The 53950-nt window shown below is 65.4% G+C and carries 63 protein-coding genes, 1 other RNA gene and 1 pseudogene (1 of these 65 cut by a window edge); 35 read left to right on the forward strand and 30 right to left on the reverse strand.

Annotated features, from left to right (window positions below; translation table 11 throughout):
- Positions 1-196 precede the first annotated feature (196 nt).
- A complete protein-coding gene (locus H5V43_RS08655) occupies positions 197-385 on the forward strand; it encodes a hypothetical protein (protein ID WP_025550129.1) in 189 nt (62 codons plus the stop codon).
- 16 nt (positions 386-401) lie between these two features.
- On the forward strand, positions 402-623 hold the full coding sequence (locus H5V43_RS08660) for a hypothetical protein (protein ID WP_025550130.1): 222 nt from the start codon (positions 402-404) through the stop codon (positions 621-623).
- 160 nt (positions 624-783) lie between these two features.
- Here the strand turns inward: H5V43_RS08660 and H5V43_RS08665 are convergent, their stop codons facing one another.
- Positions 784-2028 (reverse strand): NADH-quinone oxidoreductase subunit D, encoded by a 1245-nt coding sequence (locus H5V43_RS08665; RefSeq protein WP_099185968.1) that lies wholly within the window; start codon positions 2026-2028, stop codon positions 784-786.
- Positions 2029-2220: 192 nt separating this feature from the next.
- Positions 2221-2412: a hypothetical protein gene (locus H5V43_RS08670; protein ID WP_128830887.1), complete on the reverse strand. Its 192-nt coding sequence runs from the start codon at positions 2410-2412 to the stop codon at positions 2221-2223.
- A gap of 18 nt (positions 2413-2430) precedes the next feature.
- Between H5V43_RS08670 and H5V43_RS08675 the strand changes: the two genes are divergently transcribed.
- Positions 2431-2613, forward strand: a complete 183-nt coding sequence (locus H5V43_RS08675; RefSeq protein WP_025552051.1) for a hypothetical protein — start codon at positions 2431-2433, stop codon at positions 2611-2613.
- A gap of 6 nt (positions 2614-2619) precedes the next feature.
- Here H5V43_RS08675 and H5V43_RS08680 read toward each other — a convergent pair whose 3' ends face one another.
- Genes H5V43_RS08680 through H5V43_RS08695 form a run of 4 tightly spaced genes read right to left on the reverse strand, consistent with a single transcriptional unit; the run spans position 2620 to position 5172 of the window.
- Positions 2620-3387 carry a ZIP family metal transporter gene (locus H5V43_RS08680; protein ID WP_025552050.1) on the reverse strand — a complete coding sequence of 256 codons (768 nt, stop codon included), beginning with the start codon at positions 3385-3387 and terminating at the stop codon, positions 2620-2622.
- A complete protein-coding gene (locus tag H5V43_RS08685; protein ID WP_025552049.1) occupies positions 3384-3896 on the reverse strand; it encodes a ferritin-like domain-containing protein in 513 nt (170 codons plus the stop codon). Before H5V43_RS08685 ends, H5V43_RS08680 begins: the two co-directional genes overlap by 4 nt.
- A gap of 1 nt (position 3897) precedes the next feature.
- Positions 3898-4869, reverse strand: coding sequence for a manganese catalase family protein (locus tag H5V43_RS08690; protein ID WP_025552048.1), 972 nt, complete (start codon positions 4867-4869; stop codon positions 3898-3900).
- A 12-nt stretch (positions 4870-4881) separates the two neighbouring features.
- Positions 4882-5172: a hypothetical protein gene (locus H5V43_RS08695; protein ID WP_025552046.1), complete on the reverse strand. Its 291-nt coding sequence runs from the start codon at positions 5170-5172 to the stop codon at positions 4882-4884.
- Positions 5173-5560: 388 nt separating this feature from the next.
- Here H5V43_RS08695 and H5V43_RS08700 point away from each other — a divergent pair, with 388 nt between their 5' ends.
- From H5V43_RS08700 to H5V43_RS23900, 3 genes and pseudogenes are all read left to right on the forward strand, one after another.
- Positions 5561-6067, forward strand: a complete 507-nt coding sequence (locus tag H5V43_RS08700) for a hypothetical protein (protein WP_025552045.1) — start codon at positions 5561-5563, stop codon at positions 6065-6067.
- Between the two features lie 114 nt (positions 6068-6181).
- Positions 6182-8422, forward strand: a complete 2241-nt coding sequence (locus tag H5V43_RS08705) for a CheR family methyltransferase (RefSeq protein WP_099185644.1) — start codon at positions 6182-6184, stop codon at positions 8420-8422.
- An 11-nt stretch (positions 8423-8433) separates the two neighbouring features.
- Positions 8434-8913, forward strand: a pseudogene (locus tag H5V43_RS23900) (chemotaxis protein CheB); the annotation flags it as partial.
- Positions 8914-9004: 91 nt separating this feature from the next.
- Here H5V43_RS23900 and H5V43_RS23470 read toward each other — a convergent pair.
- Positions 9005-10012 (reverse strand): chemotaxis protein CheB, encoded by a 1008-nt coding sequence (locus H5V43_RS23470; protein WP_025547538.1) that lies wholly within the window; start codon positions 10010-10012, stop codon positions 9005-9007.
- A gap of 119 nt (positions 10013-10131) precedes the next feature.
- Between H5V43_RS23470 and H5V43_RS08715 the strand changes: the two genes are divergently transcribed.
- Both H5V43_RS08715 and H5V43_RS08720 read left to right on the forward strand, forming a co-directional pair.
- The gene (locus H5V43_RS08715) at positions 10132-11907 is read left to right on the forward strand and encodes a sensor histidine kinase (protein ID WP_025547540.1); all 1776 of its coding nucleotides are present in this window, start codon (positions 10132-10134) and stop codon (positions 11905-11907) included.
- Complete coding sequence (locus H5V43_RS08720) at positions 11904-12272, forward strand: response regulator (protein ID WP_044662694.1); 369 nt, start codon at positions 11904-11906, stop codon at positions 12270-12272. The genes H5V43_RS08715 and H5V43_RS08720 overlap by 4 nt, the downstream gene beginning before the upstream one ends.
- 24 nt (positions 12273-12296) lie before the next feature.
- On the opposite strand, the gene H5V43_RS08725 is transcribed toward H5V43_RS08720, so the two are convergent.
- A complete protein-coding gene (locus H5V43_RS08725; RefSeq protein ID WP_025547543.1) occupies positions 12297-12479 on the reverse strand; it encodes a hypothetical protein in 183 nt (60 codons plus the stop codon).
- A gap of 51 nt (positions 12480-12530) precedes the next feature.
- Positions 12531-13226 (reverse strand): CDP-alcohol phosphatidyltransferase family protein, encoded by a 696-nt coding sequence (locus H5V43_RS08730; protein WP_025547545.1) that lies wholly within the window; start codon positions 13224-13226, stop codon positions 12531-12533.
- A 401-nt stretch (positions 13227-13627) separates the two neighbouring features.
- Between H5V43_RS08730 and H5V43_RS08735 the strand changes: the two genes are divergently transcribed.
- From H5V43_RS08735 to H5V43_RS08745, 3 genes are read left to right on the forward strand one after another with little or no spacing between them, the layout of a single operon-like run.
- Entirely contained in the window at positions 13628-13843 is a 216-nt protein-coding gene (locus H5V43_RS08735) for a hypothetical protein (RefSeq protein WP_025547547.1), read from the forward strand.
- On the forward strand, positions 13840-14082 hold the full coding sequence (locus H5V43_RS08740) for a hypothetical protein (protein ID WP_025547548.1): 243 nt from the start codon (positions 13840-13842) through the stop codon (positions 14080-14082). Before H5V43_RS08735 ends, H5V43_RS08740 begins: the two co-directional genes overlap by 4 nt.
- Before the next feature lie 2 nt (positions 14083-14084).
- A complete protein-coding gene (locus H5V43_RS08745) occupies positions 14085-14255 on the forward strand; it encodes a hypothetical protein (RefSeq protein WP_162195972.1) in 171 nt (56 codons plus the stop codon).
- Between the two features lie 101 nt (positions 14256-14356).
- On the opposite strand, the gene H5V43_RS08750 is transcribed toward H5V43_RS08745, so the two are convergent.
- Positions 14357-15043 carry a spermidine synthase family protein gene (locus tag H5V43_RS08750; protein ID WP_373278215.1) on the reverse strand — a complete coding sequence of 229 codons (687 nt, stop codon included), beginning with the start codon at positions 15041-15043 and terminating at the stop codon, positions 14357-14359.
- 480 nt (positions 15044-15523) lie between these two features.
- Here H5V43_RS08750 and H5V43_RS08755 point away from each other — a divergent pair, with 480 nt between their 5' ends.
- From H5V43_RS08755 to H5V43_RS08780, 7 genes are all read left to right on the forward strand, one after another.
- Complete coding sequence (locus tag H5V43_RS08755; RefSeq protein WP_128830691.1) at positions 15524-15817, forward strand: hypothetical protein; 294 nt, start codon at positions 15524-15526, stop codon at positions 15815-15817.
- Between the two features lie 158 nt (positions 15818-15975).
- Positions 15976-16476: a Csu type fimbrial protein gene (locus H5V43_RS08760; RefSeq protein WP_082166166.1), complete on the forward strand. Its 501-nt coding sequence runs from the start codon at positions 15976-15978 to the stop codon at positions 16474-16476.
- An 11-nt stretch (positions 16477-16487) separates the two neighbouring features.
- A complete protein-coding gene (locus tag H5V43_RS08765; RefSeq protein ID WP_025547555.1) occupies positions 16488-17225 on the forward strand; it encodes a fimbrial biogenesis chaperone in 738 nt (245 codons plus the stop codon).
- Entirely contained in the window at positions 17206-17991 is a 786-nt protein-coding gene (locus H5V43_RS23590; RefSeq protein ID WP_244968606.1) for a fimbria/pilus outer membrane usher protein, read from the forward strand. Before H5V43_RS08765 ends, H5V43_RS23590 begins: the two co-directional genes overlap by 20 nt.
- On the forward strand, positions 17964-19532 hold the full coding sequence (locus H5V43_RS08770) for a fimbria/pilus outer membrane usher protein (RefSeq protein WP_244968607.1): 1569 nt from the start codon (positions 17964-17966) through the stop codon (positions 19530-19532). Before H5V43_RS23590 ends, H5V43_RS08770 begins: the two co-directional genes overlap by 28 nt.
- Entirely contained in the window at positions 19529-20035 is a 507-nt protein-coding gene (locus H5V43_RS08775; RefSeq protein ID WP_025547557.1) for a Csu type fimbrial protein, read from the forward strand. The genes H5V43_RS08770 and H5V43_RS08775 overlap by 4 nt, the downstream gene beginning before the upstream one ends.
- A 265-nt stretch (positions 20036-20300) precedes the next feature.
- On the forward strand, positions 20301-20954 hold the full coding sequence (locus H5V43_RS08780) for a Crp/Fnr family transcriptional regulator (RefSeq protein WP_025547559.1): 654 nt from the start codon (positions 20301-20303) through the stop codon (positions 20952-20954).
- Between the two features lie 183 nt (positions 20955-21137).
- Here H5V43_RS08780 and H5V43_RS08785 read toward each other — a convergent pair whose 3' ends face one another.
- The 7 genes from H5V43_RS08785 to H5V43_RS08815 form a co-directional block, all read right to left on the reverse strand.
- Positions 21138-22595, reverse strand: a complete 1458-nt coding sequence (locus tag H5V43_RS08785) for a TRAFs-binding domain-containing protein (RefSeq protein ID WP_025547561.1) — start codon at positions 22593-22595, stop codon at positions 21138-21140.
- Between the two features lie 52 nt (positions 22596-22647).
- Positions 22648-23247, reverse strand: coding sequence for a hypothetical protein (locus H5V43_RS08790; RefSeq protein ID WP_025547563.1), 600 nt, complete (start codon positions 23245-23247; stop codon positions 22648-22650).
- The gene (locus H5V43_RS08795; RefSeq protein WP_193666641.1) at positions 23248-24960 is read right to left on the reverse strand and encodes a toll/interleukin-1 receptor domain-containing protein; all 1713 of its coding nucleotides are present in this window, start codon (positions 24958-24960) and stop codon (positions 23248-23250) included. It lies immediately after the preceding gene.
- Between the two features lie 409 nt (positions 24961-25369).
- Positions 25370-26185 (reverse strand): ferredoxin--NADP reductase, encoded by an 816-nt coding sequence (locus H5V43_RS08800; RefSeq protein WP_025547564.1) that lies wholly within the window; start codon positions 26183-26185, stop codon positions 25370-25372.
- Positions 26186-26343: 158 nt separating this feature from the next.
- A complete protein-coding gene (locus H5V43_RS08805) occupies positions 26344-26556 on the reverse strand; it encodes a hypothetical protein (protein ID WP_226870181.1) in 213 nt (70 codons plus the stop codon).
- A gap of 144 nt (positions 26557-26700) precedes the next feature.
- Positions 26701-27018 (reverse strand): hypothetical protein, encoded by a 318-nt coding sequence (locus tag H5V43_RS08810; RefSeq protein WP_025547568.1) that lies wholly within the window; start codon positions 27016-27018, stop codon positions 26701-26703.
- A 110-nt stretch (positions 27019-27128) separates the two neighbouring features.
- The gene (locus H5V43_RS08815) at positions 27129-28724 is read right to left on the reverse strand and encodes a phosphoenolpyruvate carboxykinase (protein ID WP_025547570.1); all 1596 of its coding nucleotides are present in this window, start codon (positions 28722-28724) and stop codon (positions 27129-27131) included.
- A gap of 289 nt (positions 28725-29013) precedes the next feature.
- Between H5V43_RS08815 and H5V43_RS08820 the strand changes: the two genes are divergently transcribed.
- The 9 genes from H5V43_RS08820 to H5V43_RS08860 all read left to right on the forward strand — a co-directional run bounded on the left by H5V43_RS08820 (position 29014) and on the right by H5V43_RS08860 (position 36950).
- Entirely contained in the window at positions 29014-29721 is a 708-nt protein-coding gene (locus H5V43_RS08820) for a response regulator transcription factor (protein WP_025547572.1), read from the forward strand.
- Positions 29687-31282, forward strand: coding sequence for a stimulus-sensing domain-containing protein (locus H5V43_RS08825; protein WP_025547574.1), 1596 nt, complete (start codon positions 29687-29689; stop codon positions 31280-31282). Before H5V43_RS08820 ends, H5V43_RS08825 begins: the two co-directional genes overlap by 35 nt.
- 228 nt (positions 31283-31510) lie before the next feature.
- Entirely contained in the window at positions 31511-31960 is a 450-nt protein-coding gene (locus H5V43_RS08830) for an HPr kinase/phosphorylase (protein ID WP_025547576.1), read from the forward strand.
- The gene (gene rapZ, locus H5V43_RS08835; RefSeq protein WP_025547577.1) at positions 31957-32889 is read left to right on the forward strand and encodes an RNase adapter RapZ; all 933 of its coding nucleotides are present in this window, start codon (positions 31957-31959) and stop codon (positions 32887-32889) included. The genes H5V43_RS08830 and rapZ overlap by 4 nt, the downstream gene beginning before the upstream one ends.
- 32 nt (positions 32890-32921) lie before the next feature.
- Positions 32922-33326 carry a PTS sugar transporter subunit IIA gene (locus tag H5V43_RS08840; protein WP_025547579.1) on the forward strand — a complete coding sequence of 135 codons (405 nt, stop codon included), beginning with the start codon at positions 32922-32924 and terminating at the stop codon, positions 33324-33326.
- Positions 33323-33595, forward strand: coding sequence for an HPr family phosphocarrier protein (locus H5V43_RS08845; protein WP_025547580.1), 273 nt, complete (start codon positions 33323-33325; stop codon positions 33593-33595). Before H5V43_RS08840 ends, H5V43_RS08845 begins: the two co-directional genes overlap by 4 nt.
- A gap of 117 nt (positions 33596-33712) precedes the next feature.
- Positions 33713-34708, forward strand: a complete 996-nt coding sequence (locus tag H5V43_RS08850; protein ID WP_048576856.1) for a sensor domain-containing diguanylate cyclase — start codon at positions 33713-33715, stop codon at positions 34706-34708.
- Between the two features lie 134 nt (positions 34709-34842).
- Complete coding sequence (locus tag H5V43_RS08855) at positions 34843-35643, forward strand: TrmH family RNA methyltransferase (RefSeq protein ID WP_044662706.1); 801 nt, start codon at positions 34843-34845, stop codon at positions 35641-35643.
- A 44-nt stretch (positions 35644-35687) separates the two neighbouring features.
- Positions 35688-36950, forward strand: a complete 1263-nt coding sequence (locus H5V43_RS08860) for an MFS transporter (protein ID WP_099185966.1) — start codon at positions 35688-35690, stop codon at positions 36948-36950.
- Here H5V43_RS08860 and H5V43_RS08865 read toward each other — a convergent pair.
- Positions 36934-37458: a GNAT family N-acetyltransferase gene (locus H5V43_RS08865; RefSeq protein WP_025547584.1), complete on the reverse strand. Its 525-nt coding sequence runs from the start codon at positions 37456-37458 to the stop codon at positions 36934-36936. The genes H5V43_RS08860 and H5V43_RS08865 overlap by 17 nt on opposite strands.
- Before the next feature lie 101 nt (positions 37459-37559).
- Entirely contained in the window at positions 37560-40184 is a 2625-nt protein-coding gene (locus tag H5V43_RS08870) for a TonB-dependent receptor plug domain-containing protein (RefSeq protein WP_226870179.1), read from the reverse strand.
- A 95-nt stretch (positions 40185-40279) separates the two neighbouring features.
- Between H5V43_RS08870 and H5V43_RS08875 the strand changes: the two genes are divergently transcribed.
- On the forward strand, positions 40280-40456 hold the full coding sequence (locus H5V43_RS08875) for a hypothetical protein (RefSeq protein ID WP_157846841.1): 177 nt from the start codon (positions 40280-40282) through the stop codon (positions 40454-40456).
- A gap of 71 nt (positions 40457-40527) precedes the next feature.
- Here the strand turns inward: H5V43_RS08875 and rplS are convergent, their stop codons facing one another.
- The 7 genes from rplS to H5V43_RS08910 form a co-directional block, all read right to left on the reverse strand.
- Positions 40528-40896 (reverse strand): 50S ribosomal protein L19, encoded by a 369-nt coding sequence (rplS, locus tag H5V43_RS08880; protein WP_025547586.1) that lies wholly within the window; start codon positions 40894-40896, stop codon positions 40528-40530.
- A gap of 11 nt (positions 40897-40907) precedes the next feature.
- Positions 40908-41639 carry a tRNA (guanosine(37)-N1)-methyltransferase TrmD gene (gene trmD, locus H5V43_RS08885; RefSeq protein WP_025547587.1) on the reverse strand — a complete coding sequence of 244 codons (732 nt, stop codon included), beginning with the start codon at positions 41637-41639 and terminating at the stop codon, positions 40908-40910.
- Positions 41636-41908 carry a hypothetical protein gene (locus H5V43_RS08890; protein ID WP_025547589.1) on the reverse strand — a complete coding sequence of 91 codons (273 nt, stop codon included), beginning with the start codon at positions 41906-41908 and terminating at the stop codon, positions 41636-41638. The genes trmD and H5V43_RS08890 overlap by 4 nt, the downstream gene beginning before the upstream one ends.
- Positions 41909-42041: 133 nt before the next feature.
- The gene (gene rimM, locus H5V43_RS08895; RefSeq protein WP_025547590.1) at positions 42042-42521 is read right to left on the reverse strand and encodes a ribosome maturation factor RimM; all 480 of its coding nucleotides are present in this window, start codon (positions 42519-42521) and stop codon (positions 42042-42044) included.
- A gap of 5 nt (positions 42522-42526) precedes the next feature.
- Positions 42527-42979 carry a 30S ribosomal protein S16 gene (gene rpsP / locus H5V43_RS08900; RefSeq protein ID WP_025547592.1) on the reverse strand — a complete coding sequence of 151 codons (453 nt, stop codon included), beginning with the start codon at positions 42977-42979 and terminating at the stop codon, positions 42527-42529.
- Between the two features lie 78 nt (positions 42980-43057).
- Positions 43058-44509, reverse strand: a complete 1452-nt coding sequence (gene ffh, locus H5V43_RS08905; protein ID WP_025547593.1) for a signal recognition particle protein — start codon at positions 44507-44509, stop codon at positions 43058-43060.
- Positions 44510-44712: 203 nt separating this feature from the next.
- Positions 44713-45432 carry a hypothetical protein gene (locus H5V43_RS08910; protein ID WP_025547595.1) on the reverse strand — a complete coding sequence of 240 codons (720 nt, stop codon included), beginning with the start codon at positions 45430-45432 and terminating at the stop codon, positions 44713-44715.
- A 177-nt stretch (positions 45433-45609) separates the two neighbouring features.
- Here H5V43_RS08910 and H5V43_RS08915 point away from each other — a divergent pair, with 177 nt between their 5' ends.
- From H5V43_RS08915 to H5V43_RS08945, 7 genes are all read left to right on the forward strand, one after another.
- Positions 45610-47010 (forward strand): amino acid permease, encoded by a 1401-nt coding sequence (locus H5V43_RS08915; RefSeq protein ID WP_193666642.1) that lies wholly within the window; start codon positions 45610-45612, stop codon positions 47008-47010.
- Positions 47011-47051: 41 nt separating this feature from the next.
- Positions 47052-47852 (forward strand): diaminopimelate epimerase, encoded by an 801-nt coding sequence (gene dapF, locus H5V43_RS08920; protein WP_025547596.1) that lies wholly within the window; start codon positions 47052-47054, stop codon positions 47850-47852.
- Between the two features lies 1 nt (position 47853).
- The gene (gene mtaB, locus H5V43_RS08925) at positions 47854-49116 is read left to right on the forward strand and encodes a tRNA (N(6)-L-threonylcarbamoyladenosine(37)-C(2))-methylthiotransferase MtaB (RefSeq protein WP_025547598.1); all 1263 of its coding nucleotides are present in this window, start codon (positions 47854-47856) and stop codon (positions 49114-49116) included.
- Positions 49117-49243: 127 nt separating this feature from the next.
- Entirely contained in the window at positions 49244-50176 is a 933-nt protein-coding gene (ftsY, locus tag H5V43_RS08930) for a signal recognition particle-docking protein FtsY (protein ID WP_025547600.1), read from the forward strand.
- A gap of 106 nt (positions 50177-50282) precedes the next feature.
- Positions 50283-50933: a septation protein IspZ gene (gene ispZ, locus H5V43_RS08935; protein WP_099185639.1), complete on the forward strand. Its 651-nt coding sequence runs from the start codon at positions 50283-50285 to the stop codon at positions 50931-50933.
- A 172-nt stretch (positions 50934-51105) separates the two neighbouring features.
- Positions 51106-51720: a superoxide dismutase gene (locus tag H5V43_RS08940; RefSeq protein WP_025547601.1), complete on the forward strand. Its 615-nt coding sequence runs from the start codon at positions 51106-51108 to the stop codon at positions 51718-51720.
- Positions 51721-51843: 123 nt separating this feature from the next.
- The gene (locus H5V43_RS08945) at positions 51844-52281 is read left to right on the forward strand and encodes a hemerythrin domain-containing protein (RefSeq protein WP_025547603.1); all 438 of its coding nucleotides are present in this window, start codon (positions 51844-51846) and stop codon (positions 52279-52281) included.
- Between the two features lie 2 nt (positions 52282-52283).
- Here H5V43_RS08945 and H5V43_RS08950 read toward each other — a convergent pair whose 3' ends face one another.
- The 4 genes from H5V43_RS08950 to H5V43_RS08965 all read right to left on the reverse strand — a co-directional run.
- On the reverse strand, positions 52284-52622 hold the full coding sequence (locus H5V43_RS08950) for a hypothetical protein (protein ID WP_025547605.1): 339 nt from the start codon (positions 52620-52622) through the stop codon (positions 52284-52286).
- Positions 52595-53143 (reverse strand): J domain-containing protein, encoded by a 549-nt coding sequence (locus H5V43_RS08955; RefSeq protein WP_025547607.1) that lies wholly within the window; start codon positions 53141-53143, stop codon positions 52595-52597. Before H5V43_RS08955 ends, H5V43_RS08950 begins: the two co-directional genes overlap by 28 nt.
- Before the next feature lie 99 nt (positions 53144-53242).
- Positions 53243-53628, reverse strand: an RNA gene (gene rnpB / locus H5V43_RS08960) — RNase P RNA component class A.
- A 60-nt stretch (positions 53629-53688) separates the two neighbouring features.
- Positions 53689-53950: the 3' end of an N-acetylmuramoyl-L-alanine amidase gene (locus H5V43_RS08965; RefSeq protein ID WP_025547608.1), read on the reverse strand. It continues 437 nt past the right edge of the window; 262 of the gene's 699 nt are visible here — the last part of the coding sequence; its start codon lies beyond the right edge, outside the window; the stop codon is at positions 53689-53691.

Raw genomic sequence — 53950 nt, forward strand, 5'->3', positions numbered from 1 at the left:
ACAACGCCCGGCAGGCCGAAGGGCAGCGTCCGTGCGATAACCCTATGTTAGCGCGGGCGCGCTTTTCCCCTTTTGCGGCGCGGCCATCCGCCGACCCGGGAACCCCCTGCCGACGGGCCGCGTATAGAGGCTTTCCCCCATCCCGTGCGCCGCCATCCTGACGATGGAGCGCGACACATCGCGATCGGAGACGGCCATGTCGGTGACAGGTTTGACGGCGATCATCGTCCTCGTGGCGGCCGCGCTTCTGGGCGTCGTGCTCTACGGTCTGCACAGGGGCCGGTTGAGCCGGGGCGGCGCGCTCGCGGCGGCGATCCTCATATTGGCGGCCGCCTCCGTCATCCTGGTCTATCCGTCGGTTCTGACGACGACGCACATGAGCTGAAGAGGAGAGAGACACCATGACGATCGAGGATGAAGCCCTGACCGACGGAGACATCGCCACCGCCGGCGTCCAATGGGTGGCCGCGCTGGTCGGCAGGTTGGTGGAAAAGGGCCTGATCACCACCCAGGACGCGCAGAGCATCGCGTCGGAGGCGCGCGAACAGTGCAGGGCGGAGGGCGTGGCCAAGGCCGCCCGCGTCATCGCCGCCCTGTCGGAAGAGGGCGAACTGCGCGGCTGAACCGGCCGGTTCCCGCCTAGAGCCAATCGACATTCAGATGATGACGAGCCGAAAATGGTGGTTTTCCGTGACCCGGAGCGCAGCCTACTCAAAGTAGGTGAGCACCGGAAGCACGGAAAAGCGTCATTTGCAGGCCGTCAGGGCTGAATGTCGATTGGCTCTAGCGGTCGATCTCTCCGAACACGATGTCCAGCGATCCCAATATCGCCGTCACATCGGCCAGCATATGGCCGCGCGTCAGGAAATCCATCGCCTGAAGATGGCTGAACCCGGTCGGCCTGATCTTGCAGCGATAGGGGGCGTCCGTGCCGTCGGCGACCAGATAGACGCCGAATTCTCCCTTGGGGCTTTCGGTCGCGACATAGACTTCCCCGGCCGGAACGTGGAAACCCTCGCTGTAGAGTTTGAAATGATGGATGAGCGCTTCCATCGACCGCTTCATCTCGGCCCGTCGCGGCGGCACCACCTTGTTGTTGTCGCTCGACACGCGTCCGCCGGGCATGACGTTCAGGCACTGGCGCATGATGCGGGCGGATTGCCGCACCTCCTCCACGCGCACCAGCAGCCGGTCGTAGCAATCGCCCCGGCTGCCCACCGGTATGTCGAAATCCATCCGGTCATAGACGTCATAGGGCTGGCTCCGGCGCAAGTCCCACGGTACGCCGCAGGCGCGCAGCATCGGCCCTGAAAAGCCCCAGCGCAGCGCATCCTCCTTTGAAACCGCGCTGATGTCGACATTGCGCGCCTTGAAGATCGGGTTGTCGATGGCAAGGCCGACGGCATCTTCGAACATGGTGGAATAATGGTCCAGCCATGCCCCTATGTCGTCGAGCAGCTTTTCCGGCACGTCCACGCGCACCCCGCCCGGCCGGAACCAGGCCGCATGCATCCGCGCGCCCGATGCCCGCTCGTAAAAGCCCATGAGCTGTTCCCGAAGCTCAAGCAGCCAGAGATTGGGGGTCATCGCCCCGACATCCATGATATGTGCGCCCACGGAGAGCAAATGATTCTTGATCCGCGTCATTTCCGCGAACAATACCCGCAGATATTGGCCGCGCATGGGAACTTCCAGATTGAGCAGCTTCTCTATCGCCAGAACGAAGCTATGCTCCTGACAAAGGGGAGATACATAGTCGAGGCGATCGAAATAGGGGAGCGCCTGCAAATAGGTCTTATATTCTATCAGCTTTTCCGTGCCGCGATGCAGCAGGCCGAGATGCGGGTCGACCCGCTCCACCACTTCCCCATCCAGTTCCAGCACCAGTCGAAGCACGCCATGGGCCGACGGATGCTGCGGTCCGAAATTGATCGTGTAATTGTGGATGGCGGTGTCGCCGGGCGTCGGCTCCTCTCCTGCTATGGGATGAGCGAAATTCCGGGTTGCGCTGGTCGGTTCGCGGGCCATCATGTCCTTCCATCCGCCCCGTTCAATGGCAGGAGCGGCGCATCGGTAAGAGGGGGCGGCCTGCGGATGATCACGGGCGAGCCGGACGATGAGGAGAAGAGTAGAGCGGAACCGCCCCGACCGCATCGGAATGGACGCTGATCCATCTTAGCGCGGAATCGCCTTTGCCGGAACGCAGAAACACGTCCTTTCCTATGTTAGCGCAACCCATGAAATGGGGAAGAAATCGCCTCCGGATTCATCTGTGTTGGTGACATCTTCCTTCATCGGCGCTTCTTCATCGGAAGATTTTCGACAAAACAGCATGGCAAGGCGCAGCATGATCAACAAGGATGAACGACGGCGCAGGCTGGTCGCGAAACACCCGATTCCCGGCATGATCAAGTCGGGCAGGCAGGCGGCATGATCATCATAGCCATCGTCGCGGCGGTCGCGCTGGCGGGATTGACCGGCATCCTCGTCGCGCTGCGTCGTCGCCGGGTCGGGGCGTCCATGGCCATGCTGATGCTCATCGTCCTGCTGGCCGTTTGCGGCATGGCGCTTCTCTATCCCGCAGCGCTCACGCTGCGGTCGCCGGGCCGCTGAACGCCCTCAACCGAGCGCGACGTCGAGGCAGGTCATCACCGCAAGGCCGATCAGCAGGCTTCCCTGGGCGGCATGCCCGTCCTCGCCAAGTTCAGGGGCGATCTGGCTCATCACGACGCTGATCATCGCCCCCGCCGCAAGGCACAGGGCGATCGGCAACAGCATGGCGAAGCGATGCACCAGCGTCGCGCCCAGCGCGCCGAACACCGGTTCCACCAGTCCCGATGCCAGCGCCCCGGCAAAGGCCAGGAACGGCGGATAGCGCAACGCCAACGCGCTGCCCACGGCGAAACCTTCGGGTATGTTCTGGATTCCGATGCCCAGGGCCGTGGCATAGCCCTCTCCCCCCGCATCCCGCGCGAAGCTGACGCCGACCGCCAGCCCCTCCGGCGCGTTATGCAGCGTGATCGCCGCGACCAGCAGCCAAATGCGATGGCCCGTCCGGTCCAGCCCCTCCTCGCTGGTGAAACGCTCGACGGAAAAGCGACCGAGGACCAGCAGCAGCGCCCCGCCGACCAGTACCGCCACGGCAATCATGGCCGCCGCCGGCCAGGAGCCGATGCCCTGCCGGTCCAATATACCGATGGCGGGCACGATCAGAGAGAAGAAGGAAGCGGCGAGCATCACGCCCGCCGCAAATCCCAGCATCACGCCCTGACAGCGCGCCGCCGACCGGCCGATGCCCAATATGGGCAATCCGCCCAAGCCGGTCGCCGCGCCTGCCAGCAGGCTTGCAATCGTGCCGGCCAGAACCGGCGACAGGTCGATGCTCAATGGCTGGCCTGCTCTCCCCGGCTGCGCAGCGCGAGGAACCTGTCGATCACCCTGGGCAGCATCTCGTCCAGGAAGGTGGCCATCGCCAGTTCTTCGCGCAGGCTTTCCTCCAGCACGGGAATGGCCGCTTCGAACCCGCCCGCCTTGGCCATGGCGATCAGGGCCTTGTAGGCCGCCGCCTCATAATTTTCGAACGCATAGTTGGCGAGGCTGTTCTTGATGACCTCGTCCGGCGCCAGCGCGTGGGACAGCGCAGCAACGCTTCCCCCGAACTTCAGCGCCGCGTCCTTGATGGCCGACGGACTGTCGCCCAGCGCGTCCAATATGCCCTCCAGCCGTTCTATCTGGCGTTCGGTTTCGCCCCTGTGGCTGCGAAGCCGCGCCTCGACCTCGGTATATTGGGCGAGATGCTCGATCTGCCGGTCCATGATGCCCAGCGCCTGATGCTCGACGGCATGGGCGTCGCGCAGACCGACGATGAACATGTGCCGGACGGTGTCCTGGTCCATCTCACTCCCCGTCGGACGGGAGGGGGCTCTTGGCGGCGGCCTGCGACCGGGCGTCGGCCATGTCGCTCGCCCCGCCCAGATCCTCGTCGCTCAACTTGCCCGCGCCTGGCCCGCCGCCCAGGTCCGCGCCTGTCACCGGATTGGCGTTGGGATCGGACTGCAGCCGGCCGGTCATGGCCGCGAAATCCTGCATCTCCTGCTCGCGGAGCGTGACCGAGGCCTGGCCGTCGCCGCCATCGACCGGCAGCTTGCCCTCGACATCGTCCAGCCGTTCCCATTGCTCGCCCGTATTCCAGGGGCCGACCGCATCGCCCTCCCCCTGGGAGGCGTTGACATAGAGGTTGGCATAGGGAGCAAGGCCGGGCAGCTTGCCGGCGGGGAAATTGTCCTTGATCGAATAGAGCGCCTTCTCGAAGCTCTTCTGGTGCGAAACCTCCCGCGTCATCAGGAAACCCAGCGCATCCTTGACGCCCGGATCGTCGGTGATGTTGATCAGCCGTTCGTAGATGATCTTGGCCCTGCTTTCCGCCGCGATGTTGGACCGCAGGTCGCAGGTCGGGTCGCCGCGGCTGTCGACATAGGCGGCCGTCCATGGAACGCCCGAACTGTTGGTGAGCGAAGGCCCGCCGCCATAGAGGATCGACTGGGTATGGCTGTTGCCGCCCGCATTCAGCGACATGTAGAGTTCCGCCTCCTCCATCGACGCTTCGGTCAAGGCCGACTTCGCGCCCTTGTTCAGCATGGCGACGATCGATCCGATCACTTCCAGGTGACTGAGTTCCTCGGTCGCAATGTCCAGCAGCATGTCCTTCCGGCCGGGATCGTCCTCGGCAAGGCCCTGGGTGAAATAGCGCATGGCCGCCGCCAGTTCTCCGTCCGGTCCGCCAAATTGTTCCAGAAGAAGCGAAGCGAGCGCAGGATTGGTTTCCGAAACCCTGACCGTATATTGAAGCCGCTTGTTATGCATGAACATGGAATGGTCTCCTCAGACTCCGCCGCCGGATGAAAATATGTCGGGATGATGGGTGCGGGCGCTGGCCCCGCCGGGTTTGAATTCGCCGTGCAGGATATGGCGGACGCAGGCCAGCACACCCCCGGCGATCAGAACCATCGCTCCGGCGCCCAGCACCGCCGCCATGACCGCCTCCCGCCGAAGCGGCGCGCCGGTCAGCCAGACATGAAGCAGGATGCACAGGGCCGCGATCCCCGCCGCCTCTATGGCCGCACCGACGAGCAATCTTGCCGTTGCCCTGGCGCTTCTATTTACCCTGCTCATGATTGCTCCCACATCGAACAAGGACAGTTAAGCCTCACCGGGAGCAAGCGTTCCGCGATCCGCGATGGAACGCTAATGCAGTTTACAGCGAACCGATCTACGATATTTCCGCCGGAAAACTTCGACTGCGATCCAGAACCATTCCGGATCGACAATCATGGCGGCCCGTATCATGAAAGTATCGGAAGCAGAAGCCTGGAAACTTCCGTCCCCACCCGGCAGGATTTCCGATGAAGGACCGGCATCCGGGCTCCGGCTGCGCTTCCGGTGGCGAACGCCGCGCCATGGAAAAGACCGTCCGAAGCTGATCCAGTTTATCGTCCCGCGCGGATCGCCCCTCCACCCGATGCGTTGCTTTGGAAAGCGGATATTTTCAGGAAGACGCGCGATGAACGACCGCAATGCATTTCTGCAAGGGCAAGGATCGCCCATCAGGGACGACGCGGCGCCGCCCGAACAGGGCTGGCGCGGCGAACGCGCCGCCGACGAACCGGCTGGAAAAGGTCCAAGGCGGCGCCGGATCACAGGCGTGAAGGCGGAGGTGGAGGACATATCCGGCACCGCCTTCGTCGAGGCGGGCGGCGCGGACATGGCGTCCACCCACGACGACGGCGACAGCGACGGCGAAGACAGGCGCATGCAGCCGCGGCAGGAAGGCGGCAGGCGCGCCCATCCGGACGGGGTCAGCGATCTCGACATGTCCGCCGCGAGTCCCGGCGGGGAAAGCGCCGGCGCCCCCTATCCGCACGGGCGCAGGAAATCGAAAAACGACTTCGGCAGCCGCATGGGCCATGGCGGGCAGACGGAGATCGGCTATCACGGCACCGGCCATCTGGGCGGCCGCAAGGTGGGCGAGGACGACAATCGCAACGGCGTCGCTGAAACGGACGATTGACCCTGTTGCGGCCCGGCAACCCGTTGATATTTCGGCTTTGCAAGCAAGCGGCATGGACGGCGGCGCCATTCGGGCATAGCAAGGGCAATCCTGTTGCGGAGCCGAAAGAGTTCAATGGTCGAAAGAGCTGCCCCCGATCCCGAGTTCGAAGCCCTGCTGCGCCACATTCAGGAGAGTCGGGGACTGGACTTCCGCGGCTACAAGCGCACCAGCCTGCGGCGGCGCATCTCCCTGCGGATGGAGGCGGTCGGCGCGGAGGATTTCGCCGCCTACCGTACCTGCCTGGAGGCGCAGCCCAGCGAATATGAGGAACTGCTGAACACCGTCCTGATCAACGTCACCTCCTTCTTCCGCGACGAGGATGCGTGGAACGTGATCCGCGACGAGGTGATCCCGGAAATCCTCAAAAATGCGGAGGACGACCGCGCGATCCGGGTCTGGAGCGTGGGCTGCGCCAGCGGCGAGGAACCCTATTCCATCGCCATGCTGCTGGCCGAGGCGATGGGCATGGCCGACTTCTGCCGGCGCGTGAAGATATATGCGACAGATCTGGACGAGGAAGCGCTGAAGGTGGCGCGGGTCGCCACCTATTCGCCCCGGGAGGTCGAGAGCGTGCCCGGCCATCTGCTCGAAAAATATTTCGAGCGTACCAGCAATCATTATGTGTTCGAGCGGGAATTGCGCAAATGCGTGATCTTCGGCCGCCACAATGTCGTGCATGACGCGCCCATCTCGCGCATCGACCTGCTCACCTGCCGCAACCTGCTGATCTATCTGGAGGCCGAAACCCAGTCGATCGTGCTGCCGCGCCTGCATTATGCGCTGAACCCCGACGGTTTCCTGTTCCTGGGCAAGGCGGAAACGCAGCTTGCGCGATCCTCGCTGTTCCGGCCCGTCGACATGAAGCACCGCATCTTCGCCAAGGTGCCCCAGGAATGGCGCCGCCCCCTGAACGGCAGCTTCACCGCCAACCGCCCGACCCGGCTCGACATGCCCCTGCCCGACGTCCACCTGCTGGAAGCCGTGATCGACGAGGTCGGCACCGCCCTGCTGGTGATCGACGACAGCGGCGCGGTGGCGCTCGCCAATCTACCGGCCCGCAACCTGCTGGGCGTGGGCGAGGCCGATCTTGGCCGGCCGTTCCAGGACCTGCCCATTTCCTACCGTCCCATAGAATTGCGCGGCCCCATAGATGAGGCGTTCCGCGGCCGCAGGGGCCTGCGGCTGGAGGACCAGGAATATCGGCTCAACCAGACGGAGGTGATGCGGCTCACCATCGACGTCCGCCCGCTCCAGCGCGCGGACGGCAGCGTGCATGCCATCCTGCTCGCCTTCCACGACCATACCGGCATTCACGGCTTGCGGCGGGAACTGGAGGCGGCGCAGGAAAATCTCGAACAGTCGATCGAGGAACTCCAGTCCGCCAATGAAGAGCTGGAAACCACAAATGAGGAGCTTCAGTCCACCAATGAGGAGCTGGAGACCACCAATGAGGAACTCCAGTCCACCAATGAGGAACTGGAAACGCTGAACGAGGAAGCCCGCTCCTCCAATGAGGAAATGGAGTCGGTCAACGAGGAACTGCGCATACAGGCCGAACAGGCCGCGGGGTACCGCCTCCATCTGGAATCGGTGCTGCGCTCGATGAATGCGGGCATCGTCGTGCTCGACCCGCGCCATTTCATCCAGAGCTGGAACCGCTGGAGCGAAAACAGCTGGGGCCTGCGCGCGGAGGAGGTGCTCGGCACCAGTTTCGACAGGCTGGACATCGGCCTGCCCGTCCAACAGTTGCGCGACAGCATGATCGCGGTCCAGTCGGGGTCGGAGGAGCAGACCGAGCGCCAGCTCGAGGGGCTGGACCGACGCGGACGCCGCATCATCTGCCGGATACGCATTACCGGCCTGATGGACGAAATCGGCGCAAATCACGGGCTGGTGCTCGTCTTCCAGGACATTACCGACGAACGCAACAGCGAGGATTACACCCGTTATCTTGGCCGCGTGCTGGGCGGCGCGGCCAATCAGATCTACTTTCTGGACCCCGATAATCTGCGCTTCCTGCTGGTGAACGACAGCGCGCAGAAGAAGCTGGGCTTCAACGCCCACCAGCTTTCGCGCATGGCCCTGCCCGACCTGCTGCCGGACATATCCGCCGACGACCTGCACGCCATCCTCGCCCCGCTGCTGGGCGGCGAACTGCCGGAGCTGCCCCTCCAGACGGCGATGCGGTTCGGCGAAGGCGGCAGTCTGCCCGTCGACCTGCGCCTGCAATATTTTTCCGAAGAAACGCCGCCCATCCTCGTCGCCATGGTATATGACAGGAGCGAGCGCGAACTGTCCGCCGCGCTCGAATAGAAAGGCGGCACATGGCCGGCCATGACATCATCGTCGTCGGCGCCTCCACTGGCGGCGTCGATGCGCTCGTCCGGCTGGTGGCGCAGCTTCCCGCCGGGATGGACGCGGCCATGCTCATCGTACTGCATGTCGGCACCGGCGTCAGCCGGCTCGCGGACATATTGAACCGCGCTGGCAAGCTGCCCGCCGGCCAGCCCGCCGATGGCGAGGAGATACTAGCCGGGCATATCTATGTCGCCCCGCCCGACCTGCACATGACGGTGGAGGGCGGCCGCGTCAGGCTGGCCCATGGCGACAAGGAGAATTTCAGCAGGCCCGCCATCGACCCGCTGTTCCGATCCTCCGCCGCCGCCTACGGCCCGCGCGTCGTCGGCATCGTGCTGACCGGGAAGCTGCAGGACGGTTCGGCGGGTCTGCTGGCGATCAAGCAGGGCGGCGGCATCGCGATCGTGCAGGACCCGGCGGAGGCGGTCGCTCCTTCCATGCCGCAACGGGCCATCGCCTGCGCGCCGGTGGACCATGTCTGCCCCCTTGCAGAGATGAGCGCGCTGCTGCTCCATTACGGCCGGCCGCCGGACGGGCTCAACCCTCCGCTTCGTTCGACGCCTTGCGCAGGCTCGTCATCGCCTCTTCCAGCACCTCGATCATATGCCCGCTTTCCCGCGAAGCTTCCGTCCAGCGCCGGACCGCATGCGCCAGGCCCCGTTTCTCCGCACTGTCCTGCATCTGTGCGAACAGCCGGATGCGATCCCGATGCGTCCGCACCGCAATCGCCAGCGCCCGCTCCAGTTCGTCATTCTGCGCCGCCGCCAGTCCCAGCGGCGTGAAGGCATGGCCGACCTGGCAGCGGAAGCGGACTTCATCCTCGGTCTCGATATGGTTCAGCACGCCCCCGCAATCGGGGCAGGACAGGTGGCTGGGCTCACCCGGCGTGACGATCTGCGGTTCGGCCACGGCAAACTCCTGTGCGGCAATGAGGTCCTCGATCAGATATTCCTCGGGCAGGGGTATGGTCGGCCCCGCTTCCTCCCGCACCAGCCGCGCGAGCAGGTCGGGCATATGGTCCAGGGCAAGCGCATGGTCGACATGATCGCGCTTCAGCGCATTGCACGGCATGGACGGCCATTCCGCGTCGGCGGGGTCCTGCACGACCGAAAGCCCGCCGGCCGCCTTGACCGCGATCAGCCCATCGGTCCCGTCGTCCAGCAGGCCGGTCAGCACGATGCCGGTCACGCGCCCGCCATAATGGATCGCCGCCGATCGGAACAGGGCGTTCACCGCCGGCCGCGTGCGGTTCTCATAGGGACCGCGCCGCATCAATATCCTGCCGGGACGCAGCAGCAGATGCATGTCGGGCGCGCACACATAGATGCGCCCCGGCTCGATCGCCTGTCCGTCCACCGGGGACAGAGCAGGCAAGGGCCCGGCCCTGTCGAGCAATTGCGGCAGCACGCTGCGCGCCGAAGGCGAAAGATGCTGGGCGATGAACAGCGAGGCGCGAAGATCGGCGGGCAGCGCGGCACAGAGCCGGCGCAGGGCATCCACTCCCCCGGCCGATGCCCCGATCACGATAATGTCCCTGCTGGGCATGCTGCGCTTCTCCAGGGAGGCAACGAAGCGTGCCGACAAAAAGGTTCAGACGGAACCAACTTATTTTAGACCCAATTCCCCCGCGGGCGCGTTATCAGGGTGACGCAACAGGGAAAATCATGGGCAACAAGGCTGAAGCTCCGGGGCAGATCAGCGCCAGGCTGCTCGACGAGGTCGAACAGTTGCGCACGTCCCTCGAATCCTCGCTGGAGGAGAATGCGCGCCTGATGGAGGATCGCGACCGGCTGAGCCGCCGCGTGACCCAATTGTCGCAGGACCTTCAGGCCGCCCGCTCGGCGCCGCCGCCGGCGCCCCCTTCCCTGCCGTCCGTCGAACAGGGGCAGGCCAAAGAGGAGCTGCGCGTCGCCTTCGAGGAATTGCAGGTCCTGACGGAGGAACTGGAGGTCGCCAACAGCAGCCTGCAACAGGCCAATCACGAACTGGACAGCCGCGTCGAGGAACGCACTCGCCAGATCCAGGAGATCAACGACACGTTGCGCGCGACCGAGGACTCCCTGCGCACGATCGCGGACCTCGTGCCCGACCTCCTCTGGCGCAGCGACGCCACCGGCCATGCCAACTGGTTCAACCAGCGCTGGTGCGACTATACCGGCTGGGATGAGGAGGAACTGAAGGAAGAAGGCTGGGCCAATGCGCTGCATCCGCTGGACCGCGCCTCCTCCCTCGCGGCCTGGGCGCAGGCGATGGCGGCGGGCACCGTCTATCAGGAGCAGCATCGCATTCGCGACGCGCAGGGCGATTATCGCTGGTTCCTGATCCGCGCCGAACCGATGCGCGACGCGAACGGCACGATCCTCGCCTGGTTCGCCGCCGCCACCGACATGCATGAGCAGCGCACCGCCATGGAGGCGCTTCAACGCAGCGAGTTGCGGTTCCGCACGCTGATCGAGGGCATGCCCCAGCTCGTCTGGCGCGCCGTGGACAGCGGCCAGTGGACCTGGTCCAGCCCGCAATGGAGCGCCTTCACCGGCCAGAGCGAGAAGGCCAGCCGGTCGCTCGGCTGGCTGGAGATGCTCCATCCCGACGACCGGGACCATGCCATGGCGGCATGGACCCGGGCGCAACAGACCGGCAGCCTGGAGATCGAAGGACGGATATTCAACGCGCAGGACCGGCGCTACCGCCATTTCCGTACCCGCGGCGTGCCCGTGCGCTCCAGCGAGAGCAGCTTGCTCGAATGGCTGGGAACGTCGACCGATGTCGACGACATCGTCCAGTTGCAGGCGCATCAGGAAGTGCTGGTGGGGGAACTTCAGCACCGCACGCGCAACCTGATGGCGGTGGTCCAGTCGGTCACGGCGCGCACGCTGAAGGGCAGCCATTCGCTCGATCATTTCGCCCAGTGCATCGGGGACCGATTCGATGCGCTGGCCCGCGTCCAGGGACTGCTATCCCGTCGCAAGGGCGGGCTGCGGGTCACGTTCGACGCGCTGCTGCGCGAGGAACTGTCCGCCCATGTCCCGCTGGATGCAGACGGCAGGGGAGAGCATGTGACGCTTACCGGGCCGGCCGGCATATCGCTGAAATCGGCGACGGTTCAGACGCTCGCGCTCGCCCTGCACGAACTGGCGACCAACGCGGTGAAATATGGCGCGCTGTCGCAACCCGCCGGCCGGCTGGAGGTCCGCTGGGACATCCGCAGGCCCGCGCCGGGCGAATGCCGGCTGTTCGTCGACTGGCGCGAGCGCGGCGTGTCCGAACTGCCCGCCCCCGGTGCGGAGCCGAAGGGCGGCGGCTATGGTCGGGAACTGATCGAACGCGCCTTGCCCTATCAGCTCAATGCGCAAACCAGCTACGCCGTGGAAACCGACGGCGTTCATTGCACGATCGACGTGCGCGTCCCCTCTGAGGATAGTGAAGGCGGTGTAAGATGACGGAAGCTGCGCTGCAGGATTGCCGCATATTGATCGCAGAGGATGAATATCTCATCGCCGCCGATATTGCCGAGGCCCTGGAACAGGACAATGCCGTGATCCTGGGGCCGGTGCCGCGCGTCGCGGACGCGCTATCCCTGATCGGGTCCGGAACGCGGATCGACCTGGCCGTGCTCGACGTCAATCTGTGCGGCGACATGGCGTTTCCCGTCGCCGACGCGCTGGTGGAACAGCGCATCCCCTTCGCCTTCGCCACGGGCTATGACGGATGGACCATCCCCGCCCGCTTCGCGGACGTGCCGCGCCTGGTGAAGCCGTTCAGGCCCGACCGCTTGCGCAGCGCGCTGAAATCGCTTCTGCCCTAGGGCAGATGCCGATGATCGGCTGCTTCAGAGATCGGGCGGCAACAGGTCCTGGTCGGCGTCCAGACGCCGGTCTATCTCCTCGCCCAATCGGTCGAGCTGATCGAAGGACGCCCCGACCACCAGGATCGAACCGTCCTCCAGCGTCAGGCGCAACCGATAGCTTTCGCCGTCGGCCTCTATGGCGAAATGGGCGAGGCGCACGGTCATGACTGTCTCCCGATGATGAGCGCCCCCGCACCGATCCGGGGCGCCGCCGCCTCATTTGGAAGCATGGCGATGCGCCGTTTCCGCCAGAGCGAGCCTTCTGCCCGTGACCAGGGTCTGGCCGATGAAAAGAAGGATCAGGATCGAACCGGCCGTCCCGACGAAGAGGTCGAAGCCCGACCAGCGCCCGAACAGACCCGGACCGGACCCCAGCACCATCATCATGACCGTCAGTCCGATCAGCAGCAGCCTGAGTTCGGTCGGCCCGGCGGAAAGATAGGAAAGCTTCAATTCCCCCAATACCCGCGCGGACAGAAAGGCATGGATCGACAGCAGCAGATAACCCGCCAGCGCGATCAGCGCGACATCCATCGTCACGAACGGGCTGAGGCCGATCCCGGCAAGGATGAGCAGCGTCGCCAGCCCATCGCAGCTATGATCGATGAAATAACCGTAGGACGGTCGCTCGATCCGCCGATAGCGCGCCAGGCTGCCGTCCATGGAGTCACCGAACCACTGCACCGCATAGCCCGCAATCGCCAACAGCAGCCAGGCCGGCGCGACGTTGCTGGCGGCATAGCCGGCGAATATCATCAGCGCGCCGACCATTCCAGTCGCCGTCAACCGGTCCGGCGTGACCCAAGCGGGCATCCGGCCGCACAGCCAGCCAAGCAACCGCCGCTCGTTCGCGGCAAGCCAGTTCTGCTGGATACGGGAGAGCGATGGGGGAGATGGGGGCTGGATCGTCATGGGGCCTTGGATAACAGTCTGGAACAACGGGAGCGCCGCAGCGCCGTCATATTCGCGGCATCAGCCGCTCCGTCCGAAGACGCACCGTCCCGGAAGGATCGGCACGACGACCGATACGACCGGCGCGACCTGAAAGGAAAGACAATCTTCCTGCACGACATGCTCCCTCTGCGCGGGAGCACGCAAGTCTCTCTGTCGGATCGTGCGAAGCGGAAATCCGATGACTGCTGGTAGCATCCTCTGCATGACCCGAACAGAAGTTTTTGGAACTTGCACGACTTTCGCGCGAGACGGGAGCGGCCCCTTGTGCTACGGTTCCTTTATTGCGCGAAATTTGCCGCAAGCATTCGCCGTGACAGAGAGACCATCGTGCTCCCGCTTGCCAGCCGAGGAGCCTCGTCATGGAAGACCTGAACTATCTGCTCAAGCGCGAACAGGAAGAACTGCTGCGCGCCCGGACGGCGCACAGTCCGGAGGCCGGCCGCGTCCACGAACGGCTCGCGCAGGGATATGCGACGCGAATCCGCCATCACCCCCATCCCTATCGTTCCAGGCGGGCGGACGGTTCGACGCCCTTCAACCCCTTTCCCTTCAACGTGGAGGGCGGCGCGGCATGAGCAGGGTCGTCAACGTCCGCGCCACGCCGGACAGCATCAAGACGATGTGCACGAAGCATGCCTTCCGCATATCCGCGCTGGAGGAACTGGTGTCGGGCGGGGCGCGGGTCGTCCTGCTCGATCCGCGGGACGCGGACGCCTTCCGCGTCCTGATGAAGGACAGGCTGATCGAGGGCAGCGTCACGCGATCAGCGTCGCACATGGCCAGACAATGGACGCCGCCGGCACGATGGAAATAGTCATGAGCCAGTTCGATTATCTCGACCGTCGCAGAAAGGCCGAATTGAATCATGCCGATCTGGCCATCTGCCCGGTGGAGCGGACGAGGCATGAAGAGCAGGCAAGGGCCTACGCCAAGATCATCTCCGTTCTGCGCCGGGAAGAGGAAGAGGCGACATCACGCCATCGATAGTGGAATACAGCCCAATATTTGTCCCTGCATGCACCAATATTATATGCTGGGCGAACGACGGTAGAATAAATCCGGCGGAAAATAGGACGACTGAGCCGCTTTCAGCGCGAAGCGGCTGCTTTCCGGATGGCCGGGCCCGGCTTGGCGGCAAACCAGATATTGTGCCAGCGTTCCGTGCTGCCGATATAGGCCGGCAGGACGATCTCATCGACGTCGAAACCCGATTCCTCCAGCCGCCCCGCGAAGCAATCGTCGGAATAGGAGGACCAGACGGACAACAGCCCGCCCGGCCGCAAGGCGTCATAGGCGGCGGAGAGTCCGGCATGCGAATAGAGCCGGTCGTTGCGCGACGTGATGAAACCGTCCGGACCGTTGTCGACATCCAGCAAGATGGCGTCGAAACGATCCGGCCCCTCCATGATGATGTCATAGACGTCGACGACCCGAACGCTGACGCGCGGGTCCGCGAGATTGTCCCTGAACAGATGCGCCAGCGGCCCCTTGGCCCACACCAGTATCTGCGGCACCAGTTCCGCGACCGTCACGAGCGCGTCGCAGGTCCAGGAACCCAGCACGGCGTCCAGCGTGAAGCCCATGCCCAGTCCCCCCACCAGGACATGACCGTCCTTCCTGTCGAGACGCTCGCTCGTCAGCGTGGCCAGCGCCATTTCCGAAACATGGTCCTGACTGCCCATCAACTCGTCGCGACCGAACTGGATGGAATATTCCTTGCCGCATTTGAGCAGGTGCAGCTGGCCGCCGCCGGGAATGTCCGCGACATCCACCATTTCTATCGGCGGGCGGCCTCGCCGGGCGGCGGGGGATTGCCCTTGTCCGATGATCCCGGCCGGCCTGCCCTGCGGCTCATGGCCGGGCGGCCGCTGGCGGTGGGGCCGCTTTGGCGAGGCGTCGTTGCGATCCATGCCGTTCCTGTCGCATTTCAAGATCAATCGCGACGTAAACCAGCATGGCGTCCATTGCGCGGTGACGCCGTGCAATGCCCCGCCTGCCTTCCCTTTGCAAGGCCGCTGCGCATGCGGCCCCGAAGATCGCCGGCGGCCCGTATCGACATTCAGAAGAGGACGAGCCGAAAATGCCGGTTTTTCGTGATCCTCCAATGAGTGACGTGCATCCCTGAATGGCGCGTATTTAAGGCATGGGCAGCGCCGGAAGCGCGAACAGGCGCTATTTGCAGGCTGCCAGGGCTGAATGTCGATACAGGCTAAATGGACGACCTGCCCGGTCGTCTATAGGGAGGAAGGAACGACATGCCCACCCACAGCCCGATGAAATCCGCCACGGCTCTGGCCATGCTTGCACTTGGCTCAACCGGAAGCGTCCATGCCGCCGAAGCGAAGCAGCGCATGGCCGTCGGCGCCGTGGTCGTGGCCCCATGCACCGTGGAGGGCCTGCGGGTGGATTGCATATCCGGCCAGCGCCCCCGGATATACATGGCCGGAAAGGCCACGACTTCGCCCGCTCCCGGCCATGGCGCGGAACCGGCGCACGCGGGGCAAGGCGCATCCCCTGCCGCCACCCGCTATATCGAGGTATCATTTTAACCTAAGCCTTGGAATAATCGGAACAACTTCGCGCCTTCCGCCGTTTCCTCCCTCGCGACGACCGGCATTGGGACAGACATGCTGCAGCCGGTCCCGCGATGCTCATGGAGTGCGCCTATAGCCAGAACAGGGCGCAGGATGCGTTACAGGAGATGCGCATGAAGCGGTATGGCAAAGGCCATCTGGCCGGGCTGCTGATATTCGGAATGGCTTTGCCGGACGCCGCGCAGGCGGCGCAGACGACGACGACATTCCCGGTGACGGCGACCGTCCTCACTGCCTGCGCCGTGACGGCGAACCCCCTCAGCTTCGGAAACTACGATCCCACATCGGCCACGCCGCTCGATGCCACGACCACGCTTTCGGTGCTGTGCACGGTCGGCACGTCCTTCACCGTCGGCCTGAACGCGGGCACGTCGAGCGGCGCCACCGTCACCAGCCGGAAGATGGTCAACGGCGCCAACCTCCTCAACTATGGCCTCTTCCGGGAGACGACGCGCACGAACAATTGGGGCAACACGCCGGGCACCGACACGCCGCCGGCCACCACCGCACCGGTGCTGCCCAGCACGCTCACCGTCTATGGCCGCATCCCGCCAAGCCAGAATGTGCCGGCGGGCGGCTATGCCGATACGGTCACCGTAACCGTCAACTACTGAAGCGCGAAAAGATGAACAGGGGATATGCAAGCGTTGCGGCAGCGGCGGCGATGCTCTCTGCGCCGCCCGTGCAGGCGGCGGGGCTCAAGGTCTTCCCGGTGCGCGTCGTGCTGACGCCGGCGGAACCGGTGCAGACCATGGCGATAGAGAACAGCAGCAAGGAAAGCGCCCGCGTCCAGCTCCGCGTCTATGGCTGGCGGCAGGAAAAGGGCGAAGACGTGCTGGAGGAGACCCGCGACGTGCTCGCCAATCCCGCCCTGTTCGAGGTGCGGCCCGGCGCCGTGCAGATCGCCCGCTTCGGCCTCAGGACGGGAACAGGCGCTGCGGAGAAGAGCTATCGCGTGATCCTGGAGGAGGTGCCCGGCACCCGCGCGGTTCCCGCCGGAACCGTCCAGACGCTCCTGCGGATCAGCATTCCGATCTTCGTGCCCCCGGCTCGCGGGTCGGGCAGGCTGGTCTGGCGCGCCTGGCCCAGCGGACCGCGCCAGATGACCTTCGCCATCCGCAACGAAGGCAACGCCCATGTGCAGATCAACCGCCTGATCCTGTCGCGCAAGGGCGGTCCGCAAGTGGCCCGGCAGGACATGTCGGTCTATCTGCTCCCCGGCTCCTCGCAGCAGGTCGTCCTCGACACTGCCGCATCCATCGCTTCCGGCCAGACCCTGAAACTCGACGCGATGACCGATCAGGCGGATGTCGCCGCGGAGATCGTTGCAGAGGAGCGGCCCCGTGAAGTCGCGCGCCCTTGAAGGGGCCATGGTCGCGCTCTGCCTCCTGTCCCGCCCCGCCGCCGCCCAGGCTCCCCCCGGCCATGGATCGCCGCCGGCCGCCGGGGAAGACGGCGACGGGCCCTCGCTGATGCTGGTCCGGCTTCTGGTCAACGGCCAGGCGCAGGAGGGCGAGATACTGGCCGGGCGGCGCGGCGATGCCTGGTTCCTGAAGGCCGCGGACCTCGAACGCTGGAAGATCCGCCCCGATGCCCCGCCCGTGACGATCGACGGAGAGGCGCTGGTCCCCCTCCCCTCCTTCATCACGCCCTCCTTCGATGCGGCCAGCCAGCAGCTTGACCTGACCGTACCCGCCGAACGGTTCGCGGTGCAGCGGCTTTCCGGATCGGCCGGCAGGCTGCTGCCCACAGCCGGCACCTTCGCCGCCTTCCTCAATTACGACCTGTCGGTCTCCCATCAGGACGAACTGGCCTCCTCCGCCTTCCTGGAAGCCGGCCTGTCGGACGATTGGGGCCTGTTCGCCAACAGCATGACGGTCGGGCAGAGCAGCGGCATCGGCAACGGCGTCGTGCGGCTCGACAGCTATTTCATCCGCGACGATCCCCAGGATCTCCGCCGACTGATCCTGGGCGATACCGTCACGACCAGCCCGACTGGGGCCGCCAGATACGCTATGGCGGCGTTCGCTACGGCACCGAATTCGGACTCAGTCCCACCCTCATCACCTTTCCCACCCCCGCCTTTCTCGGCCGCACCGCCGTGCCCTCCAATGTCGAACTGCTCGTGAACAATGCCGTGCGCTTCCAGTCGGACGTCGATCAGGGGCCCTTCTCCATCGATCAGGTGCCTCTGGTGACGGGCGCGGGCGAGGTGACGCTGGTCGTGCGCGACGCCATGGGGGTCGAACGGCGCGTGCGCACGCCCTATTATGTCAGCCCCCGGCTGCTCAGCGCCGGGCTGTCCGCCTGGTCGTTCGAGGCCGGGGCGGAACGGCGCGACTATGGCATTGCCAGCTTCAGCTACGGCACCGCCTTCGCCGCGGGCAGCTACAGGCGCGGCCTGACGGACTGGCTGACCGTGGATGCCCGGGCGGAGGCGAGCGGCGACGTGCAAATGCTGGGCGGCGGCCTGTCGTTCGTCTGGCCGCTGCTCGGGGAATTCAGCCTCGCTTTGGCGGGATCGCTCGGGAGGGAGGGGAGCGGCGGCCTCTATCGCGCCTCCTTCGCGCGCATCACCCCGCGCTGGAACATCGCGTTCAGCTATCAGCGTGCGTCGGATCGCTTCGACCAGATCGGCATAGACCGCCCGGCGGACCGCATCGCGCGGCAGTTCCAGGCGTCGGCCGGGGCGTCGCTCGGCGATCTGGGCAGCATGGTCGTGACCTGGACCGACCTTGAATATGGCGACGGCAACCGGGCGAGGATCGGATCGGCCAATTACAGCGTCGGGATCGGCAGCCGCGCCTATATGAGCCTGTTCGCCATCCGCAGCGACATGGCGGGCCGGGAACCGGAGGCGGTCGTCGGCCTTGGCCTCACCATTCCCCTGGGCACGCGGACCAGCGTCTATGCGCAGGGCGACAATCGCAACCGCCTGGCGGAAATCCGGCGGACGGCGCCGCTTTCGGGCGGCTGGGGCTACCGCCTGGCGGGCAGCGAGGGCGAAAACGACCGGCAGCAGGCGGAAATGAACTGGCGCGGCTCCACGGGCGAGCTGAGCCTGGAGGCGGCCCGCTTCCGGGGCAAGACGGGCCTGAGGCTGCTCGCGAGCGGCGGGGTCATGCTCGCGGCCGGCAGCATCCATGCCTCCCGGCGGATCGAAAATGGCTTTGGCGTGGTCGAGGTGCCGGGGCAGGGCAATGTGCGCATCTATCAGGAAAACCGCCCCGTCGCGCGCACCGACCGGCGGGGCATCGCCATTGTTCCGGACCTGCGACCCTATGAGGCGAACCGGATTTCGCTGGCGCCGTCCGACCTGCCGCTGGACGTGCGGCTGCCCGACGACACGATGATCGTCGTTCCGCGGATCAGGGGCGCGGCCCATGCCCGCTTCCCGGTCGAGCAGGACCGGCCGGGCACGGTGGTCGTCGCCACCGCCGACGGCAAGCCGGTCGCAGCCGGCGCGAACGTACGCACCGACGGCGGCGAGACGCTGTTCGTCGGCTTCGGCGGAGAAATTTTCGTGCGCAATCTCCGCGAAGGGATGGTGCTGGAGATCGACACGGGCGGTAGCGTCTGCAAGGCGATCGTGACAGGCATCGCGCCGCGCGACACGCTGCCCCGCATCGGCCCCGTCGCCTGCGCCTTCCAGCGGGAGCCGGCGCCATGAGGCGGCGCGCTCAAGCCCTGACGGCCCTGCCGCTGCTGACGGCCATCCTGTTCCTGATGCAGCCAAGCCCTGCCCAGGCCGCCTGCAACGGTCTGGCCGGCTGCTCCTGCACGGTCACCGCCACCGGCATCAGCTTCGGCAACTATAATCCGCTCTCCCCCACCGCGACGGACGCGACGGGTACGATCAACGTCCATTGCGATCTTCTGGTGGCGCTGGCCGGCTCCTACACGATCGACATCAGCGCCGGCAGTTCCGGCAGCTTCGCGCCACGCACGCTGCGAAGGGGCGCCGCTGCCCTCAACTACAACCTCTACACCAACGCCGCACGCACGCAGATATGGGGCAACGGCACCGGCGGATCGGTCAACGTCACGCGCGCCGTCCTGGCATTGCTGGTGTTCAACGACAGCGTCACCGTCTACGGCCGCATCCCGGCGGGACAGAATGTGGCGGCCGGCGCCGGCTATCTCGACACGCTGACGGTGACCGTCACCTATTAGGGCAGCGTATACGGGCCGGCGTCAAGCTGAGCATGGTGGGCGCCTTCTCCCGCCCAACGCCTTTGTCGGAGATCGACGAAGCGTGATGCACGTCACGCGCAAGATGGGAAGAGGCGCTTATTGTTCCGCCCGCGACCCGAGGAACTCAGGCTTGCCTGATTTCCAACTCAGGGCCCGGCAGCCTTCGCGCTGCTGGGCCTTTTTTTGAGAGCCATCAGCCGGTAGGTTCGACCGCGCTGGCCCACATGGTTTTTGGGGGAAGAGCTTGCTTGAGACGGAACGGCTGGCCGTTATCAGAAGCGTGTTTTCATGTGGGCAGGCAGGTGCCGAGGCTCTGGCGTCCGCCGTTCGCGACATGGTTTTTCCGCACAAGGCCGTCGTCGCGCATCAGGGCGACCTGGCCGATCATTGCTGGGTGGTCGTGGAGGGCGCCGCCCAGGCCCAGATCAACTCGGCCGATGGCCAGTTGACCTTGCTCGCTTCCCACGGGCCGGGCGAAATCTTCGGCAGCTATCCCGAACCGGCGGCGCTGCGCAGCGACATCGTCGCGCAGGGTTCGCTCCATCTCCTCTGCATCGAAACCTCGGCATTGGTGGACCTGGCGCGGCACAGCGCGGATATAGCCCATGGCCTCAGCCTGCTGTTCGCGCGGCAGTTGGACGTGATGCTGGACCGCATGGCCGCCAGAACCACTTTGACGGCGAATGGCCGGGTCTATGCCGAACTGCTGCGCCTTGCGGGCGCCTCCAACCGCATCGAGCCGCCGCCCGTGCTGTCCGCGCTGGCGCTGTCGGTGCATACCACGCGGGAGACGACATCCCGGGCCATTGCGCATCTGCTGCGGCGGGGCATCGTCAGCCGGACAGACGAGGCGCTGGAGATACTGGCGCCGCGCCTGCTCGCCGAATTGATAGCCTGAAGCCTGCCCGGACCACGCCATGCGGAGATCGGGCCTGCAAGCGCCGATTCTCCTCCCGGTCGCGGAAGCCGGATCCTCGCACATCCTGAGCAACGTCCGATGAACCGGAGCCGCTCAACATCCGTTCGCCCTCAGCTTGTCGAAGGACTCAGCGCGGACCAGAAAGAGGCGATTCCCCCAGGCTCAGGGAAACAGGCCATAAAGCGCCAGGTCGCCCGACGCCGTCCTGATGTCGCCCATCGGCTGCACATTCGCATCCGGCGCGTGCAGGGCAAGGGCAAGGGCGGCCGACTCGCTCAACGCCACCGCCCCCTCCAGGTCCGCGGCGGCGATCATGAGCGCACGATCCCAGCGCCCGTCCTGCGTGTCGGCCAGGGCGCGGTAATCCAGCGCCAGCCGGGCCTCGGGATGGTCGCCGCGCAAAGCAGCGGCCCTGTGGGCCGCGTCGGCAAGGGAAGACTGGCCATAGGCATGCTGCCCCTCCTGCCCGATCAAGAGCGTCGCATCCCCGCCGAAGTGGAAGGGCAGGGATTCCGGAACGGCGATCAGCGCCACGACTTCCGCCTCCGGCGACAGGGCGACCTGAGCGGCGTTGCTCCGTTCCAGCGCCAGCCGATCCAGCCGAAGCCCCAGCGCTTCCCAGCCTGCCATGTCGCCTCCCCCCTCCTCGCCCCGCCCGACGATCTGCAAGGCGCGGGCGGAGGATTGCAGGCGCTTGGCCTCGCACAGGGCTAGCCCCATGGCGGCCTGCCTCGACACCTCGACGGATGCATTGCTGAGCGGTTGCCAGTCGTCCATTTCCCTGACCGACACCGCCCTTCCCATCAACGCATCGAACCGATCGGCCCATGCCGGACCGAAAGGATCGACCGACGCCGCCCGGAACAGTTCGGCCGGACAGGGCAGAACGACATGCAGCTGGCGGCCCGCCTCAATGGCCGCCTCCGCCACCAATATGTCCGCCCCGGCGGCCAGCGCCCCGATCACCATGGAAGGGGCCAATGCATCCACCGCCCCGGCAATCGTGTGAGCCGCCTGGGCGTCATCGGCTGCAAGGCCCAATATTCCTTCGAAATAGAGCGGCGAAGCCGGACGGTGACGGTCCAGCCAGTCCGCCGGCCGTCCCGCCTCCGCCAGGATCATCGCGAACTGTCGCAGCGTGGAGGCATGGTCTTCCCACGCTTCGGGCTGATGCCCGATGGCCTGCCGCAGCATCCGTTCGGCATCCTGGGTCCGGCCCAGCAGCAGCAGCGCTTCGGCCCGCGTCGCATCGATCCAATAGGGCGTCTCGGCGGCGCGCAGCGGATCGTCGAGCAGCGTCATCACGGCATTGGCCAGCGTCACCGCCGCCTCGTGCCGCCCTGCGACATAGGCCAGCGTCGCCGCGTTGATCAACGGATAGGTCGCATGCGAAAGGGCGGAAGCACGCTCATAGGCGGTGATGGCCCGGTTCAGCAATTCTTCCCGCGCCGCGCCGCTCTCCCCCGCCGCGCGGTCCTTCAGCAGGCGTCCGTAAACCGTCAGCACATCCGGGTCGTCCGATTGCGGCGACAGGCCGGCGGCATGGAATGTGGTCCAGGCCTGTTCCAGCGCGCCCGCCCGGGCCAATCGCGTGATGCTGTTAAGCTGCGGCCTGATCATTTCCCGCCTTGTCCCACAAGCGCCCGTCCGCCGCCACCGGATTCGCGCGATCCTATTTCCGCGGTCCCTTGCTGACGCCGTCGGGATCGATCGCCAGGACAACCCCCGAATCGCCGCCATGTTCATAACGGCCGCGAATATAGAGATTGAAGATGAAGCCCTGCTCCTCCCCTTCCTTCAACGGTTCGCCGGTATAGCCGTTGCACATGTAGTTGCGGCAGCGCAGCGCCGGATAGCCGCCGATGTCGGTCATCTCCAGGTCGTAGAAGCTGCGGTTGGGCGCCACCGGCGCGGGCGGCGGGGGCAGCGAACTGTTTTCCTTCTTCTCCACGAACCAGATCGGATCGGTGTCCTTTCCGTCATGGAAGCCGTAGCCGGGCGCATCCAATATGATGGTGAAGAAGCACATATATTCGACGAAGGCGATGTTCTCGAACCCATAGCCCCTGAATTCGGGATATTGCGCGGGGTCGCGGGACTGCGCCATCTTCAGCAGGCGCGCCTCCGTGGCCTGCAGTCCGCGTTCGCAGATCGGCGCGAACCAGCGGCTGACATTCCACGCGCCTTCCCGCACGCGAATGGAGAGCAGGGTGACATGATCGATCTTGTCGCCGGGGCCGATGGTCCTGACACTGTTCCCGTAAGGCAGCATTCACTCCCCCTTTGCCGAAGCCCTGTCATTCGACTGTGCTATAGCATCCAGACGCCGGATCGACGTAGCCCGAAATGCCGGGTCCGCCGCGGCCGTCGGACTTGCATCATGCATGATCCGACGGGCCTGGTCGACCAGTCGGTGGACCTCCGCGCCCTGGTGGCGCGCCCTCGCCACCTCGGCTGCATCCATCAGCAGCCGCAAATGCTGCTCGAACCAGTTCTGGTTCTCCGGATCGCGCTGGCGCAGCGCCGAAGACTGGCTCCGCGCATCGCGCAGCAGCCTGACCGCCTTGGCCGTCTCACCGGTCTCGAACGCGATCCGCGCAAGCGAACGGGTCGCCACCAGAGTGTCATAGGCGATGTCGCCATTTTGCGGATCTTCCCGCCGCAAGGGTTCGAGCAGCCTCAGTTGCTCCAGCCGATGCTGCTCCGACGCGCGGAAGTCGCGGCGGTCGAAATGCACGTCGGCCAGCCGCGCATGGCGTTCGGCCACTTCCATGCGAATGTTGAGCGATCCGGGATCGGCCTGCTGCGCCCGCTGGAACCAGTAGAGCGACTTCGCATAATTCCGGATCGCATCGTCATGGTCGTTCTTCGATTCCCATTGGACCGAAGCGATGTTGCTGAGCGCATAGCCCATTTCCGTGAAGCTGCGCGCCGCCTGGGGCTGATACCGGAAAAGCTGGCGGGCCCAATGCAGATAGGCCCGATAATGCCTGAGCGCGGCGTCGGCCTGCCCGGATAGCTGATCGACCTGCCCGATCCAGAATTCGCTCTGCGCGTGGACGAAGATCCATTCGGGCCGCTGGGGCTCGTCGTCCAGCAGAGCGGTGGTGGTGCGATGCGCTTCCTCGAACTTGCGCCGCGCCGCCGGCAGGCTGCCGCGCGCGATGTCGTCCTCCCCCATCGCCTGAAGGATGCGCGCCCGCCTCTCCAGACTGTCGTCCGGCAAATCGTCGAGGTCGCCCTGGTCGCGATAATAGTTCATCGCCCGGTCGTTGACGACGGTCAGGGCATCCAGGCGACCGACGCTGCGCAGACGTTCCCGCAAATCGGTCAGCATGAATTCGATGATCCCTTCTGCTTCGGCGCGTTGCCGCTCCGCTTCCCGCTGCGCTTGCAAGGCCGCAATCGACAGCGCGAGAAAAGCTAGCATGACCAGCATCAGGGCCAGCGTGACAGCCGTCACGCGCCGGACGCGCCGCTGCGCATCGCGCTGCACCAGCCGGTCCAGGCCGATCCCGGCCAGCCCGGCAATGATCTTCAGGGTGCCCAGCCGAACGCCGTCGCCCTCCCGCCGAAGGTCGGCGGCAAGCGGTTCGCCACCGTCCTGCAGCGCAGGCGGAAAGGCCTCTTCCGGTTCGCCTTCGATGATCGCCGCCAGGATCGGCCGGTCGGGATGGAGGAAGCGGAACAGGCGGATTTCCTTGTCCACCCAGGGCGAAGCCGCCGCATGGGGCGAACACAGGACCACCAAAGCCGCCGATCGGGAAAGCGCCTGCTTCACCGCCTCCGACAGGTCGGCCGCGGCAGGCAATTCGTCGCGGTCGCGGAAGATCGGGCCAAGCCGCCGCTCGCCGTCGGATCGCATGGCGCCCTTGGGCAGCCGATAGGATTCCAGCCGCCGTTGCAGCCCGCGCGCGGCCCGAACGTCCCTGTGATTATAGCTCAGGAAGGCGGTGTAGGCCGCCTTCGCACTGTCTGCCCGCATCTCCACAAATCGCGCCGTCGCCCCTTCCTACGCCGGAGGTGGACTGCTTATCGCGATGTTCCACCGAAAAATCGACCGCTTTGCCGAATCGCCCGCTGCCGCAACGGCCGAATGGAGCCGCATCCCGGGCGCGACTCGCCGCGGGGGCCATGCGCGGACGCCGGAGCATATCCGATAAACCGTTCATAATGGACGATGATCATCTTGCCATCGGCACGGGAAAGGGAAACAAGGATATGGACCGGCCAGAAGCAAAGCCTCGGGTCGCAGCCGGTTCATTGCGATGACATCGTCTGGCGCCGTTGCGATGCCGGCCTTGCGCCGCCTGCCCCCATCATGAAGACCATCCACGGAAAAGCAGAAGGGCCGGCATCGCCGCCAGCCCTTCCCTTGCCGATGCCGCAGGCGATCAACCTACGAAGGCGCGCTCGATAACATAGGCGCCGGGCGCGGCGTTGGAGCCCTCGGCAAAGCCCTGTTCCTCGAAATAGGCGCCGAACTGCTTGATCATCTCCATGCTGCCGCACATCATGATCCGGTCGGTCTCGGGATTGAACTTCGGCTCGCCTGCAATCCCTTCGAACAGCGCGCCCGTTTCCACCAGCTTGTCGATGCGGACGTTGTTGCGGAAGGGTTCGCGCGTCACGGTCGGCACATAATGGAACTGGCTGGCCGCCTGCTCGGCCACCAGCGGGTCGTCCGCCAGCTTGCCCGACAGCTCGTCATGGAAGGCAAGGTCGCTCACCCGGCGGACCGAATGGACCACCACGACCTGCTCGTAAAATTCATAGACGTCCGGATCGCGCGCCAGGCTGAGGAAGGGCGCCAGGCCCGTGCCGGTCGACAGCATGAACAGCCGCTTGCCCGGCAGCAGCGCGTCCGTGACGAGCGTGCCGGTCGGCTTGCGCCCCAGATAGATCTGGTCGCCGGGCTGGATCAGTTGCAGTTTGGACGTCAGCGGCCCGTCCTGCACCTTGATCGACAGGAACTCCAGTTCCTCGTCCCAGGCGGGGCTGGCGACCGAATAGGCGCGCAGCAGCGGCTTGCCATTGTCGCCCTGCAAACCGATCATCACGAACTCGCCCGACCGGAAGCGGAAGCTGGCCGGCCGCGTGATGCGGAAACTGAACAGATGTTCGTTCCAATGCCGCACCGACAGCACGGTTTCCACTGAAAGCGCGCCGGTCGGTTCCAGCACCGGCTTTTCGATCGTCACGTCGTTCAAAACCTTTTCCCCTGCCAAATCCAGGGCGACTGTCGCGGGTAAGAGCGTCAGTTGCGTGGGCTTCGCAATAAGCTATGCAGCGCGAATGCCCCTTGGGACGTTCCAAGGCAAGGCGAAAAAAACTTGTCCGTGCGAAAGCTGGCGATCATCCGCGCGGATCAGGACCGCGGGCAAAGCGGCGGCACCGCGCGACGCGCCGGAACGCAGCAGGGAAGATTGCGCGTCTCCGGCGCATTCAGCGCACGGTAGCTGGGCACGCAGGCCCCGTCCTGCATCCATTCACCGGACAGAAATTGGCTCTGCGCCTGCGCGTTGCTGCTCAATATCGCTGCAATGGCGGCGCTGCCGCGCAGCATATCCCCCATCATCATGATTTTCCCCTGCTCCCGGAGCGCCGACACGCCCGTCCCGCAGCAAGCTCATAATCGCTTATCTATCCAAAAGCATACCCAATCCGGGGTATGCCCGGCCATTTCCGCAAAATCCGTCATCCCAGCGTGCGCCGGGACGGCGGATCAGCCGAAAAGACCTTTGGCCAGCCCGCCCAGTTCGTTGAGCGGATTGCCGTCGCCATCCCGGTCGAACAGGCCGCCGATCTTCGCCAATATGGCTTCCGGGCCGCCGAAATGGGCGAACAGCTCCTGCAACTTGTCCGCCGACACGCCATGTTCGGCGGCCGTGGTCGCCAGCGCGGCGACATCGGTCTCGCCCGAAGCGATCTTGCCGCCGATTTCGCTCATCAAGGCCTGCATCTGGTCGGGCTGAAGGCCGATCTTCGCGGCAACCGCCTCCAGGCCACCCATATTGCCCAGCAAATCGTCGAACAGTGCCATAGCTCATATCCCGCTGAAGTTTGATGCAGGATAGCATTCCGTCCCGCCGACGGGAAGCGAAAGAGGCCGGAAGATCGCTCCGGCCCCTGTCGTTACGAAATGCGGGCCTGTCAGGCCGCCGTCAGCGCCGCGTCGCGCACCGACGCATCGACATGATCCTCGAACTGGGCGAAATTGTCGACGAACTGCTTGACCAGCTTGCCGGCGGTTTCGTCATAGGCCGCCTTGTCGGGCCAGGTCGCGCGCGGATCGAGTATGGTCGAATCCACGCCCGGAACCGCAACCGGCACCTGGAAGCCGAAATTGGGATCGGTGCGGAATTCGGCGTTGTTGAGGCTGCCGTCGAGCGCCGCGTTCAGCAGGGCCCGCGTCACCTTGATCGGCATGCGCTTGCCGACGCCATATTTGCCCCCGGTCCAGCCGGTGTTGACCAGCCAGCAGGTCACGCCGCCCTTGTTGATCCGTTCCTTCAGCAGGTTGCCGTAAACGGAAGGGTGACGCGGCATGAACGGCGCGCCGAAGCAGGTGGAGAAGGTCGCGGACGGCTCCGTCACGCCGATCTCCGTCCCGGCGACGCGCGCGGTATAGCCCGAAAGGAAATGATACATGGCCTGGTCCGGCGTCAGCCGCGCGATCGGCGGTAAAACCCCGTAAGCATCGGCGGTCAGGAAGATGATGTTCTTCGGCACCGGCCCCAGATTCTTCTCCGACGCATTCGGGATGAAGTCGATCGGGTAGGAACCCCGGCTGTTCTCGGCCAGGCTGTTGTCGTCCAGGTCGATCTCGCGGGTTTCCTCGTCGATCACGACATTTTCCAGCACCGTGCCGAACCGCTTGGTGGTGGCGAAGATCTCCGGCTCGGCCTCGGCCGACAGGTTGATCATCTTGGCGTAGCAGCCGCCCTCGAAATTGAAGACGGCGGTGTCCGACCAGCCATGCTCGTCATCCCCGATCAGCGTGCGGCTGGCATCGGCCGACAGGGTGGTCTTGCCCGTGCCCGACAGGCCGAAGAAGACCGCCGTGTCGCCGTTCGGGCCGATATTGGCCGAACAGTGCATCGGCATCACGCCCCGCGTCGGCAGCAGATAGTTGAGGATGCCGAAGACCGACTTCTTCATCTCGCCGGCATAGCGCGTGCCGCCGATCAGGATCAGCTTCTCGGTGAAGTTGACCGCGATCACCGTCTCGCTGCGGGTGCCGTGACGGGCCGGATCGGCCTGGAAGGTGGGCAGGTCGATGATCGTATATTCAGGCGCGAAATCCGCCAGCTCCTCCGCGCCCGGACGGACCAGCAGCGTGCGGATGAAGAGGTTATGCCAGGCGAATTCGTTGATGATCCGCACGTTGACGCGATGCTCAGGCTGCGATCCGCCGAACAGATCGGCAATGTACAGCTTGTCCTTCTGCCCCAGGGCGGCGAAGAAATCGGCCTTCAGCGCAGCGAAATGCTCCGGCGTCATGGGCACGTTGGTCTTGCCCCACCAGACGGTGGATTCGGTTTCCGCGTCCCTGACGATGAACTTGTCGCTTGCCGACCGCCCGGTATGCTTGCCGGTCTTGACCACCAGCGGGCCGTCCTTGGCCAATATGCCCTCGCCATTGGCAAGCGCGGCTTCGACCAGCGGCGCGGTGCCCAGATTCCAATATTGATCGGCGCTGGTGGAAATGCCCTGCCGATCGAGGGTGAAAGAGGATTTGGCCTGCACGCCTTTACTCCTGAATATCATTATGTCCGGCCGCCATCTTATCATGTTCACGGCCGGTCCGCCTCTCAACGCCGCGATCTTCGCCGCTTGGCGCCATCTGCTGCAGACCTAGCGGGCATAAGCCTTTGCAGAAGATGCGTCAAACCCCGGGAAACCCCGCATCCCCGGCATTTATCCCGAATTCCCATGGCTACACCGCATAACCCGCCCGCCCGGCCTTCCTTGCAGGGGAAGCCGCCTTCGTCTAACGCAGGGGCATTCCCATTGCCGACGATTTTCGGGGCGCAGCATGACCGCAACCATCGCTCTGGTGGACGATGACAAGAATATCCTGACCTCCGTCTCCATCGCGTTGCAGACGGAAGGGTTCCTGACGCGCCTCTATTCGGACCCGGAGGCGGCGCTGAAGGCGCTGGTAGAAAATCCCGCAGACCTGGCCGTGTTCGACATCAAGATGCCGCGCATGGACGGGTTGGAACTGCTGCGGCGGCTGCGGGAAAAGAGCCATATGCCGGTCATCTTCCTGACGTCCAAGGCCGACGAACTGGACGAGGCGCTAGGCCTCGCCATGGGCGCGGACGATTATATCAGCAAGCCTTTCTCCCAGCGGCTGCTGATCGCGCGCATCCGCGCGATCCTGCGCCGGGCGGAGGCGAGCAAGGTGGATGCCGCGCCCGACGAGCCGGTGGTCGAACCGATCGTGCGCGGCCGGCTGGAAATGGACCCCGCCCGCCACCGGGTCAAATGGATGGGCCGCGACGTGACGCTGACCGTGACCGAATTCCTGATCCTGGAAACGCTCGCCGCGCGCCCCGGCGTGGTCAAGAACCGCAACCAGCTGATGGATGCCGCCTATCAGGACGACGTCTATGTCGACGACCGCACCATCGACAGCCACATCAAGCGCCTTCGCCGCAAGTTCCGCGAAGTCGACCCCGAATTCAACGCAATCGACACCCTCTATGGCGCCGGCTATCGTTTCTCCGAAGAAGCATGACGCGGGCGCAAGGTGGAGCTGGTCCGGCCGGATCAGCCTGACCCCGCGCATCCTGGCGGTCAATGTGTTCGCGCTGGCGCTGCTGGCGGGCGGCTTCTTCTATCTGGACAGCTACCGCACGCGCATCGTCGACGACCGGCTGGAGCAGTCGGCGCGCGAATTGAAGCTGCTGGCCATTGGCCTTGAAAATGCGCCGGCGGACCGGCAGGACGCGCTGATCGCCGCCTATGCGCGGCAGACCGGCGACCGCGTGCGCCGCTATGACGCGCAAGGACGGCTGATCGCCGACAGCTTCGCCATGAACGCGCCGCGCTATCGCCTGCGCCTGCCCGCCGAGGAGGAATGGCAGCGCCATGTCGCCCGCTTCCTCGACAAGGTGATAGACCGCATCGTGTCCGCCGACCGCCCGCCCAATTTCGAGGAGCCGGCGGTCGACCGGGCACAGGCATGGCCCGAAATGGTCGTGGCGCGCAAAAGCGGCCGCACCCAGGCGGTGAACCGCTATGCCCCCGACCGCACCTTCATGATCTCCGCGGCGGTCAATGTGAAGGACGGCACCGGCCTGCTGGCGACGGAAAACGCCCGCGACATCACGCGCACCGTCCGCGCGGAGCGTTTCCGCCTGGGCATGGTGCTGGCGGCGGCGGTGCTGGCTTCCGTCCTGCTTTCCCTGTTCCTGGCCCGGACCATCGTGCAGCCGCTGCAACGCCTCGCCCGCGCGGCGGTGCGCGTGCGGCTGGGGCGGGCGCGCGAAGTCACGGTGCCGCGCCTGCCCGACCGGCGGGACGAGATCGGCATGCTGGCCCGCGCCCTGTCCGACATGAGCCATGCGCTGCGCCAGCGGATCGACGCGACCGACGCCTTCGCCGCCGATGTCAGCCATGAGCTGAAGAACCCCATCGCCTCCCTGCGTTCCGCCCTCGACGCGCTGGACCGGGTGGACAAGCCGGAACTGCGCGCCCAGCTGATGGCGATCGCGCAGGACGATGTGCGCCGGCTCGACCGGCTGGTGACGGACATTGCCGAAGCTTCGCGCATCGACGCGCAGCTTTCCCGCACCCGGTTCGAGCCGATCGACCTCGGCCTGTTGATCGAGAAGATGGTGGTCGCCCGCGAAGCCCGCGGCGTGCCTCGCGGCGTGCGCCTCGCCTTCGCCCGGCCACGCAGGAATGTCGCGGTTGCGCTGGGCGAGGAGCAGCGGATCATCCGCGTGCTCGACAACCTCATCGACAATGCGATCTCCTTCTCCCCCGATGACGGGCTGGTCCAGATCGTCGCGACCGTGGCGGACAATGAAGTGCTGGTCAGCGTGGAGGATCAGGGTCCCGGCGTCCCGCAATCGGAACGCGAGCATGTCTTCCGCCGGTTCCACAGCGTCCGCCCGGAAAATGAGGCGTTCGGCAAGCATTCGGGCCTTGGCCTCGCCATCGCCCGCTCCATCGTGGAGGGGCATCAGGGCAAGATCAGCATCGCGGACCGCCAGGACGCGCAAAGCGGCGCCTGCTTCATCGTGCGCCTGCCCATGGCGGTCGAACGCGATCCGGGCATCGTTTCGGAATAAGCCGGAAAGGGGGAGGCTCAGATACTCCCCCTCCCATGGGCGGGAGGAGGCCGGGATTTTTAAGCTGCCGCCCTCCAGGCCCGCTTCGCCGCGCCGACCGTCTGCGAGGAATGGCCTGGATTTGCCGCCCCCCCACACCCCACTGCACCATAATGAGAAACGCCCCGGTTAATTCGATTTCCACCAGCACCAACAGGAGCTAATATGACGTCAAAGCGATAAGGCGATATGGCGTCGACACATTCTTCCGAAACCCTGCATGCGACCAGCGTGGCGATCGACGGCCGGGCCGTGCTGCTCTGCGGCCCCAGCGGCATGGGCAAGTCCGACCTGGCGCTGCGCTTGATCGATCGCGGCGCCGTGCTGGTGAGCGACGACTATACCCGCCTGCTGGAGATCGAAGGGCGCCTGTTCGCCCGCGCGCCCGACCGGATCGTCGGCATGATGGAGGTGCGCGGCCTGGGCCTGGTCGACATGCCCCATGCGGACAACGCCCCGGTCGCGCTGGCGGTCGACCTCAGCGACGATGTGGAGCGCATGCCGCCGGAAACCGCGCAACGGTCCATCGCCGGGGTCGCAATCCCCGTGGTCCGGCTCGCCCCGTTCGAAGCATCCGCCCCGATCAAGGTGGAACTCGCCGTCCGGACCCTGGGCCTCGGGAGCATGGACCCGTTGTGAGCCTGGAAACGCCGAAGACCATCCTGCTCGTGTCCGGCCTGTCAGGCGCGGGCAAGACGACCGCGCTCAAGACGCTGGAGGATATGGGCTGGGAAGTGGTCGACAACCTGCCGCTGGTGCTGCTCGACCGCCTGCTCGACACCCCCCTGCCGGAGGGGCATGAGGAAGGGACGGACCGTCCTCTGGCGCTGGGCATCGACGCGCGCACCCGCGGCTTCGACGCCGCCGCGATCGTCCAGCGGATCAAGGCCCTGCGCGCTCGCCACGGCCATGATGTGGAAACGCTGTTCCTCGACTGCTCCGGCGAGGAGCTGGAGCGTCGTTTCGCGGAAACCCGCCGCCGCCATCCGCTGGCCACCGACCGCCCGGCCCGCCATGGCATCGCCCGCGAACGGGAACTGACCGAACCGCTGCGCCGCTGGGCCAATCAGGTGATCGACACCAGCAGCCTCACCAGCAACGGCCTGCAACAGGAAATCCGCAACCGCTTCTCGCGCGAGGGGCTGTCGGACCCGGTGCTGACCATCATGTCCTTCGGCTATTCGCGCGGCGTGCCGCTCAACGCCGATCTGGTGTTCGACATGCGCTTCCTGCGCAATCCCCATTGGGAGGAGGCGCTGCGGCCGAAGACGGGGCTCGACCCCGCTGTCGCCGCCTATATCGTGGAAGATCCCGCCTATGAGGAGGCGGTCGGGCGCATCGAACACTTGCTGGCCCTGCTGCTGCCCCGCTATGCGGAGGGCGGAAAAAGCTACATTACCGTGGCCTTTGGCTGTACGGGCGGCCGCCATCGGTCGGTCCATGTGGCCGAACGCGTCGCCAGATACTTGCAAGATGCGGGCTTTTCGCCCACGGTCTCGCACCGCAATATGGAATCAGCGCCCCAGGACGCCCTGGAGAAGCGCAGACCGGGAGGCCCGAAAGCGTAATCCATGAAGAACAGGTGGGCCACGTAAGCAAGATGATTGGACTGGTACTCGTCACCCATGGGGCGCTGGCGACGGAATTCGTCGTCGCGATGGAGCATGTGGTCGGTCCGCAGCAGCAGATCGAGACCATCTGCATCGGGCCTGAGGACGATATGGAGATGCGCCGCGCCGACATCGCCAATGCGGTGGCGCGCGTCAACGACGGGTCGGGGGTGATCCTGCTGACCGACCTGTTCGGCGGCACCCCCTCCAACCTCGCCATCTCCCTGCTGAAGGCTGGGGAGATAGAGGTGATCGCGGGCATCAACCTGCCCATGCTGATCCGCCTGGAAAGCGCGCGCAAGGTCATGGACGTGCGCCAGGCCGTCGCCGCCGCGCGGGAAGCGGGTCAGAAATATATCAGCGTTGCATCGGAACTGTTGGGCAGCACCACATGAGCGAAATCAGCCAGGAAGTCAGGATCAGCAACCGCCGGGGCCTCCACGCCCGCGCCAGCGCGAAATTCGTGACCCTGGCCAGCGGCCTTCCCGCGCAGATCACCGTGCGCAAGGACGGCAGCGAAGTCACCGGAACCTCCATCATGGGCCTGATGATGCTGGGCGCGGCGATGGGGGACAGCATCGTCATCAGCGCCACCGGTCCCGAGGCAGCCGATTCGCTGGGCAAGCTGGTGACGCTGGTCGAGGATAAATTTGGCGAGGAATAAGGCGGGTCGAGCCTGCTAAGCCTTTGTCAAACATCGGCAAGCGACTATCACAGGATAATATCGAACGGGAATCGCGGGGCGCAGGAAGGGCGCGCCGCCGGTTGAGGATAGTTGGCAATGCTCGATCCAAAGCTGATGGACGAACCGGCGCGTCTCGCCGCGCTGAACCGGTATGAAGTTCTGGATACGCCAAGGGAATCCTCCTTCGACCGCATCACCGATCTGGTCCGCAGCATCCTGGGCGTGCCGATTTCGGCCGTCTCGCTGGTCGATACCGATCGGCAGTGGTTCAAGTCGCTGGCCGGCCTCGACGAAAGCGAAACCGCCCGCGACATCGCCTTTTGCGACCACACCATCCGCCAGCGGGCGCCGATGGTCATCACCGACGCCAAGGAGGATGCCCGCTTCCGCGACAATCCGCTGGTGACGGGCGATCCCAACATCCGCAGCTATGCCGGCATCCCGCTGGAGACGCCGGACGGCTATAATATCGGTTCGCTCTGCGCGATCGACACCGTGCCGCGCGAATTCGACCCGGCGCAGATCGCCATCCTCAAGAATCTCGCCGCGCTGGTGGTTGAGCAGCTGGAACTGCGCCGCATCGCGGAGCGCGATCATCTGACCGGCGCGCTCAGCCGCAGAGCCTTTCTCACCGAAATGAACCGCGCCATCGCCCTGTTCGAACGGCATGAGCGGCCCGCCAGCCTGCTGCTGTTCGACATCGACCATTTCAAGCATATCAACGACACCTACGGCCATCCCGCTGGCGACCAGGTGATCCGCGGCATCGCCCGGCTCTGCGCCGGCCTGCAACGCCCCAGCGATTCGCTCGGGCGGCTGGGCGGCGAGGAATTCGGCATATTGCTGCCCGAAACGGCGGAGGACGATGCCGCAAGGGCGGCGCAGCGCTTCTGCGACGCGATCGCCGCTGCGGAAATGCCCGGCACGCCGCCGCTGCGCGCCACCGTCAGCTTCGGCGTGGCGGAACTTCGCGGCGACTGGCCGACCGGCGAAAGCTGGCTGGCGGTCGCGGACATGGCGCTCTACGAAGCCAAGCGCTCCGGCCGCAACCGCGTCGCCGTCGCCCGGCACGGCGCCTCCCAGGCGACCTGAGATAGAGTGTTTGGTTTAAAGCCCGCCGGCAGCAAGGCCAAACCCCCACCCTGCCAAGCCCCCTACCCTTTTCCCCTCTCCCCCTATAGAGAGGCCGTTTCGGCGGACCTGCAAAAAGGGCAAGGGACAGCATCGTGGCGCGAGAAATCACCGGATTTTCCAACCCGCTGGTGAAGCGCGTCCGTTCCCTGCGGGAGAAGAAGTTCCGCAAGGCGGAGGGCCTCTTCCTGGCCGAAGGGCTGCGCATCCTGACCGAAGCGCGCGAGGAAGGCGTGCTGCCCGAAATGCTGTTCCACGCCGGTTCCACCCACCCACTCGCCGCCGACCTGATCGCGGCGATGGAGGCGGCGGGCGGCGACGTGATAGAGACGACGCCCGACATCCTCTCCAAGATCAGCGGCAAGGATAATCCGCAGGCGGTGGTCGGCGTCTATCGCGACCGCTTGACCCCGCTGGCGAAGCTCGACCGGAGCAGGGCCGACATCTGGATCGTCGCCCAGTCGCTGCGCGATCCCGGCAATCTGGGCACGATCCTGCGCACCGGCGATGCGGTCGGCGCGGGCGGGCTGATCCTGATCGACGATTGCGTCGACCCCTTCTCCGTCGAATCCGTGCGCGCCAGCATGGGCGCCCTCTTCACCCAAAGCATCACCCAGGCGCGCTGGGGCGAGTTCATGCACTGGCTGCGCCAGGGGCCGGGCGAGCTGATCGGCACCAGCCTGAAGGCCACGCACGACTATCAGGAACCGCGCTACCAGAGCCCCAGCTTCCTGCTGGTCGGCAATGAGGCGCAGGGCCTGCCCGAAAGCTATGAAGCCGAATGCGACCTGCTGGTGAAGATGCCGATGCTGGGCAAGGCGGACAGCCTGAACGCGGCGGTCGCCTGCGCGGTGATGGCCTATGAATTGCTGAACCAGAAGCGGGCGGGTAAATGACGACGATGGGGGGCGTGCAAGCGGTGGAAGCAGGGACCAGGGAAATGGGCGGCATGGGCGCGATGCTGCGCCACAAGCGGGTGCTGGCGGCCAGCCTGATCGGCACGGCCGTCGAATTCTACGACTTCTATATCTACGCGACCGCCGCCAGCCTGGTCTTCGGGCCGCTCTTCTTCCCTGCCTCCTCCCCCTCGGCACAATTGCTCGCCGCCTATGGCAGCCTCGCCCTCGCCTTCTTCGCCCGGCCCCTGGGCGCGGCGGTGTTCGGCCATTATGGCGACCGCATCGGGCGGAAGGCGACGCTGGTGACGTCGCTGATGCTGATGGGCGGATCGACGCTGGCGATCGGATTCCTGCCGACCTATCAGAGCATCGGCTGGTGGGCGCCGCTGATCCTCTGCCTCCTGCGCTTCGGACAGGGTTTCGGCCTCGGCGGCGAATGGGGCGGCGCGGCCTTGCTGGCGGTGGAGAATGCGCCTCCGGGATGGCGGGCGCGCTTCGGCATGTTCCCGCAATTGGGCGCGCCGGTCGGATTCCTGGCCGCCAATGGGCTGTTCCTGTTGCTGGGCATGTTCCTCACTGACAAGGATTTCTTCGCCTGGGGCTGGCGCCTGCCCTTCCTGGGCAGCGCGGTGCTGGTGATCCTGGGCCTCTGGATACGCCTGAAGCTCACCGAAACCCCCGAATTCGCTGCCGCCCGGGCCGAAGCACCGCCGCCCGCCGTGCCGCTCGCCACCCTGTTCAAGAGCCATTTGGGCGCGGCCATCGCGGGCACCTTCGCCTGCGCCGCCTGCTTCGCCGTCTATTATATCGCGACCGCCTTCGCCCTCGGCTATGGCACCACCACGCTCAGGATCGACCGCGAAACCTTCCTCGCCATCCAGTTGGGCGCGATCCTGTTCATGGCGTTCAGCATCATCGTCGCCGGCTGGTGGTCGGACAGGAGCAGCCCGACCCGCGTGCTGGTCGCGGGCTGCATCGGCACGGTGGCGATGGGCGTGATCTTCGGTCCCGCCATGGGCACCGGGCAATTGCTGCCGATCTTCCTGATCCTCAGCCTCGCCCTGTTCCTGATGGGCTTCGTCTATGGGCCGCTCGGCGCCTATTTGCCGCATCTCTTCCCGGTGCAGCTTCGCTATACCGGCGCGTCTTTCGCCTTCAACCTGGGCGGCATCATCGGCGGCGCGCTCGCTCCCATCGTCGCGACCTGGCTGATCCAGGTCCAGGGCGTCGAGCTGGTCGGCCTCTATATGTCGGCAGCGGCGGCGCTCAGCCTGATCGGCCTCTGGTTCACGAGTCGCCAATAGGCTTGCGCATCAGGATCAGCGGCACGCCGCTATCCTCGAACGCCCGCACGTCGGCGAAACCGAAGCTGCGGTAAAGCGGCACGCCCGCCATGGTGGCGGACAGCTCCAGCGCCGCGAAGCCCTCGGCCCGCGCCGCCTCCTCGCAAAGGGAGAGGATCAGCGTGCCCACGCCCTTCCGCACATGATCGGGATGGGTGTACATGGCCCGCACCCTGGCGGCCTCCGTCGCCGGATCGAGCAGCCGGTCGTCCCGCCCCGCGCTATGGTCGCCGCCATAGGCCGTGGCGCGCCGACTCCAGCCGCCGCAACCGGCAATCTCCCCCCGATCCTCGATCACGAAATAGGTGCCGTCGCTGATCAACCGGCTGTCCAGCCCCATGAAGCCATGGCTGGCCTTCACCTGTTCGGGTGTCAGGAAACCGGATTGCAGGCGGTCGATGGCCAGGGTCATCAGTTCCAGCAGCGCCGGTTCGTCGGCCGGGGTGGCGATACGGTGGAAAAGCGGCATGGACTGGCACCGATAAAAGGCAGAATGGCGGCGACGGCCCGTGCCGTTCGCCGCCCTTCCCGTTGCAAGACAGGCAGGCCGGAAGGCCTGTCCGCCTGTTTTCAGAAGGTGACGTTCACCCGCGCATAATAATAGCCGCCATTGATGCCGAAGGGCGAGATGGTCGGATATTTGCTGGTCGAATAGCCGCGTTCGCCATTGGCGAGTTCCGCGTTGCGGATGAACTCCTTGGACCGCTGGGTCGGATATTTGTTGAACAGATTGTTCGCACCGATGGAAAGCTTGATCGGCTTGGCGATCTGGTAGCCAAGTTCGAGGTCGGTGATGAACGCCTCCTTGACCGGCACCTTGATGAGGTCGCCGGCATCCGGGCCGCTGCGCGCGGTTTCCAGCGTATAAACCTGCGAATAATAGCTTTCGCGCAGGTTGGCGGAGAATTTGCCCCAGGTCCAGAAGGCGTTGAACGTGCCCCGGAAGCGCGGCGTGCTGTGCTCCAGCTCCACTTCGCTCGACGCGTCGATAAGGCGCGTCAGCTCGGGATTGACGGTGCTGGAATAGAGCGCGGAAGGAAGCGGATTGATGCCCAGGACCTTGTTGGCGTTGTAATTGCCTGTGAAGGTCAGGTCGAGCTTGCCCATTTCGCCAAGGTCGGTGACATAGCTCGCAACCAGGTCGACACCCCGGGTCCGCATCTTCACGCCGTTGACGAAGCTCTGCACCGACACCCCGCCCTCGGTGTTGCGGTCGACGCCATTGTCCGCGAACAGCACATAGGCCGGGATCGCGTCCGCCGTCCTCCAGTCCGTCACCGTGCTGCTGCCGCCCAGCGCCGCGTTCACCGCGCTCAGCACCGCCAACTGGTTGTAGATGGCATATTGGTCCGCATCGAAGGGCAGGCAGGCCGCCGCATTGCCGCCCGCATAACCCGCCGGGCAGCGATTGCCGGTAAAGCCGGAGAAGGCCGTGGAGGTCATGATGCGGTTGCGGATCGTGATCTGATAGGCGTCCAGCGTGATGGTGAAGTTGCGCGCCGGGTTGATGACCGTACCCAGGCTGAAGTTGGTCGATTTTTCAGGCTTGAGGCCGCCAAAGCCCAGCGACGCCGCGGCGGACGATGCGGGCGGAAGCACGCCGCCGATGAAGCCCGGTCCGACGTTCAGGCCGGAATAGCCTCCTTCGGCCAGGGTCGGCGCGCGGAAACCGGTGCTGACCGTGCCGCGCAACGCAAAGGCGTCGGAGAAGTCATAGCGGCTGGTCAGCTTGAAGACGGTCGTGTCACCGAAATCGCTATAATGTTCGTGGCGGACCGCGCCGTCCACCAGCCAGTTTTCCAGCGGCTTGAGGCTGATGTCCAGATATTGCGAGAAATTGTCCCGCTTGTACTTGCCCGCGTCATTGGGGCTGTAGCCGAAGAAGGACTGCGCACCGCCGCCATAATAGGAGGCCGGATCGCCGGCCCGGATACCATAGGTCTCATGCCGGAATTCCAGGCCCGCCGCGATGTTGACCGGTTCCGAAAGCCCAATGTCCACGGCATGCGTCAGGTCGAGCGTGTTGCTCCACTGGGTGTTGAAGAAGTCGCCATTGTGGAAGGTTTCGGGCGTGAAGCCGGTATCGGCGTAGAGCTGGGCATTGGCCGAATGATAGACATAGACCTTGACCAGATCCTTGCCATAGGTGGACGCCAGGTCGAACGTCGTGTCCCCCAATGTGCCGCGGAAACCGCCGGTCACCGAATAATCGGTCTCGTCGATGCGCTCCTGCGGCTGGAAGCCCCCGGCATAATAGGGCACGCCGCCGGCGCTGACGACGGTCGTCGGCGGGCGCGTATTCTCATAGGCGGCGGCCTTCTTGTGGCCATAGCTGCCGAAGCTGTAGATTTCATAGTCGCCGAATTCATAGCCGGCATTGTAGTTCACGACCGTCTGGTCGATGTGCGGGTCGCCTATGATCCGGTTGGTATAGGGATAGCCGGGCAGGTTCCTGATTTCGGGATAGGTGTTGGACAGGTTGATCGATTGCGGGTTGATGTCGCCCCGGAAGCTGAAGCCCTTGTGCTTCTTCTGCGCCGATATGTTCAGATAGGCGCCGTCGAAGGGCGCCAGGCCGATATTGCCGCCGATCGCATAGGTCTTGCCGCCCTGGTCGTAATATTCGCCGCCGGTCGCATTGATGGAGCCGCCATGGTCGGCCTTCTTCTGGAGGAAGTTGATGACGCCCGCGATCGCGTCCGTGCCATATTGCGCCGCCGCGCCGTCCTGCAGCACTTCCACGCGCTCGATCGATTCGGGCAGGATGAAGCTGACGTCCGGAGCGGCGCTGCCACCATAGGGGCCACCGGCGACCGAGACGTTGGCGGTGCCGTGGCGCCGCTTGCCATTGACCAGGACCAGCGTGTGGTTGGGGCTGAGGCCGCGCAGCTTCATCTGCAGGTTATGCGCCTGAAGGTCGCTGCCGAAGGATTGCGCCTGGACGGAGGGAAGCTGCTGCGCCAGGCTCTGCATCAGGTCCGGGGAGCCCGTGCGCTGCAACGTGTCCGCGCCCAGGAGCTGGATCGGCGCCGGGCTGTCGGCCACCTTCATCCCGGTCAGGCGGGTGCCGGTGACGATGATCGCCGCGCCATCCGTGGCGGAGGCCGCTTGCGGATCGGTCTGTGCGTAAACTGTTGCTGAAGAAGACAGCGCAATAATCATGGCTGCGCGAGAAACGAAACTCTTGTGGTTCATGAACCAGCCCCCTTGCTTCGTTATGAAGAGAGCCTCTCCCGACAGATATTTTCTTGTTCTTACCTGAACAGTTCGTTCAAATCCTTTGAGCTACGATGATCCTGCTCCAGAGCCGCAGGCTTGGATCTTCGAAATATTTAGCAATCTCTGGAAACGGAACGCTGACACAAAACCGCCATCAAAGAAAAACGAATTTCTGCTGCGGCGCAAAATCATGGCTGACGGGGAAAGGGGAAATCCCCGCAATTCCAGATCAAATCATTGATGCATAAAGAAAAAGGCGGCACCCGCATGGGATGCCGCCTGTCTCTTTTTTACAACTGTCAAGACAGTATGAAAGCGATCAATCCTCGCTGCGCACTTCACGGCGCTCGGCAATGCGAGCGCGCTTGCCGGTGCGGCCGCGCAGATAATAGAGCTTCGCGCGACGCACCACGCCCTTGCGGACGACAGTGATCGAATCGATGTTCGGCGAATAGAGCGGGAAGACGCGCTCCACGCCCTCACCGAAGCTGATCTTGCGCACGGTGAAGTTGCTGCCCATGCCCTTGTTCGAGCGGGCGATGCAGACGCCTTCGTAATTCTGGACGCGGCTGCGGTCGCCTTCGACGACCTTCACGCCGACGCGCAGCGTGTCGCCGGGACGGAATTCCGGAATATCCTTGGCGAGGGCCGCGATGTTCTCGGCCTCGATCTGCTGGATCAGGTTCATGACTTCAAGTCCTACTTTTCGCGTTGCGCACCAGAGGGCGGCTGGTCCCGAACGCCGATATGACGTTCCCAAAGGTCCGGCCGCCTTAGCCGTGTGTCATCCTCCGCCCTTTGTTTCCGCCAGGCGGCGATCTTCGCATGATCCCCCGATCGCAACACTTCGGGGATCATACGCCCTTCCCATATAACGGGCCGGGTATAGTGCGGATATTCGAGAAGGCCGCTTTCGAAGCTCTCTTCATCCCCACTGGAAGCGGCGCCCATTACCCCAGGAAGCAGGCGGATGCAAGCATCCAGCAGCATCAGGGCGCCCATTTCGCCGCCGGAAAGGATGATGTCGCCCATGCTGATCTGCTCGACGGGCCGGGCGTCGAAAATCCGCTCGTCAAATCCCTCGAACCGGCCGCAGAGGATGGTGGCTCCGGGACCGGCGGCAAGCTGGCGGATGCGCCCCTGGGTGATCGGCGCGCCGCGCGGCGTCATGGCGATGACGGGCAGGTCCGGGCGCTTTGCCAGCGCATGATCGATGGCAAGGCCAAGGATGTCGGCCCGCAACACCATGCCCGCCCCGCCGCCCGCGGGCGTATCGTCCACGGTGCGATGCCTGTCGGTGGCAAAGTCGCGAATGTGGATGGGATCGCAGCCCCATTTCCCCTCCGCCAGCGCCCGCCCGGCCAGCGACACGCCCAGCGGCCCAGGAAACATCTCCGGGTAGAGCGTCAATATCTGCGCCTGAAAGCTCATGCCTTGCGCGCCTTGAACCAGGCGCCCGTCATGCCGCCCAGCAGCGACACCCCGCCGCCGAGCATCAGCGCGATGCCGATGGCGCACAGCAGGTCCGCGAAGGGCCGGTCCGGCTGCACCAGCGCGGGCAGCAGGAACAGCATCGGAATGGGAACGACCATCGCCACGCCCGCGGCGATCTTGAGCGCCCGCGACCAGGACATGGCGAAGAGACGCCAGCCGGCGGCGACCATCAGGAGCAGATAGAGAGCGGCAAGGATTTTCGGCATGGTTCGCGCCCTCTTAATGCCTCCGATTGATCTACAAGCTGCTCCTGCGAAGGCGGGAGCCTGGTTCCACCGTCCGATCTGGGCTCCTGTCTTCGCGGGAGCACGGCGGTTCAATTGCCCTGGCGAACGAAGCTCAAGCCGCAAAGGCGGCCTCTATGACCGCCCGCTCATCCGCAATGGTCACCGCATGCATCGGCGCCATGAAACGCTTGCCGTTGGGCCGCTCCACCTCGATGATGTCGCCGGCGCCGAAATTCTCGACCGCCACGACATGGCCCAGCCCTTCGCCATCGCTGGAGAAGCAGGGCAGGTCGATCAGGTCGGCATGATAATATTCGCCCTCCCCCAGAGGAGGCAAAGCCGAACGGGGAACGGTCAGTTCCGTGCCGCGCAGCGCCTCCGCCGCGGAGCGATCGCCGACTTCGGCAAAGCGGGCGACCGCGCCGTTCGGGCCGGGGCGCACGGACTTCAACGTCAGCCTGCGCCCCGCCGCATCGAAGCCGTCATAGGATTTCAGGGCCTCAGCCCCCTCCCCGAACAGCTTCAGACGGACCTCGCCCGTCACTCCATGCGCGCCGATGATGACGGCAAGCGTGACGGGCTTGTCGGTCAAAGGGCTCAGCCTTCAGCCGATTCTTCAGCCGGAGCGGCTTCTTCCGCCGGTGCTTCGGCGGCCGGAGCGGCAGCGGCCTCGGCGGCGGCCGCCTTGGCGGCTTCGGCAGCTTCAGCGGCTTCCGCAGCCTTGGCGGCGCGGTCTTCGGCGCGATCCTTGGCCTTCTGACCCGGCTCGGCCTTCTTCGGGTTGTTGCGGGCGGCGCGTTCCTTCACGCCGGCAGCATCCAGGAAGCGGGCCACGCGGTCGGTCGGCTGCGCGCCGGCGGCAACCCAGTGCTTCGCGCGCTCGACGTTCAGAACGACGCGCTTCTCGTCGCCCTTGGGCAGGACGGGGTTGTAGCTGCCGATGCGCTCGATGAACTTGCCGTCACGCGGGGCGCGGCTGTCCGCCACGACGATGCGGTAATAGGGACGCTTCTTCGAACCGCCGCGCGAAAGACGAATGGACGTTGCCATGAAACCTGACCTTACCTTTCTGTACCAATTACGTGTTTTTCAATTCGTCATCCCAGCTTGCGCCAATGACGAGCAGCTTCACTTCTTCATGAAATTCTGAAAGCCGGGCGGCAGGTTCGGCATATTGCTCCCCAGTCCCGGCAAACCCTGCGGAGGCGCGCCGCCGCCGCCCAGCATCCCATCCAGCCCACCACCGGTGAACATCTTGGCCAGCCCTTTCAGGCCGCCCATCTTGCGGATCTTCTTCATCGCCGTTTCCATCTCCTGATGCATTTTCAGGAGCCTGTTGACTTCCTGCACGGTCGTGCCGGAACCCTTGGCGATACGGATCTTGCGCTTGGCGTTGATCAGGGCGGGCTTCTCCCGCTCCTTGGGGGTCATCGACCCGATCATCGCATCGAGATGGATCAGCGTCTTGTCGTTGGCGCCGCTCTGCGCCATCGCCGCCTGCGCCTTCTTGAGGCCCGGCAGCATGCCCGCCAGCGCGCCAAGACCGCCCATGCGGCGCATCTGGTTGAGCTGGGCGCGCAGGTCGTTCATGTCGAACTGACCCTTGGCCATCTTCTTGGCAAGCTTGTCGGCTTCCTCGGCGTCGATGGTCTCGGCGGCCTTCTCGACCAGCGAGACGACGTCGCCCATGCCCAATATGCGCTGCGCCACGCGGGCAGGATGGAACGGCTCGATCGCGTCCAGCTTTTCGCCGGTACCCGCGAACTTGATCGGACGGCCGGTAACGGCGCGCATCGACAGCGCCGCGCCGCCGCGCGCATCGCCGTCCATCCGGGTCAGCACCACGCCGGTCAGCGGCACCTGCGCGGTGAAGCTGGTCGCGACATTCACCGCGTCCTGACCGGTCAACGAGTCGACCACCAGCAGGATTTCCGCCGGGCTGGAGACTTCGGCCACCGCCTTCATCTCGTCCATCAGCGCCTGGTCGACATGCAGCCGGCCTGCGGTGTCGAGCATCACCACGTCGAAACCCTGGAGCTTCGCCGCCTGCAACGCCCGCCTGGCGATGTCGACCGGCTGCTGCCCCGGCACGATGGGCAGGGTCGCCACGTCGGTCTGCGTGCCCAGCACCGCCAACTGCTCCTGCGCGGCGGGTCGCTGGACGTCGAGCGACGCCATCAGCACCTTCTTGCGCTCTTTTTCCTTCAGGCGATTGGCGATCTTCGCGGTGGAGGTGGTCTTGCCCGAACCCTGCAGGCCGACCATCATGATGACGGCGGGCGGGGTCACGTCGATCAGCAGGTCGGAGGATTCCGAACCCAGCGTCTCGGTCAACGTGTCCGAGACGATCTTGACGACCATCTGCCCCGGCGTGACCGATCGCAGCACGTCGCTGCCGACCGCCCGCTCGGTTGCCTGCTCGACGAACTGGCGCACCACCGGAAGCGCGACGTCGGCCTCCAGCAGCGCGATTCGCACCTCGCGCATCGCGGCGCGGACATCGTCCTCCGTCAGCGCACCGCGCCCACGCAGCTTGTCGAATACCCCACCCAGACGATCGCTTAGCGAATCGAACATCATCACCTCAATTTGGGCCGAAAGGCCCGGAAAACCTTGCTTACCCCGTCAAACGACAAAATCGCCGGCGGGCGAAACCTCGCCGGCCAGCGTCCATCCGGTACTCCTCTTGAGTGCCATGGATCTGTCAGGGTATCGGACGGCAAACCATCCGACTGCTGGCGCGCCCTTAGCGCAAGGGCGCGCCCGACGCAACCGAAAGCGGCTCAGCCGGCCAGGGCGGAAGCCAGCCAGAGGACAGGCCGCGTCGCCGCCAGGACCGGCACGGCCAGTCCCTCCGCCAGAATCGCCGCAGCGCCCACGGCATAGGCGGGATGCACCCGGCCCCGCGTGGCGAGGTCATGGACCATGCCGGCCGCGACGAACAGCATCTGCCCGCTCATCACCGCCAGCCCGCCCCAGGGGCCGAGCAGCGGCATCGGCAGGATGCGTCCGAAGGCAGGCCCGATGATCGCCACCATGGCGCACAGCATCAGCCGCCGATGCCATTCGGTCCGTCGGCGCATCCGGATGGCGCCCGTCAGCAGGGCGGCGAAGGCCAGCAGTTCCAGCAGGCTCAGCGCCAGGAAGATCGGCGGCGTGAAGAAGGGCGGCACCCGGTCCAGCACGACCGCCATGCTCATGGTCAGGATGCCCAGCGGCACCATCGCCGTGGCCAGGCCTACGGCCACCCATCCCATGCGCCGATGCAGCGCCATCGACCCGCGATGGGCAAAGGCGTTCTGCATGACGAACAGCAATGTCCAGCCGACGAACACCGCGCCGTGGACATGCACCCAAAAGGGCACGCGCGCCACATCCACCATTCCGCGCAGCGCGTAGGAGCCGAAGCCCCCGATCACCGTCGCCGCGATGGCGACCGACATTGCCAGGTAAAAGCCATTTTCCCGCACGGACGCGGGAACGGTCGACGCAGCAGCATCCATGGGACGCCTTCCCCCTTTTCAAGAAGATTTAAGCCGTCGCGACCTTTGTTTGCGTCCCTGTAACAGAATATCAGGGGAGTCGCGAGAGGCGGCCCGGCGCTGCCTTACATTTGTAAAACCCCTTGCCAGCAGCTTCGGCAGCGGCAAGGTGCGCCGTGCAGAGAGGGGAATCAGGACATGGGTTGGACGCGCCGCAAGCCGATGGAGGCGATGATGCCCTCGCATGAGGGGCAAAGGCTGGCGCGCACCTTGTCCTGGCCGCATCTGCTGGCGCTGGGCGTGGGGGCCATCGTCGGCACCGGCATATTGACGCTGATCGGCGTCGGCGCGGACCGGGCGGGTCCAGCCGTGCTGCTGTCCTTCGCCATTGCCGGCGCGATCTGCGCCTGCGCGGCGCTGGCCTATGCCGAACTTTCCACCATGATGCCCGCCGCCGGCAGCGCGTACAGCTACAGCTATGTCGTGCTGGGCGAAGGCATTGCGTGGATCGTCGGATGGAGCCTGATCCTCGAATATTCGCTGGTCGTGTCGACCGTGGCGGTGGGCTGGTCCGGCTATGCCGCACCCCTGCTGACATCGGCGGGCTTCCCGGACCTGTTGACCAGGGGGCCGGAACTGGGCGGCCTGGTCAATGCGCCCGCCATCTTCATCATCGCCGTGGTCGCCGGCCTGTTGATGCTCGGCACGCATGAAAGCGCGCGGCTGAACTCGTTGCTGGTGGTGATCAAGATCGCGACGCTCAGCCTGTTCGTCGCCATCGCCCTGCCCGCCTTCGACGCCCAGAACCTTCAGCCTTTCATGCCCTTCGGCTTCGCCAAGTCGATGGCGCCGGACGGCGTCGAGCGCGGCGTCATGGCCGCGGCGGCGATCATCTTCTTCGCCTTCTACGGCTTCGACGCCATCTCCACCGCGGCGGAGGAGGCGAAGAACCCGGATCGCGACCTTGCCATCGGCATCGTCGGATCGCTGGTCGCCTGCACGCTGATCTATGTGCTCGTGGCGGCGGCGGCGGTCGGGGCGATGCCCTTCACCCGCTTTGCCGGCAGTCCCGAACCGCTGGCGCTGATCCTGCGCGAAATGGGCCAGGGACAGGTGGCGCGAATCGTCGCCATCGCGGCGGTCATCGCCCTTCCCACGGTGCTGCTGGGCTTCCTCTACGGCCAGAGCCGCATCTTCCTCGTCATGGCCCGCGACGGCTTCCTGCCGCAAAGGCTGGCGCTGATCTCCCGGCGCGGGACGCCCGCCCGGATCACCGCCGTCACCGCCCTGCTGGTCGCAATCATCGCCGGCCTGCTGCCCATCGACGAGATCGCGGCGCTGGCCAATGCGGGAACGCTGATCGCCTTCACCGCCGTGGGCGCATGCCTGCTGATCCTGCGCCGGCGCATGCCCGACCTGCGGCGCCCCTTCCGCACCCCGGCCGGATGGCTGGTCGGGCTCGGCGCCATCGGCGGCTGCGCCTATCTGTTCATCAGCCTGCCGGCGAAGACCATCCTCGCCTGCCTCCTCTGGAACGCCATCGGTCTGGCCGTCTATTTCCTCTATGGCCGCAGGCGCGCCGCACTGAACGCGGGATAGGCTGGTCTTTTGCCGGCACAGGCCTTACATGCGCGCCCATCATGGGCCGTTTTTCGAAGATGCATGGACTGGGCAACGACTTTGTCGTGATCGACGCGCGGGAAACCGCGCTCGACATGACGGAGGCGCGCGCGCAGGCCATTGCCGACCGTCACGCCGGCATCGGCTGCGACCAGTTGATCCTGATCGGCAATAGCGACCGCGCCGACGTGTCGATGCGCATCTTCAACAGCGACGGCGGCGAGGTGGAGGCCTGCGGCAACGCCACCCGCTGCGTCCCCCTGTTCGTCGGCCGGGACGTGCTGATCGAGACGAAGGCAGGCCTGCTGGACGCAAGGACCGTCGATGGCGGCGCGAGCGTCGACATGGGCGAACCGCGCCTCGAATGGGACGCGATCCCCCTCGCCTACGCCATGGACACGCTGGCCATGCCGGTAAGCTGGGAGGATCTGCCTGCCCCGGTCGCGGTCAATGTCGGCAATCCGCACGTGATCTTCTTCATGGACCGTCTGGACGGTGTGAACTTCGACCGTCTTGGGCCGCTGATCGAGCATGATCCGCTCTTCCCCGCCCGCGTGAACGTGAATTTCGCGCAGATGGTGGGCGACAATCATATCCGCCTGGTCGTCTGGGAACGCGGCGCCGGCCTGACCCGCGCCTGCGGAACCGGCGCCTGCGCGACGGCGGTGGCGGCAGTGCGGCGCAAGCTGGCGAGCGGGCCGACCACCGTGAGCCTGCCGGGGGGCGACCTTGTGATCGATTGGGCGCCGGGCAGGCATATATTGATGACCGGCCCTGCCACCCATGTCTTCGACGGCGAGGCTGACTGGGCGCGATTCTGACATGGGCGGGCCGCAGATCATCACGCTTGGCTGCCGCCTCAACATCGCGGAGAGCGAGGCGATTCGAGAGATTATCGGCCGCGAGATGCCGAACGCGCAGGATGATCTGGTCGTCGTCAACAGCTGCGCCGTGACCGCAGAGGCCGTGCGCCAGAGCCGGCAGGCCATCCGCCGCGCCCGCCGCGACCGCCCCGGTGCGCGGATCATGGTGACGGGCTGCGCCGCGCAGACGGAGCCGGAAACCTTCGCCGCCATGGCCGAAGTCGACGCGGTGATCGGCAATCGGGAAAAGATGCACCGGACATCCTATCTCCCGAACGGAGGAAGTGACCCGGTCAGGGTCTCCGACATCATGTCGGTCCGCGACACCGCTCCCCATATGGCCAGCGCCTTTGCAGAACATGCCCGCGCCTTCCTGGAGGTGCAGAATGGCTGCGACCATCGCTGCACCTTCTGCATCATCCCCTATGGCCGGGGCAACAGCCGCTCCGTCCCGGCCGGCGCCGTCATCGACAAGGCCAGGGAACTGGTCGATGCGGGTTACAGGGAAATCGTCCTCACCGGCGTGGACGTCACCAGCTACGGCCCGGACCTGCCGGGCGCGCCGTCGCTCGGCCTGCTGATCGAACGCATGCTGAAGGGGGTGCCCGACCTCCCCCGCCTGCGCCTTTCCTCGCTCGACAGCGTGGAGATCGACGAGCGGCTGTTCGACATCCTCGCCCATGAGCCGCGCATGATGCCGCATCTGCACCTGTCGCTCCAGGCGGGCGACGACATGATCCTGAAGCGCATGAAGCGCCGCCACAGCCGCGCCGACGCCGTGCGCGTCGTGGAACGCCTCAGGGCCGCCCGTCCGGAGATCAGCATCGGCGCCGACATCATCGCCGGCTTTCCGACCGAGGACGACGCCATGTTCGAAAACAGCCTCAGGCTGGTCGAGCAATGCGCCATCGTCCATGGCCATGTCTTCCCCTATTCACCGCGCGCAAATACCCCGGCCGCCCGCATGCCGCAGGTGGAGCGGGCCACCATCAAGGCGCGCGCCGCCCGGCTGCGCGCCGCCTGCGAGGCGCAACGGGAACGCTGGCTCCAGAGCCTCATCGGTTCCACCCAATCCGTGCTGGTCGAACGCAACGGGCTTTCCGGACATGCCGAAAATTTCGCCCCGGTGCGTTTCGCGACCCCGCAATCGCCCTCCTCCATCGTCCATGCGACCATCACGGCCCTTGAGAATGGCGCGCTGATCGCGCAAGAGGCAGCGTGAGAGACAATCATTTTTCCGTCATTCCCGCGCAGGCGGGAATCCATCTCCGGGCTCCGGGCCGTTCCGCCTGGTGCACCCCATGGGAGATGGATCCCCGCCCGCGCGGGGATGATGCTGGTGGATAGACATGGCTGAAACATCCTGGCGCGATCGCCTCTTCGGCGGCCTCAAGCGCACTTCCGACAAGCTGGGCGAGAATCTCACCGGCCTCTTCTCCAAGGCCGCGCTCGACGAGCAGACACTGGACGAGATCGAGGAAGCGCTGATCGTCAGCGACCTCGGTCCCGCCATGGCCGCCCGCGTGCGCGACCGCCTGTCCGAAGGCCGCTACAACCGCGAACTGACCGAGGATTATCTGCGGGAGATCATCGCGGAGGAGATCGAGAAGGTTCTCGCCCCGGTCGCGCGCCCGCTGGAGATCGAAGCTTTTCCGCGCCCTCAGGTGATCCTGGTCATCGGCGTCAACGGTTCCGGCAAGACCACCACCATCGCCAAGCTCGCCAACCTCTTCCTCGAACAGGATTATGGCGTGATGCTGGCGGCGGGCGACACCTTCCGCGCTGCCGCCATCGGCCAGCTCAAGGTCTGGGCGGAACGGCTCGGCATCCCCATCGTCGCGGGCAAGGAGGGCGGCGACGCGGCGGGCATCGTCTTCGACGCGGTGAAGCAGGCGACCGCCACCGGCATCGACGTGCTGATCGTGGACACGGCCGGGCGCCTGCAGAACAAGACCGAACTGATGGACGAGCTGGCCAAGATCCGCCGCGTGCTCGGCCGGTTGAACCCGGCGGCGCCGCATGACGTTGTGCTGGTGCTGGATGCCACCACGGGACAGAATGCGTTGAGCCAGATCGAGGTCTTCAAGGAATTCGCGCAGGTGACGGGCCTCGTCATGACCAAGCTGGACGGCACGGCGCGCGGCGGCGTGCTGGTCGCGGCGGCGGAGAAATATCGCCTGCCGATCCATGCCATCGGCGTTGGCGAGAAGATCGAGGATTTGCGGCCGTTCGACCCGGGCGACATGGCGCGGGCGATCGCGGGAACCGCCTATGCGCGGTGATCGCTCCCCCTTCGTCATGCCGGCGCAGGCCGGCATCTCTGGCCTCCGCGGCTCGACCCGGCCTCACGAGATCCCGGCCCGCGCCGGGACGACGGAGTGAACATATATGGCTGATCCGAAAAAACCGACCCATGGCGGCAATCTCAGCCTCGCGCTGGACTTCGGCCCTCTTCTCGTCTTCTTCCTGACCTACAAGGGCGCGGGCTGGCTCTGGGGGCCGGGCAACCCCATCACCGCGATGATGTTCGGCACCGCCGCCTTCATGGCCGCCATCGTCGTCGCCGTGATCGCCTCTAAGGTGAAGCTCGGCCGCGTGTCGCCCATGCTCTGGCTATCGGCGCTGCTGATCCTCTTCTTCGGCGGCCTCACCATCTATTTCCGCGACCAGAGCTTCATCCAGATCAAGCCGACCATCATCTACGCCTTCTTCGCGCTGATGCTGTTCGCGGGGCTGATGCGGGGCAAGGCGTTGCTCAAATATCTCCTCCAGGCGGCCTATGACGGCCTGACCGAGACCGGCTGGCGCAAGCTGTCGCGCAACTGGGCCCTTTTCTTCGTCGCCATGGCGCTCGCCAACGAAGTCATGCGACGGACCATGAGCTTCGATAGCTGGCTGGCCGTCAAGGTATGGGGCGTGACCATCGTATCGGTCGTCTTCGCTGCCGCCAACATCCCCATGCTGATGCGCCACGGCCTGGACCTGGGCGAAAAGCTGGACAGTGACGAGATCGGTGAAACCACCCCGCCCCAGGGTTGAATCGGCCGCCTAATTAAGATCGTTTCGCAATAGGCATATATCTGTTTTCATGGCCGCCGGGGGCGCATATGGGAGGGGCGCGGAGGCGTCCACGCCCCGACAGGACCATTGAACCAATCGACCGCACCATCCGTTCTGCGGCCGACCCATAACGAACCCGAGGAGTTCCGCCATGGCCTTTGTTCTTCCCCCCCTGCCCTATGCCAAGGATGCCTTTGGCGACATTCTGACCGCCGAAACCTTCGACTTCCACCATGGCAAGCACCACAATGCCTATGTCGTGAAGGCCAATGAACTGGTCGCCGCCGACGCCTCGCTCCAGGGCAAGTCGCTGGTCGAGCTGATCAAGTCGTCCAAGGGCGGCCTGTTCAACCAGGTCGGCCAGATCTGGAATCACACTTTTTACTGGCAGTCGCTGTCGCCGACCAAGACCGCGCCGTCCGGCCAGTTGCTCGACCTCATCAACGAGGGTTTCGGCTCGGTCGACGCGCTGGTCGAAAAGCTGAAGGCCGAAGCCGTCGGCCATTTCGCCAGCGGCTGGGCCGCGCTGATCCTGAAGGACGGGAAGCTGGAAGTCACCAGCTACCATGACGCGGACACGCCCGTTGCGCATGAGGGCCATCAGCCGCTGCTGATCCTCGATGTGTGGGAACATGCCTATTATATCGACTATCGCAACGCGCGCCCCAACTATGCCGACCGCGTCCTCAAGGAAGCGATCAACTGGGACTTCGCCGCGCAGAATCTGGACGGCCAGGGCGTCAGCCGCGCCGACCAGCCGGCCTGAATGGAGGGCGCCCGCCGCGTGGAATGCGCGGCGGGCGGACCGCTCAAGCCTTTGTGAAGTCCGCACAACCGTTTCTTAACCCCGCGAGCGGAATATGCCGGGCGGGGACGAGGAAAGCGGTGCATGGACCTCGACGAATTGCAGAAGCAGCATGATGAGATAGAGGCGATGGCCGCCCGCTTTCATCAGGCGATAGCGGACGAAGGCGTTCCGCAAAGGCTGGGCCCGCTGCGTTGGCAGTTCGCCCGCCTGCTGATGGCGCATCTGGCGCTGGAAGACCGGATTTTCTACCCCAATATGCAACGGCAGCCGCACGAAAAGCTGCGCGGCACCGCGGCGCGACTCGAAAGTGAAATGGCGCCCATCGCCAGCGACTTCGCCGCCTATATGGCGCGTTGGAGCGATGATCGGATCGAACGCGAATGGGCGGATTTCTGCCGTGAAACCCGTGCCATCCTGGCCAGCATCCTGAACCGGCTGCACAAGGAAGAAGGGCTGCTGATGCCCTTGCTGTCCGACGCCGGGCTGATCGATTCGGCCCGGATCAGGCGCGCAGGCTGAATTCAGCCTTCCTTTGCCGGAACCAGGCCCAACGCCTGTGCCAGTTCATCCAGATCGGCGCCCGGCCGCACCAGCAACCAGTCGCGCGATTTTGCGCCGTCGACGACTGTCACCGCACCCTTGGGACAGATGCCGAGGCAGTTGACCTCGACGATCCCAGCCGCCGCCTTGCGCCCCTTTTTCAGAGAAAGATGCCGGCGCAGCGCCCGGGCCAGCCGCTCGTCCCCGTCCCGGCCGAAACCGCCGTCCAGCTTCTTCGAACATTTGCGGCAGACCAGCACCGCATGATCCCAGTTCGACCGGACGCGATCCTTCAATCCGCCCGCTCCCGCGGTTTCCACGTCCGCCGCTCCTCCGCCGCCCGCAGCACTTCATAGGCAGCCTGGATCGTCTGGAAACGCACGGCCGCCTGCGCGTCGCCGGGCTTCACATCGGGATGATATTCCTTGGCAAGGCGGCGCCAGCTCTTCTTCACGGCCTCGAAATCAGCGTCGTCCTCCAGCTCCAGCGCCTGCAGCGCATGCAACTCGTCGCGCGAGCGGCTGCCGTCACCCGGCCCGCCCCAACCATGATAGGCGCTGTTCTGATAACCGCCCGCGTCGCGCCGCTCGGCACGTTCGCGCTGCTCCCGCTCTTCCTGGTCCAGGCCCTGAAAATAGTCCCAGTTGCGGTTATATTCCGCTGCATGGTCGGTGCAGAAATACCAGCGTTCGCGGCTGTTGGGCGATTTGGGCGCGGGGCAGTCGCCCGGCCGGTCGCAGCCATGCCGGTCGCACAGGCGCACCTGCTGCGCCTCACGCGATGCGCCGTAGCTGCGCCAGCGGGGAAAGCCCCAGTCATTGGATCGGCTGCTTCTTGCCATGGTTCCAAATTAGGCAGGCCGCAGGCGGAACGCCACCCCGGCAGCCGATGAAATTGCCGTTATTTTAAATCCTCCCCATCTGCCGATGGGGAGGATTTAAATGCCAGAGGGCCTGTAAGCCGGGTTCTGTCCCCCTCTTGCGAAGGGTGGCGACCATTCCTCTAGGGGACGGATCGCTCCGTCCCTCCAGCAACCAACCCGGGCGGTCTCAGCCGAAACTGGCCTAGCAGCCGAAACTGCGCGCCGCCCCTATTCGGTCTTGCTCCCGGTGGGGTTTACCGTGCCGCCTTGCGTTGCCGCAGGCGCGGTGCGCTCTTACCGCACCCTTTCAATTTCGCTGAGCCGAAGCTGTAGCGACCTGCTTTCTGTTGCACTGTCCCTTGGATCACTCCAGCCGGCCGTTAGCCGGCACCGTCATTTCGTGGAGCCCGGACTTTCCTCGCCGTGGAAGTTACCCGCCACGCCGCGGCCGCCCGGCCCTCTGGCAGAGGGGCCTATACACAAGTCCGGCGCCCCCGTCATCCCCGTTTGGGCGTCGTCCCCGTTCAGTCGTCGCCCATCGGCTTGGGCAGCAGCAACGCCAGCAGGATCGCCCGGCACTCGCCATCGATGATTCCATCGATCAGTTCGGGCCGGAAGCGGCGCTGGAACGCGACCACCGCCGCCTGCGGCTCCGCAATGTCGTATCCGAAGCGCTCCAGCGCCAACATGAAGCCGCCGTCGCTCCAATGCGGGTCCATCAGATTCTTGGTCGGTCGCGGCAGGGCCAGCCGCAGACGCGCCAACTGGCCCCAGGGGAACAGTTCG

Origin of the sequence: Sphingobium fuliginis, from assembly GCF_015074805.1 — a bacterium.
GTDB lineage: Bacteria > Pseudomonadota > Alphaproteobacteria > Sphingomonadales > Sphingomonadaceae > Sphingobium > Sphingobium fuliginis.

Excerpts from the sequence above, each read along its gene's own strand:
- H5V43_RS08655 (WP_025550129.1), top strand. The coding sequence starts at position 197 with ATGTCGGTGACAGGTTTGACGGCGATCATCGTCCTCGTGGCGGCCGCG.
- H5V43_RS08660 (WP_025550130.1), top strand. The coding sequence starts at position 402 with ATGACGATCGAGGATGAAGCCCTGACCGACGGAGACATCGCCACCGCC.
- H5V43_RS08665 (WP_099185968.1), bottom strand. The coding sequence starts at position 2,028 with ATGGCCCGCGAACCGACCAGCGCAACCCGGAATTTCGCTCATCCCATA.
- H5V43_RS08675 (WP_025552051.1), top strand. The coding sequence starts at position 2,431 with ATGATCATCATAGCCATCGTCGCGGCGGTCGCGCTGGCGGGATTGACC.
- H5V43_RS08685 (WP_025552049.1), bottom strand. The coding sequence starts at position 3,896 with ATGGACCAGGACACCGTCCGGCACATGTTCATCGTCGGTCTGCGCGAC.
- H5V43_RS08690 (WP_025552048.1), bottom strand. The coding sequence starts at position 4,869 with ATGTTCATGCATAACAAGCGGCTTCAATATACGGTCAGGGTTTCGGAA.
- H5V43_RS08695 (WP_025552046.1), bottom strand. The coding sequence starts at position 5,172 with ATGAGCAGGGTAAATAGAAGCGCCAGGGCAACGGCAAGATTGCTCGTC.
- H5V43_RS08700 (WP_025552045.1), top strand. The coding sequence starts at position 5,561 with ATGAACGACCGCAATGCATTTCTGCAAGGGCAAGGATCGCCCATCAGG.
- H5V43_RS08705 (WP_099185644.1), top strand. The coding sequence starts at position 6,182 with ATGGTCGAAAGAGCTGCCCCCGATCCCGAGTTCGAAGCCCTGCTGCGC.
- H5V43_RS23470 (WP_025547538.1), bottom strand. The coding sequence starts at position 10,012 with ATGCCCAGCAGGGACATTATCGTGATCGGGGCATCGGCCGGGGGAGTG.
- H5V43_RS08715 (WP_025547540.1), top strand. The coding sequence starts at position 10,132 with ATGGGCAACAAGGCTGAAGCTCCGGGGCAGATCAGCGCCAGGCTGCTC.
- H5V43_RS08720 (WP_044662694.1), top strand. The coding sequence starts at position 11,904 with ATGACGGAAGCTGCGCTGCAGGATTGCCGCATATTGATCGCAGAGGAT.
- H5V43_RS08725 (WP_025547543.1), bottom strand. The coding sequence starts at position 12,479 with ATGACCGTGCGCCTCGCCCATTTCGCCATAGAGGCCGACGGCGAAAGC.
- H5V43_RS08730 (WP_025547545.1), bottom strand. The coding sequence starts at position 13,226 with ATGACGATCCAGCCCCCATCTCCCCCATCGCTCTCCCGTATCCAGCAG.
- H5V43_RS08735 (WP_025547547.1), top strand. The coding sequence starts at position 13,628 with ATGGAAGACCTGAACTATCTGCTCAAGCGCGAACAGGAAGAACTGCTG.
- H5V43_RS08740 (WP_025547548.1), top strand. The coding sequence starts at position 13,840 with ATGAGCAGGGTCGTCAACGTCCGCGCCACGCCGGACAGCATCAAGACG.
- H5V43_RS08745 (WP_162195972.1), top strand. The coding sequence starts at position 14,085 with ATGAGCCAGTTCGATTATCTCGACCGTCGCAGAAAGGCCGAATTGAAT.
- H5V43_RS08750 (WP_373278215.1), bottom strand. The coding sequence starts at position 15,043 with ATGGTGGATGTCGCGGACATTCCCGGCGGCGGCCAGCTGCACCTGCTC.
- H5V43_RS08755 (WP_128830691.1), top strand. The coding sequence starts at position 15,524 with ATGCCCACCCACAGCCCGATGAAATCCGCCACGGCTCTGGCCATGCTT.
- H5V43_RS08760 (WP_082166166.1), top strand. The coding sequence starts at position 15,976 with ATGAAGCGGTATGGCAAAGGCCATCTGGCCGGGCTGCTGATATTCGGA.
- H5V43_RS08765 (WP_025547555.1), top strand. The coding sequence starts at position 16,488 with ATGAACAGGGGATATGCAAGCGTTGCGGCAGCGGCGGCGATGCTCTCT.
- H5V43_RS08775 (WP_025547557.1), top strand. The coding sequence starts at position 19,529 with ATGAGGCGGCGCGCTCAAGCCCTGACGGCCCTGCCGCTGCTGACGGCC.
- H5V43_RS08785 (WP_025547561.1), bottom strand. The coding sequence starts at position 22,595 with ATGATCAGGCCGCAGCTTAACAGCATCACGCGATTGGCCCGGGCGGGC.
- H5V43_RS08790 (WP_025547563.1), bottom strand. The coding sequence starts at position 23,247 with ATGCTGCCTTACGGGAACAGTGTCAGGACCATCGGCCCCGGCGACAAG.
- H5V43_RS08795 (WP_193666641.1), bottom strand. The coding sequence starts at position 24,960 with ATGCGGGCAGACAGTGCGAAGGCGGCCTACACCGCCTTCCTGAGCTAT.
- H5V43_RS08805 (WP_226870181.1), bottom strand. The coding sequence starts at position 26,556 with ATGATGATGGGGGATATGCTGCGCGGCAGCGCCGCCATTGCAGCGATA.
- H5V43_RS08810 (WP_025547568.1), bottom strand. The coding sequence starts at position 27,018 with ATGGCACTGTTCGACGATTTGCTGGGCAATATGGGTGGCCTGGAGGCG.
- H5V43_RS08820 (WP_025547572.1), top strand. The coding sequence starts at position 29,014 with ATGACCGCAACCATCGCTCTGGTGGACGATGACAAGAATATCCTGACC.
- H5V43_RS08825 (WP_025547574.1), top strand. The coding sequence starts at position 29,687 with ATGGCGCCGGCTATCGTTTCTCCGAAGAAGCATGACGCGGGCGCAAGG.
- H5V43_RS08830 (WP_025547576.1), top strand. The coding sequence starts at position 31,511 with ATGGCGTCGACACATTCTTCCGAAACCCTGCATGCGACCAGCGTGGCG.
- H5V43_RS08840 (WP_025547579.1), top strand. The coding sequence starts at position 32,922 with ATGATTGGACTGGTACTCGTCACCCATGGGGCGCTGGCGACGGAATTC.
- H5V43_RS08845 (WP_025547580.1), top strand. The coding sequence starts at position 33,323 with ATGAGCGAAATCAGCCAGGAAGTCAGGATCAGCAACCGCCGGGGCCTC.
- H5V43_RS08850 (WP_048576856.1), top strand. The coding sequence starts at position 33,713 with ATGCTCGATCCAAAGCTGATGGACGAACCGGCGCGTCTCGCCGCGCTG.
- H5V43_RS08860 (WP_099185966.1), top strand. The coding sequence starts at position 35,688 with ATGGGCGGCATGGGCGCGATGCTGCGCCACAAGCGGGTGCTGGCGGCC.
- H5V43_RS08865 (WP_025547584.1), bottom strand. The coding sequence starts at position 37,458 with ATGCCGCTTTTCCACCGTATCGCCACCCCGGCCGACGAACCGGCGCTG.
- H5V43_RS08870 (WP_226870179.1), bottom strand. The coding sequence starts at position 40,184 with ATGAACCACAAGAGTTTCGTTTCTCGCGCAGCCATGATTATTGCGCTG.
- H5V43_RS08875 (WP_157846841.1), top strand. The coding sequence starts at position 40,280 with ATGATCCTGCTCCAGAGCCGCAGGCTTGGATCTTCGAAATATTTAGCA.
- rplS (WP_025547586.1), bottom strand. The coding sequence starts at position 40,896 with ATGAACCTGATCCAGCAGATCGAGGCCGAGAACATCGCGGCCCTCGCC.
- trmD (WP_025547587.1), bottom strand. The coding sequence starts at position 41,639 with ATGAGCTTTCAGGCGCAGATATTGACGCTCTACCCGGAGATGTTTCCT.
- H5V43_RS08890 (WP_025547589.1), bottom strand. The coding sequence starts at position 41,908 with ATGCCGAAAATCCTTGCCGCTCTCTATCTGCTCCTGATGGTCGCCGCC.
- rpsP (WP_025547592.1), bottom strand. The coding sequence starts at position 42,979 with ATGGCAACGTCCATTCGTCTTTCGCGCGGCGGTTCGAAGAAGCGTCCC.
- ffh (WP_025547593.1), bottom strand. The coding sequence starts at position 44,509 with ATGATGTTCGATTCGCTAAGCGATCGTCTGGGTGGGGTATTCGACAAG.
- H5V43_RS08910 (WP_025547595.1), bottom strand. The coding sequence starts at position 45,432 with ATGGATGCTGCTGCGTCGACCGTTCCCGCGTCCGTGCGGGAAAATGGC.
- H5V43_RS08915 (WP_193666642.1), top strand. The coding sequence starts at position 45,610 with ATGGGTTGGACGCGCCGCAAGCCGATGGAGGCGATGATGCCCTCGCAT.
- dapF (WP_025547596.1), top strand. The coding sequence starts at position 47,052 with ATGGGCCGTTTTTCGAAGATGCATGGACTGGGCAACGACTTTGTCGTG.
- mtaB (WP_025547598.1), top strand. The coding sequence starts at position 47,854 with ATGGGCGGGCCGCAGATCATCACGCTTGGCTGCCGCCTCAACATCGCG.
- ftsY (WP_025547600.1), top strand. The coding sequence starts at position 49,244 with ATGGCTGAAACATCCTGGCGCGATCGCCTCTTCGGCGGCCTCAAGCGC.
- ispZ (WP_099185639.1), top strand. The coding sequence starts at position 50,283 with ATGGCTGATCCGAAAAAACCGACCCATGGCGGCAATCTCAGCCTCGCG.
- H5V43_RS08940 (WP_025547601.1), top strand. The coding sequence starts at position 51,106 with ATGGCCTTTGTTCTTCCCCCCCTGCCCTATGCCAAGGATGCCTTTGGC.
- H5V43_RS08945 (WP_025547603.1), top strand. The coding sequence starts at position 51,844 with ATGGACCTCGACGAATTGCAGAAGCAGCATGATGAGATAGAGGCGATG.
- H5V43_RS08955 (WP_025547607.1), bottom strand. The coding sequence starts at position 53,143 with ATGGCAAGAAGCAGCCGATCCAATGACTGGGGCTTTCCCCGCTGGCGC.